Source organism: Aurantimonas sp. A3-2-R12 (assembly GCF_036016755.1).
GTDB classification, from domain to species: Bacteria; Pseudomonadota; Alphaproteobacteria; order Rhizobiales; family Rhizobiaceae; genus Aurantimonas; species Aurantimonas coralicida_A.
The window spans coordinates 1-53,700 of record NZ_JAYXIH010000024.1 but is presented as its reverse complement, the minus strand read 5'-3'; the positions used below and the strand labels follow the sequence as shown (position 1 = coordinate 53,700).

The following is a 53,700-nucleotide window of genomic DNA, read 5'->3' as shown; positions in this document are numbered from 1 at the left end:
AAACAACACAGTCGCACGCATGCTGGGCGGACGACAACGACGAGATGGGAGCGCTCCGACGTGATTCGGTTCGAAAATGTCGGGCTGCGATACGATATGGGGCCGGAGGTGCTTCGCGACCTCTCCTTCGAGGTCAAGCGGCAGTCTTTCCAGTTCCTGACGGGCCCGTCCGGGGCGGGCAAGACCAGCCTTTTGCGCATGCTGTTTCTCGCGCTCAAGCCCACCCGCGGCCTGATCACGGTTCTCGGCCGCGACGCCTCCACGCTGGCGCGCAAGGACCTGCCGTCGATTAGGCGGCGGATCGGGGTCGTCTTCCAGGATTTCCGCCTGCTCGAGCATCTGACCACCTACGAGAACGTGGCGCTGCCGCTGCGCGTGCGCGGCAAGGACGAGGCCTCTTATCGGCAGGACGTCATCGACCTGATCAAATGGGTCGGCTTGGGCGAGCGGCTGAATGCATCGCCGGTGGTCCTGTCGGGCGGCGAAAAGCAGCGCGCCGCGATTGCCCGCGCGCTGATCGACCAGCCGGACATCCTGTTGGCCGACGAGCCGACCGGCAATGTCGATCCGCCGCTGGCCCGCCGGTTGCTGCGGCTCTTTCTCGAACTCAACCGAACCGGGACGGCGGTGGTCATCGCTACGCACGACCTCGACCTGATGGAGCAGGTCTCCGCCCGCCGCCTGGTTCTCTCCGACGGCCGTCTGGACATCTATGATTGAATTGACGGAACGATGGGTGGATTTTCGCGCATTCGTCGCGCGCCTCGCCGGGCGGCCGGGCCGCGAGCACCAAACCCCGATCGTGCCGCCGGCGAACGTCGCCGGACGGGCGCTGATGACGGTGATCGCCATTATGACGTTTCTCGCCAGCCTCACGGTCGGCGCCGTCACCCTCGTCTCAGACACCGCCTCCCAATGGCAGAACGACATTTCCCGCGAGATCACCGTTCAGGTGAAGCCGGAAGAGGGCCGCGACATGGCGGCGACGCTTGTCGCCATTCGCGATCTGGCGCTGGCGACGCCGGGTATCGCCGATGCGACGATTCTCGATGATGCCGCGACCGCGCGGCTCTTGGAGCCGTGGCTGGGAGAAGGTCTCAATATCGACGATCTGCCGGTGCCGCGCCTCGTGATCATCACCATCGACGAGGACGCGCCGCCGGATTTCTTCGCGCTGGCGACGCGGCTGCGCGCTGCGGTTCCCGCGGCCGAGCTCGACGATCACCGGGCGTGGGTGTCGCGCCTCGTCACCATGGCGCGGGCGACAGTCTTCGTCGGCGTCGCGGTGCTGACGCTGGTGCTCATCGCAACGGTGCTCACCGTCGTTTTTGCCACCCGCGGCGCGATGTCGGGCAATCGCCAGATCATCGAGGTGCTGCATTTCGTCGGCGCACGGTCGTCCTTCATCGCCGGCGAGTTCGAGCGTCATTTCCTGCGCCTCGGGCTCGTCGGGGCGGTGGCTGGCGGGGCGGTGGCCCTGGTCCTTTTCGCCGCCATGGGGATGTGGACGACAAGCAACCGCGCAACTCCGGAGGCCGACCAGATCAGCGCGCTGTTCGGGTCGTTTTCCATTGGCTGGATGGGCTATGTCGGGGTCGTCGTGCTGATTGCAACCGTCGGAGGATTAACCGCGTTTACGTCTCGTCTGACGGTCATGCGCCATCTGGCGGCGATCGACATGCTTTCGCCGGTAGAGCGGTAAGATGCCGTTAACCATGTTGTCACAAGCTCTGCGGAACGCCGCCGACAAAGGTTTGCCTACACGATGCCGCATTCAGGGACGACAATCGTAAGATGACAATGGCGGCTTGGTCTCCCGAGATGGAAGCCGGCGGTGTTCGGCTATCGCGACGCATGCGGCGCTCCCCCGGTCGGCGGCGTGTCTTGCTGACGTTCGCCGCCTTGTTCGTGATGGTCGTGGGTTATCTGGCCGGTGGGTTCCTGCGTTTCACCGAGGAGGTCAGCCTGCTGTCGCGCCCCGGACCGGTCGAATCCGCCGACGGCATCGTGGTTTTGACCGGCGGCGCGCTACGCATCGATCAGGCCATCGACCTGCTCACGCAAGGACGCGGCCGGCGCCTGCTCATCAGCGGCGTCAATCCGGACACCAGTGCCAAGACGCTGGCGCGCATGACCGGCACCGATCCCTCCTGGTTCGACTGCTGCGTCGACATCGACCGTGCAGCGCTGACGACCGTGGGCAATGCCGAGATTGCCAGCCGATGGGCCCGCGAACACGGCTTCCAGGATCTGATCCTGGTGACCAGCGACTATCATATGCCGCGCTCGCTGCGCGAGTTCGCGCGCATCGATACGCTGCGCTCGGTTACCCCTTACGCCGTCAGGCGCAATGATCTGTGGCGCGCCAACCAGTTGCCGAACGGCGTCGGCGCGCGGGTCCTGGTCACCGAATATATCAAACTGGTAGCAGCCCGGGCCAGCTTCATCCTCGGCGTCGGTCAGCCCGACGCGGTTTCCACCCAAATTGCGCGCATCGATCCCTGAAGGGGAAATGGCCATCGTCGCGCACCTGGATCGTCCGCGATCGGGGCGCGTCTCTCGATTTTCCGATGTCGACGGCGTAAAGCCTCCGGCGATGTCCAGCGGCGCCGGTTGCGTCGCGCGCCCTCACCGATTGCCGCCGGAGCGATCCCTTTGATGACCATGCTGCGCTCGCTCGTCTTCAACGTGTTGTTCTATCTCAACCTCGTCGGCCAATTGCTGCTCTTCTCGCCTGTCTTCTTCGTGATCTCCGAGGAGAAGGCCTGGGGGATCGTCAAGAACTGGGCGCGGTCCAGCCTCTGGCTGCTCGAACATGTCGCCGGCATCCGCGCGTCGATTACCGGCAAGCGGAACGTTCCGTTCGAGGCGGCGATTATCGCGGCGAAGCACCAATCGTTCTGGGACGTCTTCGCGCTTTTGCCCGATCTCGACCGGCCGACCTTCATCCTCAAGAAGGAACTGCTCGCGATCCCGTTCTTCGGCTGGTACCTCAAGCGCATGGCGATGATCCCGGTCGACCGGGCACGCCGCGGGGGGGCCGTCGCCTCGATGATCGAAGGCGCCGAAAAGGCCGTGGCGGAGGGTCGCCAGATCGTCATTTTCCCGGAAGGCACCCGGACCGCGCCGGGCGCCGAGGCCGACTATCGCCAAGGCGTGTTCCGCCTTTACGAGGCGTTGCAACTGCCCGTCGTGCCGGTGGCGCTGAATTCCGGCCTGTATTGGCCGCGCCGCCAGTTCATCCGCCGTCCGGGGACGATTCGGGCGGATATTCTGGAGCCTATCGAGCCGGGCCTGACACGAGTCGATTTTCTCGACCGGCTCCGTCACGCGATCGAGACCCGGTCCGACGACCTCCTGGCCGAAGCCCAACACCGTGACGGCACTCCGCCGCCGGAGCCATCCCGCCTGGGCACCTGACGTGCTCAGCGCCTACCGCCCTAGCCTTATAGCCGGGCCACGACGTCTTCCAGCCAGCGGTCCCGCAACCCCATCTCGCGAATGTGGTCGAGGGCGCTGGTCACGTAGTCCACATTGGCGCCGGACTGACCGTGCGAGCGGCGGACCAGCGTGGCGGCATGCTCGGGCCTCATGCGGCCAGCATATTGGCTGTGGCCGCGATCGACGACATAGGTCAGAGCGCGCATATTGCGTCCGTCGGTGAGGCGCACCGGCAGGGTCTGCTCCCGATAGACATGGGTGACGAGCTCGCGCGCCCGCAGATAATCGACCACCGCCTCCCGCGTCGCTCCCCTGACGCGGAACGCCATGCCGACGCAGGAGCCACCCCGGTCGAGGCCGAAGACCAGGCCCGGCCGCTCGGGCGTGCCCCGATGCACGAAGGAGCGCACGCAGAGCGAGCGGTGATAGCCGGCCAGCCGCGCCTTGACCCGCTCCTCGAATTCGAAGCCTGGCCGCCAGATCAGCGAGCCGTAGCCAAACACCCAGAAATCGTTCATTGCCCTCAAAATGCCCCGTCCGTCAGTTCATCCCGACCGGGGCTCAAAAAGGGTAATGGCATGGCGGCGTCAAGCGACAAGACTTCGAGAGCGAGACAAGCCTATGTCTGGGTCGGCGTGGTGGCGCTGCTTCTCGCCGGCGGACTCAGCGGCGCCTGGTACTACCTCGCCGGTCAGCTCGAGGCGCAGGTCACGCAGGTCATCGCGGACGCCCGCGTGCAAGGCACCGAGATCGGCTGCCCAGGGCGCACCGTTTTTGGCTATCCGTTCCGACTCGGCCTCCGCTGCGACGCAGTCACCATCGAGGCGCCGGGCGACGCGCGCGGACAGGGCTTGCGCGCCACCGCCGGGGCGCTTCGAACCGCCGCCCAGATCTACCGGCCAAATCGCGTCGTGGCGGAACTCGACAGCCCGTTGATCGTCGATGCGCAGCAGACGCCGCCGCTCGACATTCGCTGGCAACTGGCACAGGCGAGCGCCAGCTTCTGGAGCGATGGAATGGACCAGGTCGCGTTGGTCGCCGACCGGCCGGTGGTGGCGCTGGCGCAGCCGGCAGCCGGTCGTCTGCCGCTGTTCGAGGCCGACCGGTTCGAGGCGCATGCGCGCCGCCGCGCCGACGATCTCGACATTGCCGTCTCCAGTGCGGTCGGGCGCGTCCTCGCGCCGGACGCGCCCGCCCTGCCGGTATTCGACGCCAGCGCCGACCTGACGATCACCGGTGCCGCCGACTGGCTCGCCGGTCATATGGATGGGCACACGCTTGGCGAGGCGCTTGCGGGCCGCGCCGGCACGCTCCGCTCGCTGAAGCTCGATCTCGGTGACGCCAGCGCCGAACTGTCGGGCGATTTCATGGTCGCAGCAGACGGGATTCTGTCCGGCGATTTCGAGCTCGCCGTCGCCGACCCGCAGCGGATCGCGGCGCTGGTTGCCGAGGCAGCGCCGCAGCTTCGGTCCGTCGCCCAATCGCTCGCCTCGGCGATTGGCTTCGTCGGCCGTCAGGACAATGGCCGCAACGTCGTCGCGCTCAGCCTGCGCGACGGCAATCTCTCGGCCGGCGTAATTCCGCTGGGTCAGGTGCCGGCGATACGGTGAGGCGAAGCGACCTTCGCGAGGCAGCATCTTCCGTCGCCGCTAATGTCGTATGGCGCCGCCGAATAGCGATTTCGAAAGCGCGGTCGCCCGGCCGTGCAGGGCCGCTTCGCGTTTGATGAGCTGGCGATATATTTAAGCGATTGTTTCACCGTTTGTTTGCTCTGGGGATTCATGCCCCCGTAATGCCTGCCGCTGCATAATGAACCTGATCTTTCTCGCCAGCGGGTGTTCTCATGCGTCATTTTGGTTTTCTGTTTCTGCTTGGTCTTCTCTCTCTGGCTCCTGTCCAGAGTTCGTTCGCTGGCGAATGGGTCGTCGATCGGATTTCGGGACGAGCCTGGGCCCTCGAAGTCGGCAAAGACCCCGTGCGGCTCAGCGTGGATATGGCGGTTCCCGAGGGCGTCACGGTCGAGACGTCGCGGAACGGCCGGGTGCGGCTAGTCGGCGATAACAACGTCATGTCGCTGGCGCCTGGCACCGTCGCGGTCGTGGCGCCCTCCCGCTCCAACCGCAAGACCCGCGTCATCCAGCAAGTGGGCAGCATCAAGTTCGACGTCGAGAAGCGCCGGCGGCCGCATTTCCTCGTCGAAACGCCGTATATAGCGGCTGTCGTCAAGGGCACGACATTCACTGTCGATGTCTCCAAATCCACCACCAGCATCGATGTGTCGAGCGGACTGGTTCAGGTGAGCGATTTGCGCAGCGGTGAAAAGGCGGCGATCGGAGCAGGACAGTCGGCCAGCGTTGCCGCATCCAGCGCGGGATTGGAGACCGCGGGACAGAACGCTCCCGGTGTGCGGCCGGGCAAGCCCGCCCCCTCCGCCGTGGCTCCTCTCGGTCGCGACCTGGCTGATTTCAAGGCCGGCGGACGGACCGGGCCAAAGTCGGACACAAACAAGAGCAACGGCAGGGAAAATGGCGAGGCCAGGGGAAACAGTGCCGAAGCCCGCTCAGGTGCCCGGGGGAATAGTGGCGGCAACGGCAATGGTAACGGTGGCGGCGATGGCGGCGGCAACGGCGGCGGAAACGGCGGTGGAAACGGCGGCGGCAACGGCGGTGGCAATAGTGGCGGTAACGGCGACGGCAATGGTGGCGGTAGTGGCGGCGGCAACAGCGGTGGAAACGGCGGCGGCAACAGCGGTGGAAATGGCGGCGGCAATGGCAAGAAATAAGCTCCGCCACATCGCCCTGGTGGCCTCTTGCAAGGACGCGTATGGCCTGGTTTTCACCCATCGGTAAGCGGAATCCTGCGGTGCTGCGGCGCACGGCGGGGGGGGTCTTCGTCGCCGCGGCGATAGTCTTTGCGAGCCTTTCCGGGTTCTTGCGAACGGTGGACGATCGTCTTGCCGAATTGCGCTTCCAGACACAGTCGATTGCGCCGACCGGCGATGTCGTCCTGGTCGACATCGATGCCCGAAGCCTTGCCGAAATCGGCGTTTGGCCCTGGCCGCGGCGATTACACGGCGATCTCTTGCGGGCAGCGGAGCGGGCCGGCGCGGCCCGCGTCGCGTTCGACATCGATTTCAGCACCGTATCGACGCCGGAACAGGACCGGGCCTTCGCCGCGGCCCTCGCTGAGACCAGAATAGAGACCTTCCTCGCATCCTTCGTCCAGGCCGATACGGCGGCTGGCATGGCGGTGCGCGCTTCGTTTCCGATCGAGCTTTTTTTGCAAAATTCCTGGCCGGCCGGCGTCAACGTCCCTGTGGATGGCGACGGGCAGGTCAGACGGTTTCCTTTCGCTATCGACGCCAACGGGGAAACCCTGACCTCGATGCCCTCCCTGCTGGCTGACCGCGAGGCTGGGACGGGCCTGTTCGGGATCGATTATGCGATTTCCGCCGAGCGACTGCCGCGCGTTTCCTATGTCGATCTTCTGAGGGATCGCGTCGCGCCCGAGTCGCTCGCGGGAAAAACCTTGATCGTCGGCGCCAGTGCGATCGAGCTCCGCGACCTCTTTGACGTTCCCGTCAGCGGCATCGTTTCCGGATCGACGGTCATCGCGCTCGCCACCGAGTCCCTGCTTCAGGAGCGGGCGTTGACGTTCCTCGCCACGCCGTGGTTCGTGCTGGCTGGAATGGCATTCATCGTGTTCGCCTGCGCCGTTCGTCTGTCCTCCCGTTATGCGATCGCCGCCCTTGTCGGTCTTGCCGTCACGGCTGAAATGCTGGCACTCTACCTGCAGAACGGCCATGCGATCGTACTGGAAACCGCTGCCATCCATGTGCTCCTGGCTGCCTGTTCCATCTGGGTGCTTTTCCGGGAATTTGGTCTTCGTCGCGTGCGGCTCTGGATCGCCCGGACCCAGGCAGCCAACAGCCAGAGCGTGCTCGAACGTGTCCTCGACGATGGATTTCACGGCGTCGCGATCCTGAACGAACGTTTGCAAGTCACCCGCATCAATCGTGAGGCACTGGAGCTGCTCGGCCTTGAGAGCGCAGACCGGCTGGACGAGTTGCCTGCGCAGATCGGACAACATGTCGCAGATATCGTCGCGGCGTTCGAGCGCGGCGAGGGAGCCGGCAAGCCGGCGGTGCACGTCCTTCATTTCGCCACGGGTGCAGAGCGGGTGGTGGAGTATTCGATCGTCCCGTTCTGGCTGTCAGGATTTGCCGATCGGCCGGGGGAGACTTCTGGCGATATCGTCTACGCCACACTGACACTGCGCGACATCACCGAACGTCAGAAGGCGCATGACCGCATACGGTTCATGGCGTTGCACGACAGCCTGACGGGGTTGGGCAATCGTCGCGCCCTCGAGCAACTGTTGGAGAACATTTTGAGCGGGCCGACGCCGGACGGCGGGGTGGCTCTGGTGTCCTTCGATCTCGATCGTTTCAAGGCCGTCAATGACGCGCTCGGCCATGCAATTGGCGATGAGGTGCTTAAGGAGACCGCGCGTCGCGCCCAGGAAACACTGGTCGCGGCCTTGCTGATCGCCAGGACCGGCGGTGACGAGTTCACCGCCGTCGTCCCGGCGGCGAGCCTTCAAACCGCACGATTCCTGGCGGCTTCGCTGGTAGAGGCGATCTGCGAACCGTTTTTCCTGTCCGGGCACCGTATCGGCGTCGGTACCAGCGTCGGGATCAGCTGGTGGGATGGCCAGGCGGCGACGGTGACTTCGTTGATGCGCCACGCCGATGTTGCGCTGTATCGCGCCAAGCAATCAATCACCGAGCAGGTCGTTGCCTTCGAGCCCTTTATGGATGGCGACCGGCTGGAGCGGCTGAAGCTCGAGGAGGACTTGACTCAGGCCTTCGAGAACAACGAATTCCGCCTCGTCTACCAGCCGCAATTTTGTCTTTCGTCCGGGAAAATCGTCGGGGCCGAAGCCCTCGTGCGTTGGCAGCACCCGGAGCGCGGCTTCGTCTCGCCGGTTGATTTCATTCCGGTCGCCGAGGAAATGGGCCTGATCCATCGACTGGGCGGCTGGGTGCTCGATACGGCTTGCCGGGAAGCCAAGGGCTGGCCCTTGCCGATCAAGATCGCGGTGAACGTCTCTGCGATCCAGTTCGAAACCGGCGATCTGGTCGCGGCTGTCCGCCAGGCGCTCGATATATCCGGTCTGCCGCCGGAGCGGCTCGAACTGGAAATCACCGAATCCGCCTTCGTCGAGGAGAGCGACGGACTCAAGGCGATCTTCGACGAACTCCTCGCGATCGGGGTCAGCTTGGCGCTGGACGATTTCGGCACCGGTTATTCGTCGCTCGGCTATCTCCACCGCTTTCCGATCTCGAAGATCAAGATCGACCGAAGTTTCGTGATGGATATTCTGACTAGCAACCGCGCAATCGCCGTGGTGCATTCGATCATGGCTCTGGCCGACGGTCTGGGCATCCCGACGATCGCCGAGGGGATCGAAACGCCTGAGCAGGCGGCAATGCTCCGGCTGTCAGGATGCGATGACGGCCAGGGTTATCTGTTCGCCAGACCGATCGACGGCGCGGCTGTCGTGGAGATGATGGCGGGCCCCAGCATCGCAACCCCCACGATGCTCGCGGCGGCGGGCTGATCCCGGCTGCAGCCATTCGTTCGGGTCGGGCTGACCAGGTTGGATACGCCCTGAACGGACGCCGCCGGCGCAAAAACTTTTCCGTAAGGGAATATTAAAAAATCGGAGATTTGTCTTTCAAATTTTGCGTTCGGCAAAACCAATCGACCCGAATCAGCCGGAACTCATGGGGCAATGAAGCAATCCATGCCGAAAATTGGTCGATTTCGTCTTTATATTGAAAAAAAATTAGATTGCGCGTACGCTTACCCTTTGGCAGGAAATCTGCGATGGCTTTACTAGGGGCCTTGGTTGGTCTTCTATACGGCGCATTTTCGGGGTCAATGCTTGTCGCAATCGTATTCCCTGGCGCCGCTGTACCCGGTTTCTTGACGCCATTCCTGTCGCTTGCCGGTGCGGTTGCCGGGCTGCTTTCCGCTCTGCCTGTGTGGCTGGCCACGATTGTCTGGTATCTCCTCAACATCCTTGTTTTCTGGCTCTTGTCCATTCCGGCGCAGTCCTCCACCGGCCTGACCAGCACCACCAGTACACCACCGGCGGCAAACCCGATCCCGCCTACCGGAACCCAGATCTTCTTCCGCGGCTTCGGGCATGGCACGGCAACGATCATCAATTTCGCCATTCTCAGTCCATTCTTGGCGATTCCGCCGGTCCTGATCCTTGCGATCTTGTCGTTCCTGCCAATCCTGTCTCTCGTCACGGCAATCCGGCGAAACGCGTTCTTCCAGGGAGTGATCTCGTGGATGAGCTGGCTGTTGCCCGTACATTGGCTTGGGAATCTGATCGGCTTTCTGATCTTCCTGATTTTCCGTGCGATCACCCTATTCACGGGCACGGCTGCGGGCATCAGGCTTGATCTCACCTCCGGCATCGTCGAGTCGCGCGCGCCCGCTCCGGTGACGGCCTTCAACGTTGCCGTGTTCACCTATGTGGGACCGGCGTTTGCTCCCGGCCCGTTCCTGGGAGCCAACGTGTCATCGCACGAGGTGGGGCATGCCATCAATTCGGCCGCGATGACGCCCTTCTACACCTGGGGCACGGTGATCGAGGAGTTCCGTCTGTTCGGCGCGCCCCACCGCTTCTCCATCGGCCAGCAAACCGCGGAAAGCCGCGGCGCACCACGCCCGGGCGCGTTGTATTCCGCGATGTGGTCACCCTAGGGGCATAGCCATGTGCGAGTTCTTCGACATTCAGGCCAGCGGTGATGCCCTCAATGCTCAGGGCATACCGGGTTCGATCACGGCTTCTGGCCGGGTCACGCTCGACTGCGGCTCAGTCATCGTTCAGGTGTTCGACAATTCGAACAATCTGGTATTCGAAACGACTGTACAGCCCGGTGCGAACATCAGCGATTTCAATGGTACGCCGACGCGCCTGGTGATTGCGTCTTTCGACAATGGGCATGACATCCAGTGCGGCGACCGTGTGACGGTCACGTTGACCTGCGCAAGTGATCCGACCTGCACGCTGACAGCCACGGTGGCTCTCGTCTGCAAGGATGACCCGGTACAGCCATGCCCCGATGCCAACGCGATCAGTATTATCTTGACCAGCAATGGCGTCGTGGTCTCGCCGGGCGTCCCGTGCTTCTCCTCTGGCGCTTACAGCGCCGAGGCAACCGGCGTTCCGGCCGGAAGCCAGATTTTCTGGACGCTGGATCTGGGCGGTACGGCCTCGTCGCTCCCCGCGACCAATCCGACGACATTCAGTTTGCCCGCGGGAACCGCCCCGGCGAGCCTCTCAGTCGTGGTGATCACCCCGAATTGCCCGCCGATCGCACGCTCGATCGGGTTGCCGGATCGCGAAGAAGGCAATTGTTCAACGCAGGCGGTGTTCGAGGTTCGAAAGGACGGGCAGTTGGTCACTGCCACAACCGGGCTGGCAAGCGGAACCTATCAGGTGACGGTGACATCCCCGGTCGCGTCCGGAAACATCTATAATTTTCAGGACGCAAACGGGTCGTTTCAGGTCGGTTCGGGGGTCACCGCGAATTACACGCTCATGGGCAATGGCGCCTCGCTGACCATCCTCGTGACGGTGGATGTCAACGGATGCTGCCCGGCGGTCTCGGGCACGGTGACATTGTCGAGCGCAGATGACGCCGAAGACCCTCCGGTCGAGGAGCCGCCGGTCGAGAATCCGCCGAACGATGATGACGACGACGATTGGGTATGGCCAAGCCTCTGCGGCTGGTTGTACCTGCTGTTGATGCTCGCGGTCCTCGCCTTCATCGGCCTGTGGATCGCGTCGTTCACGTTGTTCCCGGCGTCGACGGCGCTATGGGTGGCGCTCGGCATAGCGCTTGTCGCTGTTGTTGCGGCTTTAGCGGTTTACACTTGGGTCTGCAATGTCAGCTGGTGCCGGCGCATGCGCATTCTCGGATGGATGTTCGGTTGGTGCGCGCTTGGATGTGTCATTGCGTGGGCGGTCAGCTGGTTCACCTTGTGGTTCCTGCTGATCGGTGCGCTGATTGCCGGGGTCATAGCGTTGATCATTGGGTTGATGATGGCACGGCGAAATTGCGATTTTCTGGATCTCTTCGCCTGGCCGTAGGATCTTTCAATGCTTCCGTGATCCTGGGGGTGCAGAGCCCGAGCCGAAGATGCGACGAAGCCAGGTCGGCGCGCCATCCGCGGCCCTCATGCCGAGAGCATCCAGCCGAGTCGCCGCAACCACCAAGCCGTCGTCGAGCGGCAACTGAAAGAATGCGTCTACTCCGTCGTCCCCGTCTCGTGCTTGCCGTGCTCGCGGCCGAAATCCACCTCGGCGGTGTCCTGGCCGGCCTCGATGATGCCGCGGCGAATGTCGCGGGTGCGGGTGAACAGCTCGAACAGCGTGTCGCCGTCGCCCCAGCGGATCGCCCGTTGCAGCGAGGCCAGATCCTCCGAAAACCGCGCCAGCATTTCCAGCACGGCCTCGCGGTTGGTCAGGAACACGTCCCGCCACATGGTCGGGTCGGACGCGGCGATGCGGGTGAAATCGCGAAAGCCGGAGGCCGAGAATTTTACCACTTCCTGCTGGGTCACCGTCTCCAGATCGGCGGCCGTGCCGACGATGTTGTAGGCGATCAGATGCGGCACATGGCTGACGATGGCGAGCACCAGATCGTGGTGGTCCGGCGTCATGATTTCGACGGTCGAGCCGCAGCCTTCCCAGAAGCGCTTGAGCCGGTCGATCGCCTCGGCGTCGGTGCCGTCGGGCGGCGTCAGGATGCACCAGCGGTTCTCGAACAGTTCGCGGAAGCCCGCGTCGGGACCGGACTGCTCGGTGCCGGCGATCGGATGCGCCGGCACGAAATGCACGGTCTCCGGCAAATGCGGGCGCATCTGCTGGACCACCGCGCCCTTGACCGAGCCGACGTCGGAGACGATCGCGCCGGGCTTGAGCGCCCCGGCGATCTCCTTGGTCACCGCGCCGCAGGAGCCGACCGGAACGCACAAGATGACGAGGTCGGCGCCGCGCACCGCCTCGGCGGCGTCGAGATGGTAGCTGTCGCCGAGCTTCAGTTCTTCGGCCCGTTCCAGCGTCTCGGCGCGCCGCGTGGTGATCACGATATGCCGGGCAAGGCCGTGGGCGCGGATGTTGTGGGCGATCGAGGAGCCGATCAGGCCGATGCCGATCAGCGCGACGCGCTCAAATAGCGGCTCGCTCATGCTGTCCCCTTGCCGAGAAACTCGCCGAGCGCCGCGACGACGCCGCGATTGGCTTCCTCGGTTCCGATGGTCATGCGCAGGGCATTCGGAAAGCCATATCCGCCGACCCGACGCAGGATGAAGCCGCGCGCGCTCAAGAAATGGTCGGCCTCCGCCGCCGTGCGGCCGGGTGTGTCGGGAAAGTGGACCAGGGCGAAATTGCCGACGCTCGGCGTCACGGTCAGGTCGAGTTTTTCGAGCGCGTCGGTCGTCCATTCCAGCCAGCGGGCGTTGTGGTCGGCGGCTTTTTCGATGAAGCCGCGGTCGCGAACCGCCGCAGCGCCGGCGGCGATGGCCGCGGCGTTCAAATTGAACGGCCCGCGCACCCGGTCGAGCGCGTCGACGATCGCTTCCGGCCCGTACAGCCAGCCGATCCGCAAACCGGCGAGGCCGTAGATCTTGGAGAAGGTGCGGGTCATCACGACGTTCTCGGAGGACGAGACCAGCTCGACGCCGGCGCCGTAATCGTTGCGCCGGACATATTCGGCATAGGCCGCGTCGAGGACGAGGACGACATTGCCCGGCAAGCCGGCATGCAGGCGCCGGACGTCCTCGAAGGGCAGGTAGGTGCCAGTCGGGTTGTTCGGGTTGGCGAGAAAAACCAGCCTGGTGCGCTCGGTCACTCGCGCAAGGATCGCGTCGACGTCTGCGGTGGCGTTGGTCTCCGGCGCGACGACGGGCGTCGCCCCGCGCGCCAGGATCTGGATGCGGTAGACCAGGAAGCCGTGCTCGGTGTGGATCGCCTCGTCGCCCGGCGCGAGATAGCACTGGCACAAAAGCCCGAGCAGTTCGTCCGAGCCGTTGCCGCAGAGGATGTTTTGCGGGTTGAGGCCATGCACCTCGGCAATCGCCCGCTTCAGCTCGCTGGCCTGTCCGTCGGGGTAGAGTTCGGGATGCGCGAAGGCCGCCAGCGCCGCCTCACGCGCTGCCGGCGAGGCGCCCAGCGGTGTCTCGTTGGAGGAGAGCTTGTGGAGCGTCACGCCGGCCGGCGCTTTGCTCTTGCCCGGCACATAGGCCTCGATGTCGAGGACGCCCTTATTCGGAACGGGTCTCATCGTCCGTGTACTTTCGCTGGTGATTGCAGGCGCTGGTGAGTGCGGGTCGATCGCGACGCCGTCGCGCCACGACAGGCGCATCAGGATAGGGACCGGCACGGGGCCGCATAGCCCCCGATCGGCCGGATGTCGAGGCCGGGACCGAGCGCAGCGGCCACTGAAGTCGCGTCTTTTTCGGTCGCGACGAGGACGCTGAAGCGGTCGGTTCCGTAGGGCGCCTCAGCGATGATCGTCAGGTCGTCCGGAACTTCCGGCATCGTCGTCAGCCCATCGACGGAAAAACAGGCGATCTCCGGCGACACCGGATCGGCCAAGGGCGGGGCGATGACCAGCGCGGGCGTCGCCGCTGGCCGGCCCGGTTCATCGAAGAAGGGCAGCCGCGCGACGATCTGCGCCGAGCCGAGCCCCTGCCACCACGGATGGCCGGTCGCGCCGATCGGAAGGATGCCGAGCTTGTCGCCGCCGGCTTCGATGCAAGCGACCACCGCCTGGCTCGACGCGGCGATCGACAGAGGAACCGAAAAGCCGAAATAGAACCGCGCCGTCTCGGCGCTGGCGACGCGGTCGCCGTCACCGGCGATGACGACCTCGAACGGGGCCTGCAGGGCGGTGAAGGTGGAGATGATCTCGCGCCACAGATGCTCCATCGCGGTCAGCGGCAGATGCCCCTCGTGGCGCTTGGCCAGCCGGCGCATCATGTCGGCCTCCCGACCGGGCCGGAAGGCGGCGCCGTTCTTCGCCGTGCCCTTCACCTCGATCAATTCGTCGATGACGCTGGCGCGCTGCATCAGCAGTCGATGCACGGATTCGTCGATGGCGTCGATCTTCGCTCTCAGTTCCGCGAGCCGCGATGGGTCGGCGGTGACGGTTCCGCTCATGCGTTCGAACTCCCTGTGGTCTTGCGCAGTGCTTCTACCGGCCCTTCGTTCGCTTGGCAAAGCGTCGCGTTTCGCGTCCCCGTCGGCGCGACGATTGCCGCAGCGGGCGCGAATGCGTATCTGTGCCTTTAACCCGAACACCGCCGGTCGCCACGACACCAAGCCGTGCCGGCCGGTGCGCATCATCAAGCGGGATAGACATGAGCGTCGAAGCCTCGACCGAAGACCTGGAATACGCGGCCGGCAGCCGCGAGGCGAACCATCCGTCGAGCCCCGTCGCCCATTTCGGCGCGGACGAGCCGCTGCGTCTGGATGCCGGCCGGGAACTGGCGCCGTTCCAGATCGCCTACAACACCTATGGCACGCTCAACGCCGACAAGACGAACGCCATCCTCGTCTGTCACGCGCTGACCGGCGACCACTATGTCGCCAGCCAGTCGCCGGTGACCGGCAAGCCGGGCTGGTGGACCTCGATCATCGGCGCGGGCAAGCCGATCGACACGTCGAAATATTTCGTCATCTGCTCGAACGTCATCGGCGGCTGCATGGGCTCGACCGGCCCGGCCTCGATCGATCCGGCGACGGGTGAGCCCTACGGCCTCGACCTGCCGGTGATCACCATCCCCGACATGGTGCGGGCGCAGGCGATGCTGGTCGAGCGGCTTGGCATCGACACGCTGTTCGCCGTCATCGGCGGCTCGATGGGCGGCATGCAGGTGCTGCAATGGACGGTCAGCTATCCGGAGAAGGTCTTCGCCGCCCTGCCGATCGCCACCGGCGCGCGCCACTCGTCCCAGAACATCGCCTTTCACGAGGTCGGACGGCAGGCGGTGATGGCCGATCCCGACTGGCATGGCGGACGCTACTACGCCGTCGGCAAGCGGCCGCACAAGGGGCTCGCCGTCGCGCGGATGGCGGCGCATGTGACCTATCTGTCGGAGACGGCGCTGCACCGCAAATTCGGACGCAATCTGCAGGACCGCGAGTCGTTCGGCTTCGGCTTCGACGCCGATTTCCAGATCGAGAGCTATCTCAGGCATCAGGGTATGACCTTCGTCGACCGCTTCGACGCCAATTCCTATCTCTACATGACCCGTTCGATGGACTATTTCGACATCGCGGCCGATTACGGCGGCAGCCTCGCCGAGGCGTTCCGCGACGCGACGACGCGCTTTTGCCTGGTCTCGTTCTCGTCGGACTGGCTGTTTCCGACCGAGGAGAACCGCGCCGTGGTCCACGCGCTGAACGCCGCCGCCGCGTCGGTGTCCTTCGTCGAGATCGAGACCGACCGGGGGCACGACGCCTTCCTGCTCGACGAGCCGGAATTCTTCGCGGCGATCGACGGGTTCGTCTCGTCGGCGGCGCGGGCAAGAGGGCTTTGACGATGGCGGTTCTGGACACCCCCGTCGCCACCAGCGAGACCGTCACGGCCAACGCGTCGACCCGTATCGATCTGGAGCTGATCGCCGGCCTCGTCACGCCGGGAAGCCGGGTGCTCGACGTCGGCTGCGGCGACGGCGCGCTTCTGTCGCTGCTCGAAGCGCGTCGCCAGGTCGACGGGCGCGGCGTCGAGCTGAGCCAGGCGGGCGTCAATGAATGCGTGGCACGCGGCCTGTCGGTCATTCAGGGCGATGCCGACCGCGACCTCATCCATTATCCGGACGCCGCCTTCGATTTCGTCATCCTGTCGCAGACCATCCAGGCGACCCGCAATCCGAAGACCGTTCTCACCGAACTCTTGAGGATCGGCGAGCGGGCGATCGTGTCGTTCCCGAATTTCGGCCATTGGTCGATCCGGCTGTCGCTCGGCCTGCGCGGCCGGATGCCGGTGACGCGTAACCTGACGCATTCCTGGTACGACACGCCCAACATCCATTTCTGCACGATCCGGGACTTCGTCGCGCTCGCCGACGAGATCGGCGCCGAGGTCGAGCTGGCGATGGCGATAAACGCTACCGGCCAGAAGATGGGGATGAAGATGCCCTGGGCGTTCTGGAACCTGTTCGGCCAGCAGGCGGTGTTCGTGCTGAGGCGGTGAGGGGGCTGTCGAAGTATTGAAACTGAGCTGTGCGGTTTTGTTATTGAGGGCTGATTTGGGTGCGGTGCCGATTTGACTCAAAACAGGTGAAAGCAAGGTAACCGGATGCCCCAGCTTTCTGCCGCGTCGATGACTTCCATCGGACAGGGTACTCTTTCGGCTTGGCTTAGACCACCGGTTCTTCTTCCGCCTGGTCCGGCACTTCAAGATCGAGTGCGCCGATATCGTGATAACGCTCTAGGAATGCGTGATAGTGCTTCTCTGAAAAGCCGTCGGTGCTGGCGTCTGCATGATCTCGGATCACCAAATACGGGTTCCAGATTTGCACATAGTGGATGTCTCCTGCCGAACCTGACTTGATGGAAATGAATCCAAGCGCCTCCAGTTTTCGAATGCGTTGTTTCCATGTTGATACACCGCGCTCACCCGAGAAACCGGACGCGAACGCTATCTCAGAATGCTTGTTTGCGATCACAAAACATTGCTCATCTGAGCGACACCATAGCTCAAGATATGTCGATGTCACGGGGGTTCCCTTTCCCGCCAGTAAGTCGACAATGGCACCAATTATGGGCATCGTTCTAGGAATGGACGAGTAGCCCTTCGTCTTTGCAGTGTCCTTAATGTCCCACACTCGGTTCTGATCGAGGTCCGGAAAAATACTGGCACGAATGGACGATCTCTTGTCCTTACTCCTTTGGAGCGCCGCTCTACGCTTCGCGTTCATTTTTGTCTCCCTCTGCTGTAAGGTAGGTGCGGCGGGTTTGGACCCCGCCGCGTTGTGGTGACGCGAACTAAGCGGATGAGGTTTGGACGCCCATCGTTGACTCGCAAGAGGAATATAGCGGAAAATGTAATAATTTCAAATACTTAGTTGTTTACAATTAGAGTTCATTACAGCGTATATGCAGGATTCAAGCATATTGTCGTGCACATATGTTGTAAACTCGCGTGTCACTCGACATCGCGCATTTTTTATCTCCTTTATTTTTTAATGGGTTAGCGGAGAATAGTAGTGATCGCGGGTGATCATGTGATCCGAATGTGCTCATCGGTGCTCATCGGTGCTCCCGTGGGTTGAGGGAGGCAGGAGTAGCCTGCCTTTCGAAGTTTCTTGCCCCCGGCTTGCGAGCAGACATCCGCTGGCCAGCAGCAAATGGCGAGGAGCGCTCTAACCGATCATGGCAGCCTCGCGGACTTTAGCGCCATTGCGTTTTATTGCTTTCCTGCGAAATATTTTGCGTTCTCAGGGATAGGAGTCCCTACCGGCGGTAGTGGGGTTACGCTGCAAGCCCGCGAGCGTCTTCCGTTTGGAAGGGGTAAGCAGGTGAGGTGAGAATTCTGAGCAGACGGTGACAGTCCGGATGGACAGAATATTGGACCGGTCCGAGCATGCGGTGTCCGGGCGTGATGAAAACGGCCGACCGGAAGTTGTCGGCTTAGGGCTCAAGTCGGAAGCTGTCGGGCCGAAAGAACAGTCTGCAAACCGTTCGAACCAGCCAGTGTCATTGCGTGCACGAAGGGGGCGATTTCGGCCGCTTGAATCAGAATGGCCACCTCCGCGGTATCTCCGCTTGCCGAGGCGGCCCTTTGGTCCTCTCACCATCGCTTCGATGAGCGGAGCTTGCCGCGTTACTCGTCGAACAGCTCCGTATGCGTGCCGGAGCGGACGAAAACGATGAGGCCGCTTTGGTCGAGCTTGTAGACGAGCAGGAAATCGCCGCCGATATGGCATTCGCGATGTCCTTCCCACCCGCCTTTCAGCGGGTGATCACGCCATTCCGGTCCGAGCGGTCCGTCATTGGCGATCAACTGCAGCATCGCTTCCTTGAGCCGGCCCATGTCGTAACGGCCGGAGCGCGACAAGCGCTCCCAGTCCTTGAGGAAGGAGCGGGTATAGTCGGACGCGCGCGGCGGCCTTGCCCGCTTACTTGCCGCCGTTCGTTTCAAGGTCGGCCATCAGCGCGTCAGCGGTGGCAAAGCGTGCCCGGCGCGTTTCCACGATCGCGTCGGCCTCGGCCATCGCGGCACGGGTCTCATCATTCGGAACCTTCAGTTCCAGGGGAAACGCCTGGTCGGCCACCACGCGACGCAGGAAAATGCGGACACCCTCAGAGACCGAAAGGCCCATGGCGCCAAGGGCAGCGGTCGCCTTCTCCTTGGTTTCGTCGTCCACGCGGACGTGCAGCATCGAACTCTGTCCAGCCATCCTATCGTCTCCTATCCCAGCAAGATGTATCTCAACTGAGATACAGTCAAGATGCCGTGGGTAGTCCTTGGGCATCCGGCCGATGCCATCACGCCTCCCTCCGTGCGCCGGCGCCCGCCCCCGCTCCGGCCGGGACCAGCACGGGCTTGACCACACGGCGGCGCTCGCGGGCCGTCGAGGTCACCGGAACGCCCCGGTAGAGCTGCTTGGTCGCCTCGATGACGACGACGCCCGCGAAGAGCGGCCACAGGTCGCGGCCGAGGCGTTCGAGCGGCGCGGCGAAGCCAAGCAGCGAGCGACGCCGGAACGGCGGAAACAAGAGCGCCTCGGCCCAGGCGGACGGCGTGAACATCGCGCCGCGCAGGAGCCGCGTGAGCTGACCCCGCGACCACGGCCGGCCCGAACCGAACGGCGTGTGCTCGAAGCGCGCCCAGACGCCGCGCCGGTGCGGCGCGACAATGACGATGCGCCCGCCCGGCGCCAGCACCCGCCAGACCTCGCTCAGCATGGCTTCCGGGCTTTCGGCGAATTCCAGCGCATGGATGATGAGGACGCGGTCGACCGAGGCGTCGCCGAGCGGCAGATCCTCGACGCCAACCAGAGCCGACAGCGACGCGGCGCCCATCGGCCAGTTCTGCGCGCCCTGCGCGGCCGGCATGAAGGCGAAGGCCCGCTCGGCATCGGCGGCGAAGCGGTCGATATAGGGCACGGCATAGCCGAGCCCGACCAGCCGCTCGTCCGAGATCGGCCGCCACAACGGCGTCAAAGCCAGCGATACGGCGCGCGCGGCCGCAAGACCCAGGGGCGAGGCGTAGAAGTCGCGAAGGTCGACGATGTCGGCATTGGTGGTCAGTGTGGACGGCTCCCTGTTCGCCGCTTAGAGCGCCGTGCGCCCGTTCGGACGCACAAAGGACGCTCTAACATTTAGATTGCGCATCGGAATGATCCAAAAACCGGATTCCACTTTTTGGTCCGCTGCTCCAGCTGCGACGGATCGGACAGCCACTATAGGACGCTCGGAAGCTGGGTCGAAACTCTCTTTCGGGGGAACGGCCTCAGTTCGTTCGCGAGGCGGCGGGGCTGCGCCCGGCGGCTGACATGGCGCCGCAGCGCCCTAACTCGACAATGCACCGCATTCAATGAAGGGAAGACCTCCATGGCCGAGATCGAAATTCGTCAATTCGTTTGCCGCGGCGACAATTTCGGCGTGCTCGTCCACGCCAAGGACAGCGGCACGACGATCGCCATCGACGCGCCGGAGGAGGCGCCGATCCTCGCCGAACTCACGAAGGCCGGCTGGAATCTCACCCATATCCTGACGACGCATCACCACGGCGACCATGTCGCGGCGAACGAGGCGTTGAAGGCGCGGTTCGGGGTCGAGATCATCGGCCCGGAAAAGGAGCGGGCGAAGATCCCCGGCATCGACCGGTCGGTCTCCGGCGGCGATACGTTCGAACTGGGCGGGATTCGCGTCGAGGCGATCGATACGCCGGGGCATACGCTCGGCGAAATCTCCTATTATCTGCCAGACGCCAAGGCCGTCTTCGCCGCCGATGCGCTGTTCTCGCTCGGCTGCGGCCGGCTGTTCGAGGGCGATGCGGCGATGATGTGGGAGTCGCTGAAGCGCCTCAGGGCGCTGCCCGACGAGACGATGCTGTATTGCGGCCACGAATACACCGCCACCAACGCCAAATGCGCCATGGACGTCGATCCGGACAATTCCGCCTTGCAAGAGCGGGCGCGGGAGGTCGCGGCGCTGCGGGCCGACGGCAAGCCGACGCTGCCGGTCTCGCTCGGGCGCGAGAAAAAGACCAATCCGTTTCTGCGCGCCGACGACCCGGCGCTGATGCAAGCGATGGGCATGGCGGATGCCGAGCCCGCCGACGTGTTCGCCGCCATCCGCAAGAAGAGGGATCAATACTGATGAGTTCGGCCGCCCTGAAAATCGTCAAAACGCTCGACCTGAAACCGCATCCCGAAGGCGGCTGGTATCGCGAAACCTTTCGCGACGAACCGGCGAAGGGCAAGGGTCGGGCCCGCTCGACGGCGATCTACTATCTGCTGGAGGAAGGCGAGACGTCGCAATGGCATCGGGTCAAGGACGCCGTCGAGGTCTGGCACTGGTATGGCGGCGCGCCGCTGGTGATTACGGTGTCGGAAGACGGCCACGCGGCGTCGTCCCATCGCCTCGGCCCGGATGTCGGCGAACATGAATCGCCGCAATTCGTCGTGCCCGCCGGCTGGTGGCAGACCGCGACGAGCCTTGGCGAATACACGCTGGTCGGCTGCACGGTCGCGCCGGGCTTTACGTTCAAATCGTTCGAGATGGCGCCGAAGGACTGGCGGCCGACGCCGCGCGAGACCGCCAAGGACTGATCGCCGGCTCCGGGCCGAACCAACTCGGAGCCGACCTATCACCGCAGGTTGGTATCAGTCGTGACGGCAAAGCAGCTTGCCGTCGAAGGATGTCAGCGTGAGATCGGCATCATAGGTCAACCGGTCCGAGCCGCCGAGGCCGACCACGCCCAAGACCGTGGTTTCATCTGCTTTCAGCTGGAAATCGCCGCTTTGCGCGGAGCTCGAAATGCCGCCTCCACCGCGTTTTTGCACCTCGAACAGATAGGTTCCCGCGATCGCCTTGTGGCTTTCGGCGATGGCATTGAGGGTAACGCCGCCGCTGGCCTCGATCTTTTCGATCCTGCATGAGATGGCGGCATCGGCGCTTCTCTCGGTCTGCGCCGAGGCGGTGAAGCCGGCGACGAGAGCGAGGGCGGCGGTCAGGATTGCGGTCTTCAATGGCAGGGACATTTTGGTCTCCGATGGTTGTCCGTTCGCCGGGCTGGGTGGAAGCGGATCGCCTCCACCCGTGTGACGCGGGATCAGCGGCGTCCCTGGATCACGACGGAGATATTGTTTCCGCCACTCTGGACGATGCTGGTGCTCTGGCCGCTGCCGACCTGGATGGTCGCGGCGGCGTTATTGCTGCCGCTCTGCTGGATCATGGCCTCGTTGTCGCTGCCCATTTGCGCGGCCCCGGCGATGTTGCCGCGCCCGGTCTGGGTGATCTCACCATAGTTGCGGCTGCCCTCCTGGCCGATCACGACCTCGTTGCGCGCGCCAAGCTGGTCGGTGAATGCCCGGTTGGAGCGGCCGCGCTGGAAGGTGTCGGAGTAGTTGCGGTTCCCCTTCTGTATGGTTCTGACGTCGTTGCGCCGACCACGCTGGGTCTGGAAGATCACGCTGGACGAGCCGTCCTGGCTGATCGCGGCGCCATTGCCCCAACCGGACTGGTTGACGACGGTGCGGCTGCCGGCCGAGGCGATATCCAAGGTGGCGGCGGAGAACAGGCTGGCGAGGGCGGCGGCAGTGATAATCAGGCGCTTCATTGCAGTCTTCCTTCGTTGCGACGTCCAGAAGTGGCGTCCGATGACGATGGATGATGTGTAGGAAATCGCGGGTGATCCGGTCGTGAACGCGCCGTTGTGCGCCGTTCACAATCACTGGCGATCAGTTTGGCAGCAGCCGCCGAAACAGCGGCAGCGCCGCGAGGCAGGCGCCGAGGGTGATCAGCACGGCGGCCGCGACGATTGCGCCAGTCAGGGCCGCTTCCCCCGCCGCGACCAGGACCAGCGTCGACAGGAGCGGCGCGGCATAGCTCGACGCGCCGATGATCTGGATGTTGCCGTGCTTGACGCCGTGGTCCCAAACATAGAAGGCGCCGCCGACCGGCAGCAGCCCCAGCAGGAGGACGGCCAGCCATTCGCCGGAGGTCTGCGGCCAGACGGTTGCCTCGAAGATGAGGTGAGCGATCAGCGAGAGCACCGCCGTTCCTGCGCAGAAACCGGTGACGACGTCGCTCGGAACAGTGCCGAAGCGGCGCGACAGCAGGGAATAGCTCGACCAGGTGAGGGCGCAGAGCCCGGCCAGCGCATAACCAAAGACGTAGTCGGGCGAAAAGGCGATGGCGCCGCCACCGGTGACAATCAGCGCCGCGCCGGCAAGGCCGAGGAAGGCGCCCGCTGCGTGAAACCAGCGCAGCCGCTCGCCGGGAAGCATGGCAGAGCCGAGCACGATGAACAGCGGCCAGAGATAGGCGATCAGGCTCGCCTCGGCCGTCGGGGCATTGCGCAGGGCGGCGAAATAGAGCGCGTGATAGCCGAACAGCCCGCCTACGCCGAGAATCCAGACGGCCAGCGGTTGCCGGAACACCGCCATCCCGGTTCCGCGGGCTTTCATTGCGACAAGACCGACGAGAGTGGCAATGACGAACGTCATGGCGGCGAGCTGAAACGGCGGCACCGCGCCGCTGCGGGCCGTCAAAAGCGCCAGCAGCGACCACATCAGCACCGCCGAAAAGCCCAGAAAAGTTCCCAAACCCGCGTCCCACAATCCGTATCGACGCGTGCTTATGGGCGGCAGGCCGTTATCCGGTCAATGCGGTGCTCAGGAACAAGGCTCTGACGGTCACTTCACCGACACGGAGGTCGCTTGCAGCGTCAGGGATCCGACCTGGGTCGGGATGCGGGCGTAGACCGGCACGAAAAGATCGGGGCGCGCGATCGGCGCGAACCAGATCTGGATCGTCTGCTTTGCCAGATAGGTCAGGCCCTTCGACGATGCGTCATAGCCGCCGACCGGCCGGATCTTGACGTTGCAGATCGTGGCCGGACCGGAATAGCCGGGCATCGAATAGGTCTTCGTTCCGGCCGGCGTAAGCCGCAGGTCGAGTCGCGACCAGCCGTCGTAGAAGGGCAGGGTTCGCTTGCACACGGAGGCGGCGTCGCTCGTCTTGATCATCAGGCCGCTCAAGGGGTCGACGACGGCGGCGAGTTGGGATCGCTTGACCGGCACGTAGCTCGGCTTCGGCTTTTCGCGCTTCGGGCTGACGCTCGCCGCGGTGACCCGTCCACCACTGAAGGCGACCTCGCTTTTCCAGCGCTTGTCGTCGCTCGAATAATCGAGTCCGTAGCTGTCGGGGGCAAAGCTCTTGCCGGTTACCCGACCGGAGACCCGGCTGGTGCCGGCGGTGTCGGAGACCAAACTGCCGAGGCCGGCGGAGGAGAGGGTGCCCTTGACCGAAAAACGGCCACCGTCGATCACCGTGTCGAAGGATGCCTTGCCGATCTTGAGGCCGATGACCGCCATGCCGTATTGTGTCGTCACCGTCTGGCGATCGGTCGTGGCATCGGCCGGGCCGATCGCATGGACCCCGGCCAGTATCGCGACGCCGAGAAGAAGCTGTTTCAGTGTCATCGGTTTGCCTTCAAGGCTGAGAAAAATCGTTGACGCAGCCGTGACAGTGCGATCAGTGCGCTTTTGTGGCGCGGGAGTGCGATCCCGCAAAGTTGTAACGGCTTGACGCATTCCTTCGCGCGGCCTATAGAGCCGGTCGAATTTCCGGTCTTGCCCGACAGCGATGATCGCGCCGTTTAGAGCATCGGACCAAAAAGTGGAATCCGGTTTTTGGGTCATTCCGATGCTCAATCAAAGTGGTAGAGCGTCCTTTGTGCGTCCGGATGGACGCACGGCGCTCTAGCGGCGGCGCGCCCGGATCGGGTGTTACGTTAATCTGAAAGGTGATCCGATGTCACGCACCTGCGAACTCACTGGAAAAGCTGTCCAGTCAGGCAACAATGTCAGCCACGCGAACAACAGGACGCGTCGCAAGTTCTTGCCGAATCTGTGCAACGTCACGCTGATCTCCGATTCGCTCGGACAGCGCTATCGCCTGCGCGTTTCGGCGTATGCGCTGCGCTCGGTCGAGCATCGTGGCGGCCTCGACGCCTTCCTGCTCAAGGCGGACGCCGGCGAGTTGTCGCAGCGTGCCCGCCTGCTCAAGCGTCAGATCGCCAAGAAGGCGACCGAAGCCGCGGCCAGCTAAGGCTGTTGCCGGCCGCGCGAGGCGGCCGGGCCATGCGATGATCCTTACCGGTCGCGAGCCCCGCGTCCGGCATACTGGTTCCATTACCCAGGTTAAAAAAATGAAGCCCTTGCGAATCTATCTTCTGCCCGTCGCGGCGATGACGACGATCGTCCTCGCCGCGAACATCGCCGTGCAGTTTCCCCTCTTTGCTCAGCTCGGTTCGCTTCAACTCGCGGACATTCTGACCTGGGGCGCCTTCGTCTATCCCTTCGCCTTCCTGGTCACCGATCTCACCAACCGGCGCTACGGCCCGCAGGTGGCGCGGCGCGCCGTCTATGTGGGCTTTGCCATGGCGGTGCTGTGCTCGATCGTGGTGCCGCCGCTGCTGTTCGATCTCGGCCTGCTCGGCTACGCCACAGCAGCCGAGCGCCTGTTCCGCATCGCCATCGCCTCGGGCACGGCGTTCCTGGCGGCCCAGTTGCTCGACATCGCCGTCTTCAACCGGTTGCGGGGGGCGAGCTGGTGGCGGGCGCCGGCGGCCTCGTCGATCTCGGGGTCGGTGCTCGATACGTTCGTGTTTTTCACCGTGGCCTTCGCGCCGGTGTTCCTGTTCCTGGGGCCGAACGAGCCCTTCGCGTTGGAAAATGCTCCGCTTCTCGGCGTTTTTGCCACCGAAGCTCCGCGCTGGTTGTCCTGGGGGCTCGGCGATCTGGGAGTGAAACTCCTCATCGCCGTCTTCGCGCTGGTGCCCTACCGGGTCATCATGCAGCAGTTCATGCCGTATCGGACCGCGCAGGCCTGAGGGACACCGGACGAGCGCGGCTGATCAGTTGATCGGCGCGGGCTGATCGGCAGACGAAACTCCAAGAGCAGATTGCGCTGGAAGATCGAGCCGTTATCGTCGGAAACGAGGGTGAGCCTGGTGCCGCCCTCGGCATCGATCCAGACGTCCAGCCCTTCCATATTGTCGATCTCGTCCGACAGATCGGCTTCCATGAGTACCGGACCGTCGACGAGCGCACCGGGCCGGATGCTCGCTCCGGCGATCCGGCGGATCCGGATGCCGAGGCCACCCATGAAGCCTTGGTAGCGGCGTTCGAGCAGCAGGAGGTCGCCACCCGGGAGGAAAGCGCCGTCGGAGGCGTCCCAGTCGGCGTCCTTGCGGACCTTGAAGACACCGTTCGAGGCGCCGTCGAAGATCGCCGCGAAGAGATTGCCGTCGGGATCGATGGACCGCTCCGCGATGGCGATCCGCGCGCCGGCAAGCGGGCTTTTGGCGGGGGCGGTGGCGATCGTCTCGATGCCGCGATTGGTCCGCAACTCGTGCCGGGGGAGGGGCAAGGGGATTTCGCGGGCCGTTTCGCCGAATGGCGCGCGCGGGTTCTTGTAGACATAGATTCGGTGATCGCGCTCGAAACCGACGAACACGCGGTCGCCGTCGATCGACAGCGATTCGGCGTCGGCGGCGATTTTGCCGCGCATCGGCTGGCCGTCGGGACCGAGAAGCGGCGCGATCACGGCATCGCCAAAGCCTGTCGGCCGGCCGGAGGCATCCCGCTCGATGCGGCCGGCGAACCAGTTGCCGGTGTCGGTGACGGCGAGGAACCGCTCGCCGCCGTCCAGCAGGCGGATCGCCGAGACACCCTTGAGGCGGCTGGCGCGCGACCAGAATTCGAAGCCGCCGACGAAATCGAGGTCGCCGTAACGACCCGAGGCGGAATCCTTGCCGAAGTGGGCAATCGGTTTGGCGGAGACGTCGATCGATTCCGCCTCCGTCGCTTGGCCGGGCGTCATCAGCGCCGCAAGCACGACAAGCGACGCAAGGAACCGCGCTCTGCCTTGCGATAGAGCCATCAATACCGTCCGCCGGCCGCGACCTTGCGGCGCGGGGGCTTCCGGCCGCGGCTTTCGTCCTCGAAGAGATCGGCGAGCTGTTCGGTCATCGCGCCGGCCAGCTCCTCGGCGTCGACGATGGTCACCGCCCGGCGATAGTAGCGGGTGACGTCGTGACCGATGCCGATGGCGAGCAGCTCGACCGACGAGCGTGTCTCGATCTCCTCGATCACCGCGCGCAGATGCCGTTCCAGATAATTGCCCGGATTGACCGACAGCGTCGAATCGTCGACCGGCGCGCCGTCCGAGATCATCATCAAAATGCGCCGCTGCTCGGGCCGCGCCAGCAGGCGGTTGTGCGCCCAGATCAGCGCCTCGCCGTCGATGTTCTCCTTGAGCAGCCCCTCGCGCATCATCAGGCCGAGATTGCGCCGCGCCCGGCGCCAGGGCGAATCGGCGGATTTGTAGATGATGTGCCTGAGATCGTTGAGGCGGCCGGGCTTGGCCGGCTTGCCCGCCTTCAGCCACGTCTCGCGCGACTGGCCGCCCTTCCAGGCGCGGGTGGTGAAGCCGAGCACCTCGACCTTGACGCCGCACCGCTCCAGCGTACGGGCGAGAATGTCGGCGCAGGTTGCCGCGACGGTGATCGGCCGGCCGCGCATCGAACCGGAATTGTCGATCAGCAGCGTGACGATCGTGTCGCGGAAGTCGGTGTCGCGCTCCATCTTGTAGGAGAGCGGCTGCATGGGATCGATGACCAGGCGGTGCAGCCTGGCGCTGTCGAGGTAGCCTTCCTCGAGATCGAAATCCCACGACCGGTTCTGCTGCGCCATCAGGCGGCGCTGCAGGCGGTTGGCGAGGCGCCCGACAACACCTTGGAGCGCCGCGAGCTGCTTGTCGAGAAACGAGCGCAACCGGTCGAGCTCGGCCTCGTCGCACAGCTCCTCGGCGCCGATCATTTCGTCGAAGGCCTGGGAGAACACCTTGTAGTCGGCGGCGAGGCTGGAATTGTTCAGCGGCTGGTTCGGTCGCCGCGAATCGCCGGGGGTTTCGGCGTCCTGGCTGTCGTCGTCGGTCGGATCCTCGGCGCTGGTTTCCGACGATTCGGCTTCCGCCGCGTCTTGGTTCTCGCCCTCGGTCTCGCTCTCCTGCGCCTCGGCCTCGTCGGTGCCGCTTTCCTTCTCCGAGCCGCCGTCTTCCGAATCACGGGTCTGGCTGTCGCCCTGCTCTTCGTCCTCGTCGCTTTCCTCGCTCTCGTTCTCGTCGCCGAGCTTTTCGGCCATCTCCAGCGAGACGAGCATGTCGCGCATGGCGCGAGCGAAATCTTCCTGATCGCCGACGGTTTCCGTCAGTCGGTCGAATTTTTCACCGGCCTTGCCGTCGACGAAGTCGCGCCAGACGTCGACCAGCGCCCGCGCGCTCTTGGGCACCGGCCGGCCGGTCAGCTTCTCGCGTACCATCAGCGCGACCGCGTCCTCGATCGGCGCGTCGGTCCGGTCGGTCACGTCGGTGAGGTTGGAGCGGACATATTTGTCCTCGAGCATGGCGGCGAGGTTGTCGCCGACGCCCTGCATGGCCTTGGCGCCGATCGCCTCGCAGCGGGCCTGCTCGACGGCGTCGTAGACGGCCCGCGCGGCCTTGCCCTCGGGGGACAGGCTGGCATGCAGCTTGGTGTCGTGGCGCGCCTTGCGCAGCGCCATCGCGTCGGCAAGGCCGCGGGTGACGGCAAGGTCGTTCCGGGTGGCGCGCTTGGGCAGTTCGGGCAAGCGCGCGCGCGCGCCGGACAGCCCCGGCCGCTCGGAAGCGTAGGTGACTTCGAGTTCGGGATCGCCGGCGATGGCACGCAGGCATCCCGAGACGGCGCGCCGGAACGGCTCCCGGTCGACGGGCTTATGCGATGCGGGGCGCTGGTTGTCGCCGATGCGGGCCATGGTCTACTCGGCGGCTTCGAGCGCCCGCCGGGATGGAGTGGGGATATCCTCTCCGTCGGCGAGAGCGCCTTCGATCCAGCACAAGGCGGCGGATCTCACGTCCAAGATCGCTTCCATTTCAGTCTCGCCATCGCCCATGCACCCCGGCAAATCAGGGATCGTTGCGAGGAATCCACCGCCATCATCCTCAGAAAGCGGTGTTACCGTCACCGTATAGGCTTCCGGCCGGAACGCCGTGCCGTCGGCATGTTTGAAATTTGCCATCATCACAACTCGGTATCTGGGTTCTGAAGGTAACGTATCAATTGGCGAATATAGTGTGGCTTGATCGGTTTGTGCGCGGGCACTGTCAGCCGATCCCGCTTCCCGTCCATCTTGACGTAAAAATGCGACCCACCGCCCGGCGGAGCCGCAAACTTCGCGCCGGCCTCGCGACATGCTTTTTCAACATCACGAATTCGCCAATCGGCCTTGGGGTTGGCACGCATCTTCTCGATGGTTTTTCCCATCAGCCCACACTATTCGGTGTGTTGGCGCACCGGAATGGCTCCCGGTCGACGGATTTCTGCGATGCGGGGCGCTGGTTGTCGCCGATGCGGGCCATGGCCGTCCGTCCGTCAGTCCAACACGATATTCGCCGCGCTTTCCGGCAGTTCCTCGCCGAAGGCGCGCTGGTAGAATTCCGCGACGAGCGCGCGTTCCAGATCGTCGCATTTGTTGAGGAAGGTCAGCCGGAAGGCGAAGCCGAGGTCGCCGAAAATCTCGGCGTTCTCGGCCCAGGTGATCACCGTGCGCGGGCTCATCACCGTCGACAGATCGCCATTGACGAAGGCCGAGCGGGTGAGGTCGGCGACGCGCACCATCTTGGAGACGGTCTCGCGTCCCTCCTTCGAATTATAGCTTTTCGCCTTGGAGACGACGATGCCGACCTCGTTGTCGTGCGGCAGGTAGTTCAGCGTCGTGACGATCGACCAGCGGTCCATCTGCGCCTGGTTGATCTGCTGAGTGCCGTGATAGAGCCCGGTCGTATCGCCGAGGCCGACGGTGTTGGCGGTCGCGAACAGCCGGAAGGCGGGATGCGGGCGCACCACGCGGCTCTGGTCGAGCAGCGTCAGGCGGCCGGAGGATTCCAGCACCCGCTGGATGACGAACATCACGTCCGGGCGGCCGGCGTCGTATTCGTCGAAGACCAGCGCGACATTGTGCTGATAGGCCCAGGGCAGGATGCCTTCGCGAAACTCGGTGACCTGCATGCCGTCGCGCACGACGATCGCATCCTTGCCGACCAGGTCGATGCGGCTGACATGGCTGTCGAGATTGACGCGCACGCAGGGCCAGTTCAGCCGCGCGGCCACTTGCTCGATATGCGTCGACTTGCCGGTGCCGTGATAGCCCGACACCATGACGCGGCGGTTCTTGGCGAAGCCTGCCAGGATCGCCAGCGTCGTCGGCTTGTCAAAGATGTAATCGGGGTCCAGCTCGGGAACGTGGAGGTCGCTCTTCGAATAGGCTGGGACGGTCAGGTCGCTTTCGAAACCGAAGGTTTCGCGGACGGAGATCGTGGTGTCCGGCAGGCCGGCCACTTCCTGTTCCGCTGCACTCATCATACCTCCAACGGTCCGGCACTCGTTCGGGCGATTCGCCGCGGACCCTGTCAAATCTGCCATACNGGCCACTTCCTGTTCCGCTGCACTCATCATACCTCCAACGGTCCGGCACTCGTTCGGGCGATTCGCCGCGGACCCTGTCAAATCTGCCATACCATGCCGCCGGGCGCCCAACGGCCTTCCCGGTGACAATTGAATACGACGCCGGTCTTTAGGACCGGCGTCACGGCGCAAGCTGCAAGCTCCGCCGTGAATGGCCTAGCAAAATCCGGATTGTTTCAAAAGCTTGTAGGCTTGAATCACTTCACGCAACCGATCTTCGGTGCCGCGGTCGCCGCCATTGGCATCGGGATGCAGCTGCTTGACGAGGTTCTTGTAGCGCGCGCGAATGGCTTCCGCAGACGCCTGCTGGCTCAGATCCAGCGTCTTCAGCGCCTTGGCCTCCAGGGAGCGGACCTTCGTCCGCCGGGCTTGCGGCCGGGGTGGGGCGTCCTCGCCGGTGAAGATGTTGAAGGGGTCCCGCGTCCGCCCGTTCCTGCGCTTGGTGCGGGCGGCCGTTGCCGCCTTTGCCGCGTCGCCGGGGGCCGCGCCGCTGTGGCCCATTTTCCAGGTCGGGCGGTCGCCGGTCAGCGAATCCTTGAGGTGGCGCTGGATGTCCTTGTCATCGAGACCGGAAAAATAGTTGTAGGACTTGTTGTACTGCCGGACGTGGTCGACGCAGAAATGCAGATACTGACCCTCGTGGTCGCGACCCATCGGTGCCTTGTAGATGCCGGCCTCGTCGCAGCCTTCCCACGCGCATTCGGGCGCGCGCGGCTTGTCGGCGGCACGTTTGCCTTTGACGCGGATCGCGTCGAAATATTTTGAATCGAGCTTCATTGCGGTGGATTATGGTGCCCTACACCCGAACGAACAAGAATTGACAGAACGGAAAAAGCCGGAAACTCAAGGGGTCCGGCGGTTTCGCGCAAGCTTCACGGGGCCGAAATCGGCCAGAAAATCGGCCTCAGGAGACAAAGACGTCCATGAATATCAAGACCACAATCGAGACGAAACTGGCCGAGGCATTCGCGCCCGAGACGCTGGCCGTCATCGACGAAAGCCATCTCCACGCCGGCCATCATCATGCTGAAAGTGGAGATGACGCCACCTTCGACGGCTCCGGGGGCACGCATTTCCGCGTCAGACTGGTGAGCGAGGCCTTCGCCGGCAAGAGCCGCGTCGAACGCCACCGGGCGGTCAATGCGATTTTGAAGGAGCAATTGGCCTCCGGCGTGCATGCACTGGCGATCGAGGCCTCGGCGCCCGGCGAGGCGACACGGCGCTGATTCGGTCGCGGCGACAAAAGATCGCAGTGATCTGAGGATCAGTCACGTCGATCGTCTGAATCTTCGCTGTCCGATGCCGGTAGATCAGCGCTGTCCTCCAGCCCTTCCGGGCCCGGTGAGCCATCGGCCTCGTCGGCCGATATGACGGCTTCGTTCTCGAACATATCGTAGTCGTCGTCGAAGTCGCCATCGGTCTCCGGCAGCGGCGCCGAGGCGCCGGCCGCGGCTGCGTGACCGCCGAGTTTTTTCGGTGGCACCAGCACGGTCGCCGGTCGGATGCGCAGCTTGGCGATGCGGTTCTTCTCGCGCTTGAGGACGGTGAAGCGCTTGTGGAAGAAGGTGAAGGCCTGCCGCTCTTCCGGGATCGTCTGGGTTTCATGGATGACCAGCCCGGCGATCGTCACCGCCTCCTCGTCCGGCAGGTTCCAGTCCAGCGCCCGGTTGAGGTCGCGGATGGGCACCTGGCCGTCGACGATGACCGAGCCATCGGCCTCGATCTTGACGCCCTGCATGTCGATGTCGTGCTCGTCGGCGATGTTGCCGACGATCTCTTCCAGAATGTCTTCGAGCGTGATCAGCCCTTCGACCTCGCCATATTCGTCGACGACAATGGCGAAATGCGACTTGCGGCGCAAAAAGGCGTTGAGCTGGTCCTGCAGCGTCGTCGTCTCGGGCACAAACCAGGGGGCGGTGCAGATATTGAGGATGTCCACCTTGGCGGGGTCGTTTTCGACGTCATGCAGGGCGCGCAGTAGATCCTTGGCGTGAATCACCCCAACGATATTGTCGTAGTGGCCACGCCACACGGGCAAGCGGGTGTAAGGGCTTTCGAGGATCTGCTTGACGATTTCGGCCGGTCCGTCATCGGCGTTCACTTGCCGCATCCCGGTGCGGTGGATCATCACGTCGGAGACTTCGAGCTCGTGCAGGTCGAGCAGTCCGCCCAGCCGGTTGCGGTCGGCATTGACGAGCGCGCCCTCGCGGTGGAGCACTTCGACGGCGCCGCGCAGTTCCTCGTGGGCGGTCAGCAGCGAGGCGTCGGATTCCAGGCTGACGCCGAACATGGCGAGGACGCGCCGGACGATCCAGTTGACGATGCGGGTCAACGGCCCGAACAGCGCGACCATAACCGAGACCGGCCGGGCGACGGCGAGCGAAAACCCGTCGGGCCGGGCGATCGCGGCCGATTTCGGCAGAACCTCGCCGAAAATGACGACGATGATGGTCATGGCGATGGTCGCGTAGACGACGCCGGCCTCCCCGAAGAGCTGGAGAAAAGCGGTGGTGGCCAGCGACGAGGCGAGGATGTTGACGAGATTGTTGCCGATCAGCAGCGCGCCGATCAGCCGATCCTTCTGCTCGATCAGCCGCTGCACGATCCCGGCTCGCAGGTCGCCGTTCTTCTCGAAACTCATCAGCCGCGCGCGCGACACGGCGGTCAAGGCGGTCTCGGAGCCTGAGAAAAACGCCGATATCGAAACCAGGACCAGAACGATGGCGAGCATAATCCACAAGGTGGTGGTCATCGGGCGTTCTCCCGGTCGAGAAAGGCTTCGACGGCTGCCGGCGCGACAGCGGACTCCACGAACGCCTGGCCGATGCCCCGGGTCAGGATGAAGGTCAGGCGGCCGCGTTTGACCTTCTTGTCCTGGGCAATGCCGGCCATCAGCTGCGCGGTGGTGAGCGGCGTGCCGGGGATCGCGCCGATCCGGGTCGGCAGGCCGGCGGCCTGAAGATGCGCTTCGCAACGCTCGGCGGCCTCGGCCGGGCAGAGACCGAGTTCGGCCGAGAAGCGGTAGGCGAGCGTCATGCCGATCGCGACCCCCTCGCCATGCACGAGCCGGCTCGAATCATAACCGACCGCGGCTTCCAGCGCGTGGCCGAAGGTGTGGCCGAGATTCAGCAGCGCGCGGCTGCCGTCCTCGCGTTCGTCCGCCGCCACCACGGCAGCCTTCGCCTCGCAGCTTTGCCGAATCGCGTCCGCCCGCTCGGGGCCGCCGGCGAAGACCGCTTCGCGGTGGCGATCGAGCCAGTCGAAGAATTCCGGTCGGTCAATCAGCCCGTATTTGATGAGCTCGGCGTATCCGGCCGCGAATTCGCGCGGCGACAGCGTGTCGAGCAAAGCCGTGTCGGCGAGGACGAGGGACGGCTGATGGAACGCCCCGACGAGGTTCTTGCCGTGCGGCGAGTTGATGCCGGTCTTGCCGCCGACGGACGAATCGACCTGGGCGAGGAGCGTGGTCGGCACCTGGACGAAGCGCATGCCGCGCCGCACGATCGCGCTGGCGAAGCCGGCGAGGTCGCCGATCACGCCGCCACCGAGGGCGATGACCGCGTCGTCGCGCTCCAGGCGCTGCGCCAGCACCTCGTCGACGACCCGGGTCAGGTGCGCGAAGGATTTCGTCGTCTCGCCAGCCGGCAGGACGATCGTCGAATGGTCGATGCCGGCGGCGCGCAGCGCGATCGACAGACGCTCCAGATGCAGGCCGGCGACGGTCTCGTCGGTGACCACCGCGGCGCGAATGCCCGGCAGCCGGCGCGCGATCTCCTCGCCGGCCGCGTCGATGAGGCCGGGGCCGATCAGGATGTCGTAGGAGCGCGTTCCCAGATCGACGACGACGCGCCGGTGTGCCGTGGCGTCGTTGTCCGCCTGATAGGCCGCTTCACGTTTCATCGGGTACTCTCCGTCTCGAGGTGTCGGTCCAAGGCTTCGAGAATCTCGGCCGCGATGATGTCGCGCTTCACGTCGCGCGTGCCGATAGTGATGTCGGCCTCGGCGTAGACCGGATAACGAATGTCGATGAGGCGGCGCATGACCTCGCGCGGGTCATCAGTCTGCAGCAGCGGCCGATTGGACCGGCGCGACACCCGCTCCATCAGCGTTTCTAGATCGGCCTTCAGCCAGACCGTGATCGCCGTCCGCTTCAGCATGGCGCGCGTTTCCGCGTGCAGATAGGCGCCGCCGCCGGTCGCGATCACCCGCGGGCCCTCGGCGGCGAGGCGGGCAACAACGCGCGCCTCCAGGGCCCGGAACTCGGGCTCGCCATAGGCCTCGAACAGCTCAGGTATGGTCATGCGCGACGCCGCCTCGATCTCGACGTCGGTGTCGCAAAACGGCAAGGCGAGCAATGCGGCGAGCCGACGGCCGACCGTCGTCTTGCCAGCGCCCATCAGGCCGATGAGCGCGATCGAACGGTTGCCGAGTCGGTCCTGGATCGCCGCTGTTCCGTCCGGGGACAATTCGCTTCTCATGGCGCCTTTCGTTACCGTCCCGTGCTTCGGCGTGTGCCGAAGGACAGGAAATCTTAAAAACCGTCGGTTATGCCGGAACAGAACCGGACGCGTCGCTTGCGTCCCGCGCCATTCTCACTAGAAGCAAATGGCCGCAACGGGATCCGACCCAGCAGTGAGTGCGCCAGACCACGATGCCGACCCTCGTTCGCCTCCTGACGACGCTTCTCATCCTCGCCGGCATCATCTACGGCATCATGGCGGCGCTCGTCTACTTCGTCCAACCGACCCGCCACGAGATGACGGTCGAGGTGCCGTTGCCGCAGCTCGATCCGGGGGCGCCGACGGAGAGCCTGCGCCGATGAGCGCGGCCCCCGCTCCGCCCGTTGCCGCCGGCTCGGTCGGCCGGCGCGACGAAGCCGACATCGAAAGCTTCCTCGAGATGATGGCGGTGGAACGGGGCGCTTCCGACAACACCATCGCCGCCTATCGGCGCGATCTCGAGGACGCGGCGGGCTTCGTCGCCGGGCAGGGCGGTTCGCTGACGGGCGCGCAGACGGATGATATTCGCGCCTATATCGCGCGGCTCGGCGCCCGCGGCTTTGCCGAGAGCAGCCGCTCGCGGCGGTTGTCGGCGCTGCGCCAGTTCTACCGCTTTCTCTATGCCGAAGGCCGCCGTGGCGACGATCCCACTGGGCCGATCGAGGGCGCGCGGAAAAAACGGCCGCTGCCGAAGATCATGAGCGAGGACGAGGTCGACCGGCTGATCGGCCGGGCCGACGAGGAGGCGCGAGACCCGGAGGCTTCGCCGCGCCGCCGCGCACGGGCGGCACGGATGTGCGCGCTGGTCGAGCTTCTCTATGCCACCGGGCTGAGGGTCTCCGAACTCGTCAGCCTGCCGCTGTCGGTGCTTCGGGCGAAAAACCGGATGATCGTCGTGCGCGGCAAGGGCGACAAGGAGCGGATGGTGCCGATCGGCGAGGCCGCCCGGGAAGCCTTGGCGCGATTTGCCGAGGCGATGCGGGCGGCGGGCATCGCCGACGACGGGCAATGGCTCTTTCCGGCGCTCTCGGAAAGCGGACACCTGACCCGGCAAGCCTTCGCGCGCGACCTCAAAGCGCTCGCGGTTCGTGCCGGCATTCCCGCCGCGCGGATGTCGCCGCACGTCTTGCGCCATGCCTTCGCCAGCCATCTTCTGCAGAACGGCGCCGATCTGCGGGCGGTACAGGAACTTCTCGGTCATGCCGATATTTCAACGACGCAGATCTACACTCATGTTCTGGAAGAACGCTTGATCCGCCTCGTAACCGATCATCATCCGCTGTCGGCGCTGAGCGGCGATTGATGCGGCGCGCGGGATTCCTTGACAAGGTGGCGGCGCGTAGCCAGTTTCCGCCGCGCATGAAGACCTTCAGCCGATGGCGTCGGAGGGTGGCCGAACGGACCGCCGCCGATTTTGCCTCGCGGCTCACCGGCCGCCCTGCCGGTCGCCACATCCAAAGGACGGCCGACGCCGCGTAACCGATGCACAATTATCTCGATTTCGAAAAACCGGTCGCGGATCTGGAAGGCCAGATCATCGAATTGAAGAAGATCGAGGGGGGCAAGGACGCCGTCGACGTCACCGACGAGATCCAGCGGCTCGAAAAGCGTTCGCGCGATGCCTTGGCCGACCTCTACCGCAAGCTGACTCCGTGGCAGAAGACCCAGGTGGCGCGGCATCCCGACCGGCCGCATTGCCTGGACTATATCAACCGACTGATCACCGATTTCGTGCCGCTGGCCGGCGACCGCTTCTACGCCGAGGATTACGCGATCATCAGCGGATTCGGCCGCCTCGACGGCCAGCCGATCGCGGTCATCGGCCAGGAAAAGGGCTCGGACACGCAAGCCCGCCTCAAGCATAATTTCGGCATGGCCCGGCCCGAGGGCTACCGCAAGGCCGTCCGCATCATGGAACTCGCCGAACGCTTCGCCATCCCCGTACTCACCCTCGTCGACACGGCGGGCGCCTATCCCGGTATCGGCGCCGAGGAGCGCGGCCAGGCCGAGGCCATCGCTCGGTCGACGGAGGCCTGCCTCAATCTCAAGGTCCCGATGGTCTCGCTGGTGATCGGTGAGGGCGGCTCCGGCGGGGCCATCGCCATCGCCACGGCCAATCGTGTGCTCATGCTCGAGCACGCGATCTATTCCGTCATTTCGCCGGAGGCCGGCGCCTCGATCCTCTGGCGCGACGCGACGCGGGCGCGCGACGTCGCTCAGGCGATGAAGATCACCGCGCAGGATCTGATGGGCTTCGGCGTCATCGACGCCATCGTCGAGGAACCCGTCGGGGGCATTCATCGCTCGCCGGAGGAAGGGATCGACAATGCGGCGGATAACGTGCGGGCCGCCTTTGCCGAATTGGCGAGCCTGGACGGCGAGGCCCTGCGGCGCCAGCGTCGGGAGAAATTCCTGGCGATCGGGCGGAATCTTTGATGTCTGTTGCGGTTTTGCCGCGATCGCCGGTTTCCTTACCCTTCGGCATTTGCCAAATTGCGGCCATGGTCGTGGCTTAATACAATAAGTCTTGACTGATCTATCAAGACGCGTGGTTTACGGTTCTGTCACCCTGATCGCGGTACGGATGGATCAAGCGTGCGATGGGCTCAGCCGGCGTCGCCGGGGTTCGCCATCGCAAGAGATCGAGCGGCTCCTCTGTGGCCGCGATCTGAGTGGGGACGAGGATCGCCGGGCGATCCTCGTATGCGATGGGGAATTGAGGGGATGTTCGTCCGACGCCTCGTGACGGCTGCCGCGCTCGCGCTGGGGCTCTTCACGCTTTCCGCCTGCCAATACAGCGATCTCCTGCCGGCGAACGCGCCGCTGCCAGCCGCGCTCGTTCAGGCGATCAATGCCAACGGGATGGGTGTCAAGTCGCCGATCCTCGTGCGGCTGTTCAAGGAAGAATCCGAGCTCGAAGTCTGGAAGCAGAAGACTGACGGGACCTATGCGCTGCTCAAGACCTACCCGATCTGCGCTTGGTCCGGGAAGCTCGGGCCGAAGTTCCAGGAGGGCGACCGGCAGGCGCCGGAAGGTTTTTACACCGTCACGCCGGCGCAGATGAACCCGAACTCGAACTATTATCTGTCCGTCAATATGGGCTTTCCGAACGCCTATGACCGGGCCAACGGACGCACCGGCACCTTCCTGATGATCCACGGCTCGTGCAATTCCGCCGGCTGCTACGCCATGGACAACGGGCAGATCACCGAAATCTTCGCGCTGGCCCGCGAATCCTTCCAGGGTGGCCAGCGGGCGTTCCAGATCCAAGCCTATCCGTTCCGCATGACGCCGAAGAACATGGCGCGGCATCGCAATTCCCAGCACTACGAATTCTGGAAGATGCTGAAGAAGGGCTCGGATCATTTCGAGATCACTCGCCGCCAGCCGAATGTCGGCGTCTGCGATCGGCGGTACGTCTTCGACCAAAGCGCCGAGACCGTCGCCGGCCTTTCCCCGACCGGGGCATGTCCGGACTTTGACCTGGCTCCGGAAGTGGCGGCCAAAGTGACCGCCGACGAGACCAAGGAGCAGACGATTGCGGCGTCGATGACGCCGAGCGAGTTCGCGGAAACCGCCAATTTCAGCTATCGTACGGGCCAGCCGATCAGCGCCGGAGCCTATGCCGAGGAGCAGCATCGCCGCGAGGGCTACGACCGGGAGGGCAACCGCATCGGCCGGTCGTCCTCGGGCGGCTCGATCTTCTCGGGCTTCTCGAAGTAGACGGATTTGCGGATCGGCCCTCGGCCTCGCGTCTAGCACTTTGATTGAGCATCGGAATTATCCAAAATCGGATTCCACTTTTTGGTCCGATGCTCTCAACAAAACGGTCGCCGAAGCTTTGCTCCGGCGGCCGTTTTTTGGATTTGGTTCTACGCGTGGTCGGGCCGTTCTCAGACCAGGGCGCCGTGGCAGTGTTTGAACTTCTTGCCCGACCCGCAGGGACACGGCTCGTTGCGGCCGACCTGACCCCAGCTGTACTTGTTGTCCGGATCGCGGCGAAGGCCGTCGGCCTCGGTCGGGGTGAAGTTCGCGGTGAGCCGCTTGCTGCCGTCTCCGACCTCGTCGACGCCGGTCGATGCGTCGAAGTGATGAGCTTCCATCCGCGGTAGCGGCGGCGCTTCCTGCTCTTCCGGGCGCACGATCTCGACGCTAGCCAACTGCTTCGTCGTCCGCTCGCGCAGATTGCCGAGCATCGCCTCGAACAATTCGAAGGATTCCGACTTGTACTCGATCAGCGGGTCGCGCTGGGCGTAGCCGCGGAAGCCGACGACCGAACGCAGATGGTCGAGATTGACCAGATGCTCCCGCCAGAGCGCATCCAGCGTCTGCAGCACGACATTGCGCTGAACGTAGATCATCACCTCGGGGCCGAAACGCTTCGCCTTGTCGAGGGCAGCGGCATCGGCGGCCTCGCGGATGCGCTCGCGGATGTCGTCCTCGGCGATCCCTTCCTCGGCCGCCCATTCGACGATCGGCAGGTCGAGGTTGAGAAGCTCCAGGGTGTCCGCCTTCAATTCCGCGATCGACCACTGCTCGGGATAAGCCCGTTCGGGAATATGACGCGCGACGATTGCCTCAATGGTTTCGTGGCGCATGTCGGAGATCGTTTCGTCGAGCTCCTCGGCGTCCATCAATTCGATGCGCTGCTCGAAGATGACGCGGCGCTGGTCGTTCATCACGTCGTCGTATTTCAACAAGTTCTTGCGAATGTCGAAATTGCGCGCCTCGACCTTCTTCTGCGCCTTCTCAAGCGCCTTGTTGATCCAGGGATGGACGATCGCCTCGTCCTCCTTCAGGCCAAGCTTGGTCAGCATCGAGTCCATTCGCTCGGACCCGAAGATGCGCATGAGATCGTCCTGCAGCGACAAATAGAACTTCGAGCGGCCGGGATCGCCCTGGCGTCCGGAGCGGCCGCGCAGCTGATTGTCGATCCGCCGGCTTTCGTGGCGCTCGGTCGCCAACACGTAAAGACCGCCAGCCGCGATCGCCTCGTCCTTCAGGCGCTTGATGTCCGCCCGGATCGCATCTTCCTTGGTCTTGCGCTCCGGCCCGTCCGGCATGTCGGCGAGTTCCCGCTCGATCCGCATGTCGGCATTGCCGCCAAGCTGGATGTCGGTGCCGCGGCCGGCCATGTTGGTAGCGATGGTCACTGCGCCGGGTACGCCCGCCTGGGCGACGATGTAAGCTTCCTGCTCGTGATAGCGGGCGTTGAGGACCTGGAAATCCTTCAGGCCGTCCTCGCGCAGCCGTTCGGCGAGCAGCTCGGATTTTTCGATCGAGGTCGTGCCGACCAGAGTCGGCTGGCCGCGCGACGCGGCATCCTGGATTTCCCGGCTGATCGCCCGGAACTTCTCCTCGAAGGTCCGGTACACCTCGTCGTCCTCGTCGAGGCGCAGGATCGGCAGGTTGGTGGGGATCTCGATCACGTCGAGGCCGTAGATATCGCCGAACTCGGAGGCTTCCGTCTGGGCCGTGCCGGTCATGCCGGCCAGCTTCTTGTACATCCGGAAATAGTTCTGGAAGGTGATCGAGGCGAGCGTCTGGTTCTCCGGCTGAACGGTGACGCCTTCCTTGGCCTCGAGCGCCTGATGCAGGCCTTCCGAATAGCGCCGGCCCGGCATCATGCGGCCGGTGAACTCGTCGATGATGACAATCTCGTCGTTGCGGACGATGTAATCCTTGTCGCGCTGGAAGAGCGCGTGGGCCTTCAACGCGTTGTTGACGTGATGGACGATCGCGACGTTCTCGATGTCGTAGAGCGAGTCGCCGACAAGGTGGCCGGCGGCTTCCAGAAGCCGTTCCAGCTTCTCGTTGCCCTCCTCGGTGAAGGTCGCCGTGCGCTGCTTCTCGTCGAGTTCGTAATCGCTCTTGTCGAGCTGCGGGATGAAGGCGTCGATGGTCTTGTAAAGCTCGGAGCGGTCGTCGAGCGGTCCGGAGATGATCAGCGGCGTGCGCGCCTCGTCGATCAGGATCGAGTCGACCTCGTCGACAATGGCGAAGTGGTGGCCGCGCTGGACCATCTGGCCGCGCTCAAACTTCATGTTGTCGCGCAGATAGTCGAAGCCAAGCTCGTTGTTGGTGGCGTAGGTCACGTCGCAGGCATAGGCCGCCCGGCGCTGTTCGTCCGAAAGGCCGTGCACGATGGTGCCCACGGTGAGTCCGAGGAAGCGGTAGAGCCGGCCCATCCATTCGGCATCGCGGGAAGCCAGGTAGTCGTTGACGGTGACGACGTGGACGCCCTTGCCTTCGAGGGCGTTCAGATAGACCGCGAGGGTCGCGACGAGGGTCTTGCCCTCGCCGGTCTTCATCTCGGCGATCGCGCCTGAGTTCAGCACCATGCCGCCGATCATCTGGACGTCGAAATGGCGCATGCCGAGCGCCCGCTTGGCGCCTTCGCGCACGATCGCGAAGGCCGGCGCCAGAAGGTCGTCGATCGTCTTTCCCTCGGCGATCTCAGCGCGAAACGCCTCGGTCTTGGCTCGAAGCTCGTCGTCGGTGAGGCGGGAAAACTCCTCTTCGAAGGCCGCGATGGGCGGGATCTTCGGCTGGAAGCGTCTGACGACCCTCTCATTTGCCGAACCCAGCAACTTACGGGCGAGCCCGCCAAAATTGACCATGAACCGGTCCTTCCAAGTATGTGAGTCGCCGCTGCCCCGACCGGCCTGCCGGCCGGCTGCCGCTGATTCCGGGCAGTCGCCGGAATGTCGGAAGCCCTCAAACTTCGCGGAAGGCGGCTGGACTTTCAGAACGCGCGAGAGATAAGAGGGGGCCAAACCGATGTCAACGGCGCGCCGCCAAAGGCCGCCACGCCGCGCCGAGAGCTCGCACGAGGCCGCTCTGCAACCCATCTCGCGGCTTGGTATCCGGGCCCATTTCCCACCGAACCGCAAAGGACGGTCTTTGCCATGACTTTCGATCTCAGACTGACGCTCGCAGCAAGTGCTGTTGCTCTCATGACCTTCGCCACGCCGGCTTTCGCTGCCGAATCCGACGTCGTCGCCAAGGTGGGCGACAAGGAGATCACCGAGCGCGACCTCATGGCCGCCGCCGGTGCGATTGGCCAGCAGTTCGCCCAGATGCCGCCGGAGCAGCGCAAGCTGGCGTTGCTGTCCGCCCTGATCGACATCAAGGCCCTCGCCCAGGAGGCGGAGAAGGCCAAGCTCCAGGACGAGCCGGATGTCGCCACCGAGATCGCCTTCCAGCGCGAACGCGCGCTTCACAACGCCTATTTCGCCAAGAACGGCGTGGCGGCAGTGACCGACGAGGAGCTCAAGGCGCGCTACGACAAGGAAATCGCCACGGTCGAAGCCAAGCAAGAAGTCCACGCCCGTCATATTCTGGTGAAGACCAAGGAAGAGGCCGAGGCGGTGATCAAGCAGCTCGACGAGGGCGGGGATTTCGAGGCGGTGGCCAAGGAGAAATCCACCGGCCCGTCCGGCCCCGAAGGCGGCGACCTCGGGTTCTTCGGCGCCGGCCAGATGGTGCCGGCCTTCGAGAAAGCGGCGTTCGCAATGGAGCCGGGTACCTACACCAAGGAACCGGTGGAGACCCAGTTCGGCTGGCATGTGATCAAGGTCGAGGAAAAGCGCGAAGCGCAAAAGCCGAGCTTCGAGCAGATCAAGGATCAGGTGCGGCAAGTGGTCCTGCGCGAGAAATACATGAAACTGGTGCGCGATGCCCGTGCGGCGCTTTCGGTCGAATATGTCGACCCTGAGATGAAAAAGCAGGTCGAGGCGATCGAGAAGAGCATGGAGCCCGGCGCCGCGCCTGCCACAGAACCGGCCGCGAAATAGCGGTCCTTGGCCGAGAGCCGTCCGCCCGGTTTGCCGGTTTCGAACGCGCCTGGATCGGCGAATGGCCTCGGCTTCGGCCCGTCCGCACCGGTATTGGCCGACGACCGTGATGCGGCTGGTTTATCGCGCCGCCGAACGCCGTTCTTTCCCTTTTGCAACCGACTTGTTCCGGTGACGATATGACGACGACCGTCTCGCCGCTTGCCCCTACCGCCTTCGCGGTCCTGCCTCCGATCGAGGGGCTGCGGATCGCGACGGCCGCCGCCGGCATCAAATATGCCGGACGCACCGACGTCCTCCTGATGACGTTCGATGGACCGGCCGCGGTCGCCGGTGTCTTCACCACATCGAAATGCCCGTCTGCGCCGGTGGATTTTAGCCGTGAGAGCCTTCGCGGCGGCGTTGCCCGGGCGCTGGTCGTCAACTCCGGCAATGCCAACGCCTTCACCGGCAAGAAGGGGCGCGAGGCGACGGAGATGACCGCCGCCGCCGCCGCGGCGGCGGTCGATGCATCGCCGCAGGACATCTTTCTCGCCTCGACCGGGGTCATCGGCGAGCCGCTCGATGCCGGCAAGTTCACCGGCCTCCTCGCCGGACTGGCGGAACAGGCCGCCGGCAACGGGTGGCGCGAGGCCGCTGACGCGATCATGACCACCGACACCTACCCCAAGTTGGCCACGCGGCAGGTGACGATCGAGGGGACCGTCGTGACGATCAACGGCATCGCCAAGGGCGCCGGCATGATCGCGCCGGACATGGCGACGATGCTGTCCTTCGTCGCAACCGACGCGGCGATCGCGTCGCCGGCGTTGCAGGCGATGCTGACGGAGGCCGTGGCTCCGAGCTTCAATTCGGTGACGGTCGATAGCGATACCTCGACCTCCGACACGCTACTTCTTTTCGCGACGGGCGCCGCCGCGCGGCGCGGCTGCCCGGAAATCTCCGATGCCGACGACGACCGCGTCGCCGGCTTCCGCCAAGCGCTCGGCGATCTCATGCTCGATCTCGCGCGCCAGGTCGCGCGCGACGGGGAGGGCGCACGCAAGGAGATTCAGGTCACCGTCGATGGCGCGACCAGCGACGCGGCCGCCAAGCGCATCGCGCTGTCGATCGCCAATTCACCTCTGGTCAAGACGGCCGTAGCCGGCGAGGACGCCAATTGGGGCCGCGTCGTCATGGCCGTCGGCAAGGCCGGCGAAGAGGCCGACCGGGACCGGCTGACCATCCATTTCGGCGGCGTTCGTGTCGCCGAGGGCGGCGCGCGCGATCCCGACTATTCCGAAGCCGAAGCCTCGGCCGTGATGCGCGGGGCCGAAATCCCGATCCGGGTCGAACTCGGCCTCGGAACCGGACGTTGGACGGTCTATAGCTGCGATCTGACCAAGGACTATGTCGCGATCAATGGCGATTACCGAAGCTGAGACGATGCGCCAGCTCGCCGTCGTTCGGCGGCTCGAGGCGGCCGGTTTCCGGGCGTGGCCGGCGTCTTCGACCGCGTTCGACGGCACCTGGGCGGTGCGCCTGACCGCCTCGTTTCCCGCCAAACGCCTGAATTCCGTCAATCCGCTCGATCCATCCGACAATTCCGACATCGCGCAGCGCGTCGCGCGTGCCCGCGAGTCGTTCACGCAATTCGGCCGCGCGATCATCGTCCGGCAGTCGCCGTTGGCGCCCCCCGAACTCGTCAATTATCTCGACGCTGAGGGATGGGAGCGCTTCGACGAGTCGATCGTCATGACGGCGGACCTGACCCAACTCGATCTCAGCGCCTCGATCGAACGGATTCCGATCCGCGACACGGCGCGTTATGTCGAGGCCAGCCTTCAAGTCCACGAACGCGCGTCGACCCTGCGTACGGGGCTGACGGATATACTGGAGGCGATCCGACCGCCGACGGGCTTGTTCGTTCGCGAGAACGAGGCAGGAGCGCCGATCGCGGTGGCGCTCGCGATCCACGACAACGATCTCGCCGGCCTTCTCGACGTGGCTGTCCATCGTCGCGAACGCCAGAAGGGAATTGGTCGCGACCTCGTCGCAACGGCGCTGCGCTACACGGTCCACAAGGGCTCCAGGACGGGCTGGGTGCAGGTCGAGGCCGCCAACGCGGCGGGTCTGTCACTTTATCGTTCGCTCGGCTTTTCGGAAGCCTATCGCTACGTCTATCGCGCGCCGCCGGGCGGAACGCGATGATGTCGGCAGAACGTCGCCTGCTCCTCGTCGTCGCCTGCGCGCTGATCGATGCCGACGGGCGCCTGCTCATCGCCGAGCGTCCAGCCGGCAAGCCGCTCGCCGGCTTGTGGGAATTTCCCGGCGGCAAGGTCGAGCCCGGCGAGACGCCGGAGGCGACGCTGATCCGCGAATTGCACGAGGAGCTGGGCATCGTGACGAAGGCGGCCTGTCTGGCGCCACTGACCTTCGCCAGTCATTCCTACGACGACTTCCATCTCCTCATGCCGCTTTACATCTGCCGCCGTTACGAGGGCATCCCGGTCCCGCGTGAGGGGCAGCGGCTGAAATGGGTCCGCGCGACGCAGCTTCGCGACTACCCGATGCCGCCCGCCGACGAGCCGTTGATCCCCCATCTGATCGATCTGCTCTGAGGGCGGGCGGGAAAAATCGTTACACAGCCGTGAAAACGCACTGAGTTGCTTAAGAGCTTTTTCATTGTAAGCACGCATATTGATCCACGAAGCTTACCAGCTTTGTGAGGAAACGATGCGCGATTTCGAGGCTGATGACGAACTGGGCGGCGGACGCCGCGCGCCCGACTCCATCACGGAACTTCGAACCGGACTGTTCCGGGCGACGCTGCTGTTCGGATCGATCGCGCTGGCATTGGCCCTCATTGTCGCGCCGGCCGCCAAACGGGGGGCCGACTACGTCGCGTCAACCGCCCAGATCGACAGGATGGCAACGGGTTCCATCGGGTCGTCGAACCGGTACACCGTGCGGCGGAGCGTGCTGCAACGGTCAGGCGCGCGGCCCTGCGTGATCTTCTCGGATGGCGGGAGTACCGGCGCGTGCTGAACTGGCCACGGTCGCCTCGTCAGCCAGGACGCGCGCGCAAAGCGGCGAAGAAGCTTCTCCATGACGTCAGCGGGGCAACCGCCATCGAATACGTGATGATCGCCGGGCTGATTTCGATTGCGATCGTCGTGGCAGCCACCGGGATCGGCACGTCGGTCGTTTCCATGTTCGGCGGTGTTTTGGCGGCGTTCTGACCGTCAGGCCGCGCGCACCCTTGGTAATCGATAGTCATACCGAATGCGGCGGGGGCCGGTCGGAAGCGATTGGTCTGGCCCTCAGGTCAGATCGTCCGACTTGTCCTTGAGCGCCGCGGCGAGGCTTGTCCGGGCACTGCCTGGCCGCAGGGGCTTTTGCTGGCTGTCGTGCGGCCGCCAGCCGGACAGGTAGACGATGTCGAACGTGGCGCGAATGCGTCCGTCGGGATCGGCGAAGCGCTCGGCGTAGATCTCCGCCGCCCGCAGGAACAATCGCCGCGAGGCCGGACGACGGGACCGCTCGACCAGCATGTTGGCCATGCCCATTGCCCGCAAATCCGCCATCAGATCGAACAGCGTGTCGTAACGCACCGTCAGCCGATCCTGATCGGCCACCGGCAGCGCGAAACCGGCCCGTTGAAGCAGGCCGCCGGCATCGCGCACATCGGTAAATGGCGCGACCCTCGGCGAGACACCGCCGGTGATCTCGGCTTCGGCTGCGAGAAGGGCGGTCCGAAGCTCCGACAAGGTCTCTCCGCCGAGAAAGCCGCAAAGGAAGAGACCGTCCGGCCGGAGCGCCCGCCGGATCTGGACGAGCGTGCCCGGCGTGTCGTTGGTCAGATGCAGCGACAGCGTGGAAACGACGAGATCGACGCTGTCGTCGGCGAGCGGCAGGGCCTCCTCGTCGCCGACGCAGGCGAATTCTTCTCCCTCCAGCAGTGCCGCCAGCCGTTCGATCCGCACGACCCGGTCGGCCTGGCCGCCGGCGCGAAGCCGCGCCGCCATTTCGCCGGTGTGGCCGCCCAGGTCGACGGCGACCGCAAAACGCCGTTCGACTAGCGACAGCCGGTCGCCAAGTTCGTCGGCGATCGCCCGCAGCAAAAAGCCGGCGCCCTTCGGCGGCTCCGCGTCAAGCCAGCGCTGCCGCCGACGGTCGAGCAAAGCCCGATCGAAAACCTGGTGATCCAAAATATCCGGCATGATCCCTCAGCGCTCTGTCGAAGGTGACCGCGACAGCGCTTGTAGCTGACGGCGGGTGGCGTATCGTCAAGGGGACGGGGGCCATCCCTGTCGTCGAGGTGACCCGACCGGTCGACGTAGTCAACCGGGGGCACCCGGGCTGGAGGGCAGGACGAGGCAATGAGCCCATTCAAGCGCGGCACCGGAGCGGTCGGCAACGCGATCGGCCAATTGCTGTTTCCACCGGTCTGTCCGGGATGTCAGGCGGCCGTCACAGGAGTGGACACCGTTTGTCCGGCCTGCTGGGCGAAGCTGCGCTTCATCGAGCGGCCCTATTGCGAGGTTCTGGGGCTGCCCTTCGCCTATGATCTCGGCGAGGGGTTCCTGTCGGCGGAGGCCATCGCTGATCCGCCGCCCTTCGCCCGGCTGCGGGCCGCGGTGATCTACCAGGATCTTTCCGCGCGCCTGGTCACGGCGCTGAAATACGGGGATCGCACCGATCTGGTGCCGCTGATGGCCGGATGGATGGCCCGTTCGGGCGCGGAGCTTCTCGGCGACGCCGATGTCGTGGTCCCGGTTCCGCTGCATGCCGGCCGGCTGTGGCGGCGCCGGTTCAACCAATCCGCCGAAATTGCCCGGCTGCTCGCCCGCAACGCCGACATCGCCTTCGCCCCACTGGCGCTGAGGCGGGTGAAGCCGACCCGCAGCCAGGTCGGGCTCGGATCCCGCCAACGGCGGGACAATGTTCGCGGTGCTTTTCGCGTCATCGACACGCGCCGCGTCGAGATCGAGGGGCGGCGCGTCCTCCTCGTCGACGACGTCTATACGACGGGTGCAACCGCAGCGAGCGCGACACGGGCGTTGAAGCGGGCGGGCGCGAGGGATGTCGATGTTCTGACTTTCGCAAGGGTTGCGGCCGGCATGGAGTGAAGCCATATGCTTTCGGGCTCATAACCAGGAATGTGATCCAATGCCGGACGTCACCATCTATACCCGTCAGTTCTGCGGCTTTTGCAGCCACGCCAAGCAGCTTCTCGACCAGAAGGGCGTAGCCTACGAGGAAAAGGACGCCAGTTCCTCTCCGCAACTGCGTCAGGAAATGTACCAGCGGGCGAAGGGGGGCGCGACCTTCCCCCAGATCTTCATCGGCGAAACCCATGTCGGTGGCTGTGACGATCTCTACGCACTCGAGCGCGCCGGCAAACTCGACGCCCTGCTTACGGCGTGACACGATGTCGCTGACCGTTGGAGCCTTGTCATGACCGTTTTTCGCGCCGCCGTCCTGCAGATGCGCTCAGGGCTTGAGCCGCAGGCCAATGCCGAGGCCCTCGAAGGCCTGGTCCGCGAAGCCGTGGCCGAGGGCGCGTCCTATCTGCAGTCACCGGAAATGACCGGCATGGTCCATCGCGACCGCGCCGAGCTGATGAACCGACTTCGCTCCGAGGACGACGACCTCCTGGTCGCCACGGCCGGCCGACTCGCCAAGGAGCATTCGATCTATCTGCATGTCGGCTCAACAGCCATCGCGGCTGGCGATGGCAAGGTGGCCAACCGGGCTTTCCTGTTCGCGCCCGATGGCAGCCGCGTCACCACCTACGACAAGATCCATATGTTCGACGTCGATCTCGACAATGGCGAGAGTTGGCGCGAATCGAGCACCTACCGACCTGGAACGCGCGCGGCACTGGCTGATCTCAGCTTTCCCGATGGCGGTGCGCGGCTCGGCTTCGCGATCTGCTACGACATGCGGTTTGCGCATCTGTTTCGTGAAGAGGCGCTGGCCGGTGCCGAAATCCTGACGGCGCCGGCCGCCTTCACCCGCCAGACCGGCGAAGCCCATTGGCACGTCCTTTTGCGCGCCCGCGCGATCGAGAACGGCGCCTATGTGGTGGCGGCGGCGCAGGGCGGACGGCATGACGACGGACGCGAGACCTTTGGCCATTCGCTGATCGTCGATCCGTGGGGCCGGGTGGTCGCCGAGGTTGCCGGTGCCGAGCCGGGGATCGCGATCGCGACGATCGACACAGCCGAGGTCGCAGCGGCGCGGGCGAAAATTCCCAATTTGCAAAACGCGCGCGCCTTCGTCGTCGGCGATGAGACAGCGCAAATCCGCGTGACCGGCTCGCTCGAGGCGGCAGAGTGATCAGCTTCGCGCTCCGCTGCCGTCCCGCGGCCCATGCGTTCGACGGCTGGTTCAGGTCCGGCGAGGATTTCGAGCGGCAGGCCTCCGCCGGCTTGCTCGAATGTCCGATCTGTGGGGCGTCCGACGTCTCGAAGGCGTTGATGAAGCCCGCGGTTGCCGCCAGCGCAAAGACGAAGGCTCCGGGCGCCGTCGCCGGGGAGCCGTCCCAGCCGGTCGGGGAATTCGCCAACGCCGAGGCGGCGAAAGCGATCGCCAAGCTTCAGGCGATGGCGCGCGAATTACGGGCGAAGTCGGATTATGTCGGGCCGAAATTCGCCGAGGAAGCGCGGCGCATCCACTACGGCGAGAGCGAGCATCGCCAGATCTATGGCGAGGCCTCGGCGCGGGAGGTCAAGGGCTTGAGCGAGGAAGGCATCGCCGCCTTTCCGCTGCCGGGGCTTCCCGAGGACAAGAATTGACGCTGTCGTGCCTGCGCCGTCAGCCGCGCGCCGTGCGGGCGAGGGTCACGCCCTTGCGACGCGACGCGGGGTCGCTGTCGTCGAACAGACCGACTTCCGTCGCCTGGCTATAGAGGAGATCGCCCTTGGTGCCCGCGATCAGTCTGAGATCGCGGAGTTCGCACAGCGCGGCGACCTGAAACGCCAGTGAGCGAAGATGGACGCGATTATAGCAGAAAAAGGCCAATCTTGCCCGCGATGAACCCGGGATTTCCTGGATCAGGGCCTGTTTGGTCCGGCTGTCCGAGCGTAGCAGCAGAGCGAGAATCTCCAGATGGATCGGACAACTCGCCTCATTGGGTATGTTGTCTGTTTGTGCCGCGACCATCTCGCCCTCCAAAGTTCGCTACTCTACACGTGCCGGTTCCCGTCAGATTTCATGTCTGTGGTTGTGCACGCAAAGCGCGCCCGCAACAGAACAATGCAACCGGAAGCTTGCGCGCAGCTTGCTTGTCGCGACGGTCGCTGATTATCCACCGTTTTTCCTCAGAGGCTTAGGCGTCCGGGCGCCGCGCCAGCACCATGTAATTGACGTCGAGATCGCGGGAGCGGCGCCATGCGTCAGCCAGCGGATGGTAGACGACGCCCGCCTCATCGATCATCGAGAGCCCGGCCCGCTCGACCGGTGCCGCGATTTCCTCCGGCCGCACCAGCTTGGCGTATTGATGGGTACCCTTCGGCAGCCAGCCGAGCACATATTCGGCGCCGACGATCGCGAAGCCGAGCGCCTTGGGCGTCCGGTTGATCGTCGCCACGAACAACAGGCCCCCCGGCTTCACCATCTGAGCGCAAGAAGTCAGGAACAGCTCGACGTCGGCGACGTGTTCGACGACTTCGAGGGCCAGAACGACGTCGAAACGCTCGCCTCCCGCCGCGATCGCCTCGGCGGTCGTCGCGCGATAGTCGATGGCGAGGCCGCTCTCGGCGGCGTGGATCTTTGCCACCTCGATATTGGTTTCCGATGCGTCCGCGCCGACGACACTGGCGCCGAGCCTTGCCATCGGCTCGCAGATCAGGCCGCCGCCGCAGCCGATGTCGAGCACCGCGAGACCCTCGAAGGGGCGTCCGCTTCGCACGTCGCAGTCGAAATTCATCGCCAGCTGTTCGCGAATATATTCCAGCCGCACCGGGTTGAACTTGTGCAGCGGCTTGAACTTGCCGGCCGGATTCCACCATTCCTGGGCGAGGCGCGAGAAGCGCTCCACTTCGCCTGGGTCGATCGTCGTCTGCCGCGCCTCGGTCATTGCGTCTGCCCCGTCGATTGATGGCCGCGCCGATCTGTTCGTCGTCGCGTCGCCGGCTTCAGTATTTCAGGGCTCAACTTTCGGCGCTACCGCACGAAGTCAAGCCTTCTTCTCCCTCCTGCAGCCGGTGGCGTCGAGATATCCGGATAGGCGTGTGGGGGAGGAGGGCGAGTGCCAATTTCGAGCAAAGCCTGGGACGGCGCCGTAGAGTCTCCCGTCGACATCTGTTTTGGCGTTGAAGTGTATATGCGGGCGATCCGAGTCATTCTCATTATATTTTAATAAAACTTTAGTGAAACATGATTCGCGCTCGAGTCATTCATTTCAATTTGATTCTATACGTCAAAGGAGGGTGCGCGAAAGATTCATTGCCGCAGGGCGGAACGCAAAAGAATTCTGCCCGTTTGCAGTGATGAACTTGGAGAAATGGCGTGTTGTTGAAGCTGTGATGCCGATCACCAAATGTCAGGGAAGGGCTATCACAGTCGTTCCGGTAGATCGCCTGAACCATTTCGTCCATGCGGGCCGGCGGCGCGGTGCGTTGTGCGGACTTTCCCCTGTTTCGCGTCTCATCCTGCGGGCATCGATTGCGACTTGCGCGGTCGTTCTGGCCCAGTCAGGAGCCGCGCAACAAGCACGTTTGTCCGCGTCCCAGGATTCGCCGAAAGCCGTTGTCGCTCTTTTGGAGGCTGCCGAGCAGCCAGGAGCGCGCCCGGTCGCCGTGAGTCCTGTCGATCGACGCATCGCGCAGGCATTCGCCGTCTCCGCATCACGCCCCCATGTCGAGCGGGGACTGGTCGCAGTCGATGTTGCGGATTCTCCGATCTTCAGTCTGCGTATAGTTCTTTCCAAGCCACAGGCGGAGAGCGAGCGCAGTCCTGCTCCTGTGCCTGCGGCACGGTACGCCGCTTCCGACCCCAGATTGCCATTCACCTACATCCTTCGCGAACCTCTGGGCGCGCTGGACGGACCGAATGCTCCGATTGCAGATTACGTCGCGGCTTTCGCGCCGCAGGAGGGGCTTCCCTCTGGTGCGATTTCCCCGCTCGCCGACGCCCCGACGCTGACGCCGGGAACCGCGGTGCCTGTTCCCACAGGGCGGCCAGAGTGGAACGCCTCCAGTGCAGCCGTAACATCGCCGGATTCGGGTCGCTCCGCCGCGCCGGCGAAGGTCGCCCCACCGGCCCGGAGGGTCAAAGGCCCGGCCAGTCCAGCCGATCGGCCTCGCGAGGTGACGGCCCAGGCCCGACAGGCCAGCAATACCGGCTCCGTCGCGCCCGCTGTTGCTGAGCCCGCCGCTCGGCGGAAAAAAGCCCAGCCGCAAGCAGCGGTGCCGCCGGTGCCCAAACTTCCCGATTCGCTGCTGCCGACGCGACCGCCGGCGAACTGAACAATGACATCATGGAGCTTTCCAATGACGAGACCCGGTATCGTTCTTGCTGCCGCTGCCATCCTTTTGTTTCCCGCCACCGCTAGAGCGATCGACGTCGGCGCGGGCGGCGTGAGTGCCAGCGGCGGCCCGTCGGGCGGTGCGTCCGCCGGGGTCTCGGCAGGCGGGGTGTCGGCTGGCGCGTCGATAGGCGGCGATGGCGGAGGCGTTTCGGCGAGCGGTGCCGGAGTTGGAGTGAGCGCGGGGAGCAGCGGTGCCGTCTCTGCTGGCGCGTCGGCTGGCGGTACGTCCGCAGGGGTTTCGGCCGGTGGCGGTGACGCATCTGCCGGCGTATCGGCTGGCAGCTCTGGAACGAGCGGCGCTTCCGGAGCCGCGGCGGAAAACGCCGCCTCGTCCGGCCCGCAGGCGACCGGTGCTGACCCCACGATCGTTTTGCCTCGGTATCTTCGCCCAACAAGTGGTGGAGAGGCCGCTTTGCTCACCCGCGATGAGGCCTCGTCGGCTTCCATCCAGCAAATCGCCGGTACGCCTCGCCGCGTCCTCGGGGCCTGCAAGAAGTCCGTCGCGCAAGCCGCCCTGCCATACGGCTCCACCGAGGTGACCGTCAGGAGCTATGGGCAAATGAAGAGCCTGAAGGATGGTGGTTATCTGGCGCCTCTATTCACACGGATCACGTATAAGCGCCGGGGCGGGTACGAGGTCAGACAGGCTCCAATCTGGTGCCAAATCGATGCGAAGGGAACGGTCAGCAGCCTCCTCGACAAGGCTTGAAGACCGTCGGTCGCCTAACGGCCGAGCACCGGGTGAGGCAACGCGCTTGCCGTCCGGCGTCTCGTTCCACTGGGTGCCGTTCGCAAGCCGGGTAACGAATTGGCTCAAGCCTCCGCGGAACAGGGAAACGAGCCTTGTTGTTTGAGCAGAGGTTCCAGCCTCAACGGCACATCAGATGTTTCGCAAAACAGAAATCGCAAATTCCCCGGACGTAGCTTCGATCTTCGATCCGGCAGGGTCCGGCGCGCCAACGTCGGGTGCGACGACGAATGTCATCCATCGTCCTCCGTTGTTCGGCACGAAGCCTACGGCGCTCGACCTACGCCCGTTGGTCGCCGTCCCGGCGCGCGATGAGGCGGAGCGGCTTCCGGGGCTGATCCACGCTTTGGCCAAGCAGAGCTGGTTCCGGCGTGGCGGTGAACGGCTGGATGTCGTGCTCATTTTGAACAATTGTCGCGACGACTCGCTTGGAGCCGCTCTGCGCGCGGCGGAAAAGCATGAGAGGATTGCACTTCATGCGGTGACGGTCGCATTCGAACCGGTCGACGCCCATGCCGGCTCGGCGCGGCGGCTCGCATTGGACACGGCCCGCGCGCTGTGCCCGTCGGATGGGAGTGGCGTCTTGCTGACGACCGACGCCGACGCCGTACCTGCGAACAATTGGATCGAAGCCAATCTGGCTGCGATCTACCAAGGCGCCGATCTCGTCGGAGGACGCCTGATCGGCAATGTCGACGAGGAAGCCTTGCTTGGCCCGGCGTTTCTCCGCCGCGCGCGCGATCAGCAAGAGTTTGCCATGCTAGGCTCAGGACTCATTGATCAGAGCCAGAAGATGACGGCGGCTGCGATGCAGATGGCCGAGAAGAAGGTGTGGGCGCAACGATCGTAGCGGGTGTGAATGCGCC

At 64.6% G+C, this 53,700-nt stretch carries 58 protein-coding genes and 2 pseudogenes; 33 read left to right on the top strand and 27 right to left on the bottom strand.

The features are described 5' to 3' along the window. Window positions 1-60: 60 nt before the first annotated feature. From ftsE to VSX60_RS13635, 4 genes are all read left to right on the top strand, one after another. Window positions 61-720, top strand: coding sequence for a cell division ATP-binding protein FtsE (gene ftsE, locus VSX60_RS13650; RefSeq protein WP_327624763.1), 660 nt, complete (start codon window positions 61-63; stop codon window positions 718-720). Continuing rightward, window positions 713-1,702 (top strand): cell division protein FtsX, encoded by a 990-nt coding sequence (locus VSX60_RS13645; protein WP_327624762.1) that lies wholly within the window; start codon window positions 713-715, stop codon window positions 1,700-1,702. Before ftsE ends, VSX60_RS13645 begins: the two co-directional genes overlap by 8 nt. A gap of 182 nt (window positions 1,703-1,884) precedes the next feature. Beyond that, window positions 1,885-2,505 (top strand): YdcF family protein, encoded by a 621-nt coding sequence (locus VSX60_RS13640; RefSeq protein ID WP_327624761.1) that lies wholly within the window; start codon window positions 1,885-1,887, stop codon window positions 2,503-2,505. A 150-nt stretch (window positions 2,506-2,655) separates the two neighbouring features. Beyond that, on the top strand, window positions 2,656-3,420 hold the full coding sequence (locus VSX60_RS13635) for a lysophospholipid acyltransferase family protein (protein WP_327624760.1): 765 nt from the start codon (window positions 2,656-2,658) through the stop codon (window positions 3,418-3,420). 26 nt (window positions 3,421-3,446) lie between these two features. On the opposite strand, the gene VSX60_RS13630 is transcribed toward VSX60_RS13635, so the two are convergent. Beyond that, window positions 3,447-3,959: a gamma-glutamylcyclotransferase gene (locus VSX60_RS13630; protein WP_327624759.1), complete on the bottom strand. Its 513-nt coding sequence runs from the start codon at window positions 3,957-3,959 to the stop codon at window positions 3,447-3,449. Window positions 3,960-4,019: 60 nt separating this feature from the next. Here VSX60_RS13630 and VSX60_RS13625 point away from each other — a divergent pair, with 60 nt between their 5' ends. The 3 genes from VSX60_RS13625 to VSX60_RS13615 all read left to right on the top strand — a co-directional run bounded on the left by VSX60_RS13625 (window position 4,020) and on the right by VSX60_RS13615 (window position 9,063). Beyond that, window positions 4,020-5,051 (top strand): DUF2125 domain-containing protein, encoded by a 1,032-nt coding sequence (locus tag VSX60_RS13625; RefSeq protein WP_327624758.1) that lies wholly within the window; start codon window positions 4,020-4,022, stop codon window positions 5,049-5,051. Window positions 5,052-5,284: 233 nt separating this feature from the next. Further along, complete coding sequence (locus VSX60_RS13620) at window positions 5,285-6,223, top strand: FecR family protein (protein ID WP_327624756.1); 939 nt, start codon at window positions 5,285-5,287, stop codon at window positions 6,221-6,223. A gap of 80 nt (window positions 6,224-6,303) precedes the next feature. Then, window positions 6,304-9,063 (top strand): EAL domain-containing protein, encoded by a 2,760-nt coding sequence (locus tag VSX60_RS13615; RefSeq protein WP_327624755.1) that lies wholly within the window; start codon window positions 6,304-6,306, stop codon window positions 9,061-9,063. Between the two features lie 94 nt (window positions 9,064-9,157). Here the strand turns inward: VSX60_RS13615 and VSX60_RS13610 are convergent, their stop codons facing one another. Continuing rightward, window positions 9,158-9,502 (bottom strand): hypothetical protein, encoded by a 345-nt coding sequence (locus VSX60_RS13610; protein WP_327624754.1) that lies wholly within the window; start codon window positions 9,500-9,502, stop codon window positions 9,158-9,160. Here VSX60_RS13610 and VSX60_RS13605 point away from each other — a divergent pair. Together VSX60_RS13605 and VSX60_RS13600 are read left to right on the top strand one after the other, a co-directional pair. Further along, complete coding sequence (locus VSX60_RS13605) at window positions 9,489-10,223, top strand: hypothetical protein (protein ID WP_327624753.1); 735 nt, start codon at window positions 9,489-9,491, stop codon at window positions 10,221-10,223. The two genes, VSX60_RS13610 and VSX60_RS13605, sit on opposite strands and share 14 nt — an antisense overlap. Window positions 10,224-10,233: 10 nt before the next feature. Next, a complete protein-coding gene (locus VSX60_RS13600) occupies window positions 10,234-11,616 on the top strand; it encodes a hypothetical protein (protein ID WP_327624752.1) in 1,383 nt (460 codons plus the stop codon). A 158-nt stretch (window positions 11,617-11,774) separates the two neighbouring features. Here VSX60_RS13600 and VSX60_RS13595 read toward each other — a convergent pair whose 3' ends face one another. The 3 genes from VSX60_RS13595 to pheA all read right to left on the bottom strand — a co-directional run bounded on the left by VSX60_RS13595 (window position 11,775) and on the right by pheA (window position 14,688). Beyond that, window positions 11,775-12,716, bottom strand: a complete 942-nt coding sequence (locus tag VSX60_RS13595) for a prephenate/arogenate dehydrogenase family protein (RefSeq protein ID WP_327624751.1) — start codon at window positions 12,714-12,716, stop codon at window positions 11,775-11,777. After that, window positions 12,713-13,810, bottom strand: coding sequence for a histidinol-phosphate transaminase (hisC, locus tag VSX60_RS13590; protein ID WP_327624750.1), 1,098 nt, complete (start codon window positions 13,808-13,810; stop codon window positions 12,713-12,715). The genes VSX60_RS13595 and hisC overlap by 4 nt, the downstream gene beginning before the upstream one ends. An 80-nt stretch (window positions 13,811-13,890) precedes the next feature. Then, complete coding sequence (pheA, locus tag VSX60_RS13585; RefSeq protein ID WP_327624749.1) at window positions 13,891-14,688, bottom strand: chorismate mutase; 798 nt, start codon at window positions 14,686-14,688, stop codon at window positions 13,891-13,893. 200 nt (window positions 14,689-14,888) lie between these two features. Between pheA and metX the strand changes: the two genes are divergently transcribed. Together metX and metW are read left to right on the top strand one after the other, a co-directional pair. Next, complete coding sequence (gene metX / locus VSX60_RS13580; protein WP_327624748.1) at window positions 14,889-16,070, top strand: homoserine O-acetyltransferase MetX; 1,182 nt, start codon at window positions 14,889-14,891, stop codon at window positions 16,068-16,070. A gap of 2 nt (window positions 16,071-16,072) precedes the next feature. After that, entirely contained in the window at window positions 16,073-16,726 is a 654-nt protein-coding gene (gene metW / locus VSX60_RS13575; RefSeq protein ID WP_327624747.1) for a methionine biosynthesis protein MetW, read from the top strand. Window positions 16,727-16,892: 166 nt separating this feature from the next. Here the strand turns inward: metW and VSX60_RS13570 are convergent, their stop codons facing one another. The 4 genes from VSX60_RS13570 to VSX60_RS13555 all read right to left on the bottom strand — a co-directional run bounded on the left by VSX60_RS13570 (window position 16,893) and on the right by VSX60_RS13555 (window position 19,644). Beyond that, on the bottom strand, window positions 16,893-17,453 hold the full coding sequence (locus VSX60_RS13570; RefSeq protein ID WP_327624746.1) for a hypothetical protein: 561 nt from the start codon (window positions 17,451-17,453) through the stop codon (window positions 16,893-16,895). A 905-nt stretch (window positions 17,454-18,358) separates the two neighbouring features. Further along, window positions 18,359-18,676, bottom strand: coding sequence for a type II toxin-antitoxin system YafQ family toxin (locus VSX60_RS13565; protein ID WP_327624745.1), 318 nt, complete (start codon window positions 18,674-18,676; stop codon window positions 18,359-18,361). Beyond that, on the bottom strand, window positions 18,654-18,935 hold the full coding sequence (locus VSX60_RS13560; RefSeq protein WP_327624744.1) for a type II toxin-antitoxin system RelB/DinJ family antitoxin: 282 nt from the start codon (window positions 18,933-18,935) through the stop codon (window positions 18,654-18,656). Before VSX60_RS13560 ends, VSX60_RS13565 begins: the two co-directional genes overlap by 23 nt. Before the next feature lie 88 nt (window positions 18,936-19,023). Continuing rightward, the gene (locus tag VSX60_RS13555; RefSeq protein WP_327624783.1) at window positions 19,024-19,644 is read right to left on the bottom strand and encodes a class I SAM-dependent methyltransferase; all 621 of its coding nucleotides are present in this window, start codon (window positions 19,642-19,644) and stop codon (window positions 19,024-19,026) included. A gap of 447 nt (window positions 19,645-20,091) precedes the next feature. Here VSX60_RS13555 and gloB point away from each other — a divergent pair, with 447 nt between their 5' ends. Continuing rightward, entirely contained in the window at window positions 20,092-20,862 is a 771-nt protein-coding gene (gene gloB / locus VSX60_RS13550; protein ID WP_327624743.1) for a hydroxyacylglutathione hydrolase, read from the top strand. Then, the gene (locus VSX60_RS13545; protein ID WP_327624742.1) at window positions 20,862-21,314 is read left to right on the top strand and encodes a cupin domain-containing protein; all 453 of its coding nucleotides are present in this window, start codon (window positions 20,862-20,864) and stop codon (window positions 21,312-21,314) included. Before gloB ends, VSX60_RS13545 begins: the two co-directional genes overlap by 1 nt. A 54-nt stretch (window positions 21,315-21,368) precedes the next feature. Here the strand turns inward: VSX60_RS13545 and csgH are convergent, their stop codons facing one another. The 4 genes from csgH to VSX60_RS13525 form a co-directional block, all read right to left on the bottom strand. Then, the gene (csgH, locus tag VSX60_RS13540) at window positions 21,369-21,746 is read right to left on the bottom strand and encodes a curli-like amyloid fiber formation chaperone CsgH (RefSeq protein ID WP_327624741.1); all 378 of its coding nucleotides are present in this window, start codon (window positions 21,744-21,746) and stop codon (window positions 21,369-21,371) included. Between the two features lie 71 nt (window positions 21,747-21,817). Further along, window positions 21,818-22,324: a hypothetical protein gene (locus VSX60_RS13535; protein WP_327624740.1), complete on the bottom strand. Its 507-nt coding sequence runs from the start codon at window positions 22,322-22,324 to the stop codon at window positions 21,818-21,820. A 121-nt stretch (window positions 22,325-22,445) separates the two neighbouring features. Then, window positions 22,446-23,312, bottom strand: coding sequence for an aromatic amino acid exporter YddG (gene yddG / locus VSX60_RS13530; RefSeq protein WP_327624739.1), 867 nt, complete (start codon window positions 23,310-23,312; stop codon window positions 22,446-22,448). Between the two features lie 90 nt (window positions 23,313-23,402). Continuing rightward, window positions 23,403-24,191: a DUF3108 domain-containing protein gene (locus tag VSX60_RS13525; RefSeq protein WP_327624738.1), complete on the bottom strand. Its 789-nt coding sequence runs from the start codon at window positions 24,189-24,191 to the stop codon at window positions 23,403-23,405. Window positions 24,192-24,522: 331 nt separating this feature from the next. Here VSX60_RS13525 and rpmB point away from each other — a divergent pair, with 331 nt between their 5' ends. Then, window positions 24,523-24,819 (top strand): 50S ribosomal protein L28, encoded by a 297-nt coding sequence (gene rpmB, locus VSX60_RS13520; RefSeq protein ID WP_327624737.1) that lies wholly within the window; start codon window positions 24,523-24,525, stop codon window positions 24,817-24,819. Window positions 24,820-24,919: 100 nt separating this feature from the next. Further along, window positions 24,920-25,603 (top strand): queuosine precursor transporter, encoded by a 684-nt coding sequence (locus tag VSX60_RS13515; RefSeq protein ID WP_327624736.1) that lies wholly within the window; start codon window positions 24,920-24,922, stop codon window positions 25,601-25,603. On the opposite strand, the gene VSX60_RS13510 is transcribed toward VSX60_RS13515, so the two are convergent. From VSX60_RS13510 to VSX60_RS13485, 6 genes are all read right to left on the bottom strand, one after another. Further along, complete coding sequence (locus VSX60_RS13510; protein WP_327624735.1) at window positions 25,552-26,655, bottom strand: esterase-like activity of phytase family protein; 1,104 nt, start codon at window positions 26,653-26,655, stop codon at window positions 25,552-25,554. The two genes, VSX60_RS13515 and VSX60_RS13510, sit on opposite strands and share 52 nt — an antisense overlap. Further along, window positions 26,655-28,565 carry a cobaltochelatase subunit CobT gene (cobT, locus tag VSX60_RS13505; protein ID WP_327624733.1) on the bottom strand — a complete coding sequence of 637 codons (1,911 nt, stop codon included), beginning with the start codon at window positions 28,563-28,565 and terminating at the stop codon, window positions 26,655-26,657. Before cobT ends, VSX60_RS13510 begins: the two co-directional genes overlap by 1 nt. A 3-nt stretch (window positions 28,566-28,568) precedes the next feature. Then, the gene (locus VSX60_RS13500; RefSeq protein ID WP_327624732.1) at window positions 28,569-28,829 is read right to left on the bottom strand and encodes a type II toxin-antitoxin system HicB family antitoxin; all 261 of its coding nucleotides are present in this window, start codon (window positions 28,827-28,829) and stop codon (window positions 28,569-28,571) included. 2 nt (window positions 28,830-28,831) lie between these two features. After that, window positions 28,832-29,074 (bottom strand): type II toxin-antitoxin system HicA family toxin, encoded by a 243-nt coding sequence (locus tag VSX60_RS13495; protein ID WP_327624731.1) that lies wholly within the window; start codon window positions 29,072-29,074, stop codon window positions 28,832-28,834. Window positions 29,075-29,182: 108 nt separating this feature from the next. Continuing rightward, window positions 29,183-30,169 (bottom strand): cobaltochelatase subunit CobS, encoded by a 987-nt coding sequence (gene cobS / locus VSX60_RS13490; RefSeq protein WP_327624730.1) that lies wholly within the window; start codon window positions 30,167-30,169, stop codon window positions 29,183-29,185. A gap of 261 nt (window positions 30,170-30,430) precedes the next feature. Then, window positions 30,431-31,051, bottom strand: a complete 621-nt coding sequence (locus tag VSX60_RS13485) for a J domain-containing protein (protein ID WP_327624729.1) — start codon at window positions 31,049-31,051, stop codon at window positions 30,431-30,433. Between the two features lie 146 nt (window positions 31,052-31,197). Here VSX60_RS13485 and VSX60_RS13480 point away from each other — a divergent pair, with 146 nt between their 5' ends. After that, window positions 31,198-31,500 carry a BolA family protein gene (locus VSX60_RS13480; protein ID WP_327624728.1) on the top strand — a complete coding sequence of 101 codons (303 nt, stop codon included), beginning with the start codon at window positions 31,198-31,200 and terminating at the stop codon, window positions 31,498-31,500. Window positions 31,501-31,538: 38 nt separating this feature from the next. On the opposite strand, the gene VSX60_RS13475 is transcribed toward VSX60_RS13480, so the two are convergent. From VSX60_RS13475 to VSX60_RS13465, 3 genes are read right to left on the bottom strand one after another with little or no spacing between them, the layout of a single operon-like run. After that, window positions 31,539-33,026 carry an HlyC/CorC family transporter gene (locus tag VSX60_RS13475; RefSeq protein ID WP_327624727.1) on the bottom strand — a complete coding sequence of 496 codons (1,488 nt, stop codon included), beginning with the start codon at window positions 33,024-33,026 and terminating at the stop codon, window positions 31,539-31,541. Next, complete coding sequence (aroB, locus tag VSX60_RS13470) at window positions 33,023-34,174, bottom strand: 3-dehydroquinate synthase (protein ID WP_327624726.1); 1,152 nt, start codon at window positions 34,172-34,174, stop codon at window positions 33,023-33,025. Before aroB ends, VSX60_RS13475 begins: the two co-directional genes overlap by 4 nt. Then, window positions 34,171-34,752, bottom strand: a complete 582-nt coding sequence (locus VSX60_RS13465; RefSeq protein ID WP_327624725.1) for a shikimate kinase — start codon at window positions 34,750-34,752, stop codon at window positions 34,171-34,173. The genes aroB and VSX60_RS13465 overlap by 4 nt, the downstream gene beginning before the upstream one ends. Window positions 34,753-34,910: 158 nt before the next feature. Here VSX60_RS13465 and VSX60_RS13460 point away from each other — a divergent pair, with 158 nt between their 5' ends. The 4 genes from VSX60_RS13460 to VSX60_RS13445 all read left to right on the top strand — a co-directional run bounded on the left by VSX60_RS13460 (window position 34,911) and on the right by VSX60_RS13445 (window position 38,496). Then, window positions 34,911-35,096, top strand: coding sequence for a histidine kinase (locus VSX60_RS13460; protein ID WP_442872910.1), 186 nt, complete (start codon window positions 34,911-34,913; stop codon window positions 35,094-35,096). Then, complete coding sequence (locus tag VSX60_RS13455; RefSeq protein WP_327624724.1) at window positions 35,093-36,076, top strand: site-specific tyrosine recombinase XerD; 984 nt, start codon at window positions 35,093-35,095, stop codon at window positions 36,074-36,076. Before VSX60_RS13460 ends, VSX60_RS13455 begins: the two co-directional genes overlap by 4 nt. 179 nt (window positions 36,077-36,255) lie before the next feature. Next, window positions 36,256-37,209 (top strand): acetyl-CoA carboxylase carboxyltransferase subunit alpha, encoded by a 954-nt coding sequence (locus VSX60_RS13450; RefSeq protein ID WP_327624723.1) that lies wholly within the window; start codon window positions 36,256-36,258, stop codon window positions 37,207-37,209. Between the two features lie 288 nt (window positions 37,210-37,497). Then, a complete protein-coding gene (locus tag VSX60_RS13445; protein WP_442873101.1) occupies window positions 37,498-38,496 on the top strand; it encodes a L,D-transpeptidase family protein in 999 nt (332 codons plus the stop codon). Between the two features lie 170 nt (window positions 38,497-38,666). On the opposite strand, the gene secA is transcribed toward VSX60_RS13445, so the two are convergent. Continuing rightward, complete coding sequence (gene secA / locus VSX60_RS13440; RefSeq protein ID WP_327624722.1) at window positions 38,667-41,393, bottom strand: preprotein translocase subunit SecA; 2,727 nt, start codon at window positions 41,391-41,393, stop codon at window positions 38,667-38,669. A gap of 288 nt (window positions 41,394-41,681) precedes the next feature. Between secA and VSX60_RS13435 the strand changes: the two genes are divergently transcribed. From VSX60_RS13435 to VSX60_RS13410, 6 genes are all read left to right on the top strand, one after another. Continuing rightward, window positions 41,682-42,569, top strand: coding sequence for a peptidylprolyl isomerase (locus tag VSX60_RS13435; RefSeq protein WP_327624721.1), 888 nt, complete (start codon window positions 41,682-41,684; stop codon window positions 42,567-42,569). 179 nt (window positions 42,570-42,748) lie between these two features. Next, window positions 42,749-43,990 (top strand): bifunctional glutamate N-acetyltransferase/amino-acid acetyltransferase ArgJ, encoded by a 1,242-nt coding sequence (argJ, locus tag VSX60_RS13430; RefSeq protein WP_327624720.1) that lies wholly within the window; start codon window positions 42,749-42,751, stop codon window positions 43,988-43,990. Further along, window positions 43,971-44,759 (top strand): GNAT family N-acetyltransferase, encoded by a 789-nt coding sequence (locus tag VSX60_RS13425; RefSeq protein ID WP_327624719.1) that lies wholly within the window; start codon window positions 43,971-43,973, stop codon window positions 44,757-44,759. The genes argJ and VSX60_RS13425 overlap by 20 nt, the downstream gene beginning before the upstream one ends. After that, window positions 44,759-45,169, top strand: coding sequence for a (deoxy)nucleoside triphosphate pyrophosphohydrolase (locus VSX60_RS13420; protein ID WP_442872912.1), 411 nt, complete (start codon window positions 44,759-44,761; stop codon window positions 45,167-45,169). Before VSX60_RS13425 ends, VSX60_RS13420 begins: the two co-directional genes overlap by 1 nt. A gap of 115 nt (window positions 45,170-45,284) precedes the next feature. After that, complete coding sequence (locus VSX60_RS13415; RefSeq protein WP_327624717.1) at window positions 45,285-45,596, top strand: hypothetical protein; 312 nt, start codon at window positions 45,285-45,287, stop codon at window positions 45,594-45,596. Beyond that, window positions 45,590-45,790, top strand: a complete 201-nt coding sequence (locus VSX60_RS13410) for a Flp family type IVb pilin (protein ID WP_327624716.1) — start codon at window positions 45,590-45,592, stop codon at window positions 45,788-45,790. The genes VSX60_RS13415 and VSX60_RS13410 overlap by 7 nt, the downstream gene beginning before the upstream one ends. An 81-nt stretch (window positions 45,791-45,871) precedes the next feature. Here the strand turns inward: VSX60_RS13410 and VSX60_RS13405 are convergent, their stop codons facing one another. Further along, the gene (locus tag VSX60_RS13405) at window positions 45,872-46,771 is read right to left on the bottom strand and encodes a class I SAM-dependent methyltransferase (protein WP_327624715.1); all 900 of its coding nucleotides are present in this window, start codon (window positions 46,769-46,771) and stop codon (window positions 45,872-45,874) included. Between the two features lie 159 nt (window positions 46,772-46,930). On the opposite strand from VSX60_RS13405, the gene VSX60_RS13400 reads away from it, so the two are divergent. From VSX60_RS13400 to VSX60_RS13385, 4 genes are read left to right on the top strand one after another with little or no spacing between them, the layout of a single operon-like run. Further along, complete coding sequence (locus VSX60_RS13400) at window positions 46,931-47,680, top strand: ComF family protein (protein ID WP_327624714.1); 750 nt, start codon at window positions 46,931-46,933, stop codon at window positions 47,678-47,680. Between the two features lie 40 nt (window positions 47,681-47,720). Further along, window positions 47,721-47,978: a glutaredoxin 3 gene (gene grxC, locus VSX60_RS13395; RefSeq protein ID WP_327624713.1), complete on the top strand. Its 258-nt coding sequence runs from the start codon at window positions 47,721-47,723 to the stop codon at window positions 47,976-47,978. 30 nt (window positions 47,979-48,008) lie between these two features. Continuing rightward, window positions 48,009-48,893: a carbon-nitrogen hydrolase family protein gene (locus VSX60_RS13390; protein ID WP_327624712.1), complete on the top strand. Its 885-nt coding sequence runs from the start codon at window positions 48,009-48,011 to the stop codon at window positions 48,891-48,893. Beyond that, complete coding sequence (locus VSX60_RS13385; protein ID WP_327624711.1) at window positions 48,890-49,351, top strand: DUF1178 family protein; 462 nt, start codon at window positions 48,890-48,892, stop codon at window positions 49,349-49,351. Before VSX60_RS13390 ends, VSX60_RS13385 begins: the two co-directional genes overlap by 4 nt. Window positions 49,352-49,370: 19 nt before the next feature. Here the strand turns inward: VSX60_RS13385 and VSX60_RS13380 are convergent, their stop codons facing one another. Both VSX60_RS13380 and ubiG read right to left on the bottom strand, forming a co-directional pair. Then, window positions 49,371-49,718 (bottom strand): hypothetical protein, encoded by a 348-nt coding sequence (locus VSX60_RS13380; RefSeq protein WP_327624710.1) that lies wholly within the window; start codon window positions 49,716-49,718, stop codon window positions 49,371-49,373. Between the two features lie 166 nt (window positions 49,719-49,884). After that, window positions 49,885-50,634, bottom strand: coding sequence for a bifunctional 2-polyprenyl-6-hydroxyphenol methylase/3-demethylubiquinol 3-O-methyltransferase UbiG (ubiG, locus tag VSX60_RS13375; RefSeq protein WP_327624709.1), 750 nt, complete (start codon window positions 50,632-50,634; stop codon window positions 49,885-49,887). Window positions 50,635-50,986: 352 nt separating this feature from the next. Here ubiG and VSX60_RS13370 point away from each other — a divergent pair, with 352 nt between their 5' ends. From VSX60_RS13370 to VSX60_RS13360, 3 genes and pseudogenes are all read left to right on the top strand, one after another. Continuing rightward, a complete protein-coding gene (locus tag VSX60_RS13370) occupies window positions 50,987-52,024 on the top strand; it encodes a hypothetical protein (protein WP_327624708.1) in 1,038 nt (345 codons plus the stop codon). A 474-nt stretch (window positions 52,025-52,498) separates the two neighbouring features. Next, entirely contained in the window at window positions 52,499-52,795 is a 297-nt protein-coding gene (locus tag VSX60_RS13365; protein ID WP_327624707.1) for a hypothetical protein, read from the top strand. A gap of 175 nt (window positions 52,796-52,970) precedes the next feature. Continuing rightward, window positions 52,971-53,564, top strand: a pseudogene (locus VSX60_RS13360) (glycosyltransferase); the annotation flags it as partial. A 50-nt stretch (window positions 53,565-53,614) separates the two neighbouring features. Here the strand turns inward: VSX60_RS13360 and VSX60_RS13355 are convergent. Further along, a pseudogene (locus tag VSX60_RS13355) lies at window positions 53,615-53,700 on the bottom strand (IS5/IS1182 family transposase); the annotation flags it as partial.

Excerpts from the sequence above, each read along its gene's own strand:
- VSX60_RS13645 (WP_327624762.1), top strand. The coding sequence starts at position 713 with ATGATTGAATTGACGGAACGATGGGTGGATTTTCGCGCATTCGTCGCG.
- VSX60_RS13630 (WP_327624759.1), bottom strand. The coding sequence starts at position 3,959 with ATGAACGATTTCTGGGTGTTTGGCTACGGCTCGCTGATCTGGCGGCCA.
- VSX60_RS13625 (WP_327624758.1), top strand. The coding sequence starts at position 4,020 with ATGGCGGCGTCAAGCGACAAGACTTCGAGAGCGAGACAAGCCTATGTC.
- VSX60_RS13620 (WP_327624756.1), top strand. The coding sequence starts at position 5,285 with ATGCGTCATTTTGGTTTTCTGTTTCTGCTTGGTCTTCTCTCTCTGGCT.
- VSX60_RS13600 (WP_327624752.1), top strand. The coding sequence starts at position 10,234 with ATGTGCGAGTTCTTCGACATTCAGGCCAGCGGTGATGCCCTCAATGCT.
- VSX60_RS13595 (WP_327624751.1), bottom strand. The coding sequence starts at position 12,716 with ATGAGCGAGCCGCTATTTGAGCGCGTCGCGCTGATCGGCATCGGCCTG.
- hisC (WP_327624750.1), bottom strand. The coding sequence starts at position 13,810 with ATGAGACCCGTTCCGAATAAGGGCGTCCTCGACATCGAGGCCTATGTG.
- pheA (WP_327624749.1), bottom strand. The coding sequence starts at position 14,688 with ATGAGCGGAACCGTCACCGCCGACCCATCGCGGCTCGCGGAACTGAGA.
- metX (WP_327624748.1), top strand. The coding sequence starts at position 14,889 with ATGAGCGTCGAAGCCTCGACCGAAGACCTGGAATACGCGGCCGGCAGC.
- metW (WP_327624747.1), top strand. The coding sequence starts at position 16,073 with ATGGCGGTTCTGGACACCCCCGTCGCCACCAGCGAGACCGTCACGGCC.
- VSX60_RS13570 (WP_327624746.1), bottom strand. The coding sequence starts at position 17,453 with ATGAACGCGAAGCGTAGAGCGGCGCTCCAAAGGAGTAAGGACAAGAGA.
- VSX60_RS13560 (WP_327624744.1), bottom strand. The coding sequence starts at position 18,935 with ATGGCTGGACAGAGTTCGATGCTGCACGTCCGCGTGGACGACGAAACC.
- gloB (WP_327624743.1), top strand. The coding sequence starts at position 20,092 with ATGGCCGAGATCGAAATTCGTCAATTCGTTTGCCGCGGCGACAATTTC.
- VSX60_RS13545 (WP_327624742.1), top strand. The coding sequence starts at position 20,862 with ATGAGTTCGGCCGCCCTGAAAATCGTCAAAACGCTCGACCTGAAACCG.
- csgH (WP_327624741.1), bottom strand. The coding sequence starts at position 21,746 with ATGTCCCTGCCATTGAAGACCGCAATCCTGACCGCCGCCCTCGCTCTC.
- VSX60_RS13535 (WP_327624740.1), bottom strand. The coding sequence starts at position 22,324 with ATGAAGCGCCTGATTATCACTGCCGCCGCCCTCGCCAGCCTGTTCTCC.
- VSX60_RS13525 (WP_327624738.1), bottom strand. The coding sequence starts at position 24,191 with ATGACACTGAAACAGCTTCTTCTCGGCGTCGCGATACTGGCCGGGGTC.
- rpmB (WP_327624737.1), top strand. The coding sequence starts at position 24,523 with ATGTCACGCACCTGCGAACTCACTGGAAAAGCTGTCCAGTCAGGCAAC.
- VSX60_RS13515 (WP_327624736.1), top strand. The coding sequence starts at position 24,920 with ATGAAGCCCTTGCGAATCTATCTTCTGCCCGTCGCGGCGATGACGACG.
- VSX60_RS13510 (WP_327624735.1), bottom strand. The coding sequence starts at position 26,655 with ATGGCTCTATCGCAAGGCAGAGCGCGGTTCCTTGCGTCGCTTGTCGTG.
- cobT (WP_327624733.1), bottom strand. The coding sequence starts at position 28,565 with ATGGCCCGCATCGGCGACAACCAGCGCCCCGCATCGCATAAGCCCGTC.
- VSX60_RS13500 (WP_327624732.1), bottom strand. The coding sequence starts at position 28,829 with ATGGCAAATTTCAAACATGCCGACGGCACGGCGTTCCGGCCGGAAGCC.
- VSX60_RS13495 (WP_327624731.1), bottom strand. The coding sequence starts at position 29,074 with ATGGGAAAAACCATCGAGAAGATGCGTGCCAACCCCAAGGCCGATTGG.
- cobS (WP_327624730.1), bottom strand. The coding sequence starts at position 30,169 with ATGAGTGCAGCGGAACAGGAAGTGGCCGGCCTGCCGGACACCACGATC.
- VSX60_RS13485 (WP_327624729.1), bottom strand. The coding sequence starts at position 31,051 with ATGAAGCTCGATTCAAAATATTTCGACGCGATCCGCGTCAAAGGCAAA.
- VSX60_RS13480 (WP_327624728.1), top strand. The coding sequence starts at position 31,198 with ATGAATATCAAGACCACAATCGAGACGAAACTGGCCGAGGCATTCGCG.
- VSX60_RS13475 (WP_327624727.1), bottom strand. The coding sequence starts at position 33,026 with ATGACCACCACCTTGTGGATTATGCTCGCCATCGTTCTGGTCCTGGTT.
- aroB (WP_327624726.1), bottom strand. The coding sequence starts at position 34,174 with ATGAAACGTGAAGCGGCCTATCAGGCGGACAACGACGCCACGGCACAC.
- VSX60_RS13465 (WP_327624725.1), bottom strand. The coding sequence starts at position 34,752 with ATGAGAAGCGAATTGTCCCCGGACGGAACAGCGGCGATCCAGGACCGA.
- VSX60_RS13455 (WP_327624724.1), top strand. The coding sequence starts at position 35,093 with ATGAGCGCGGCCCCCGCTCCGCCCGTTGCCGCCGGCTCGGTCGGCCGG.
- VSX60_RS13450 (WP_327624723.1), top strand. The coding sequence starts at position 36,256 with ATGCACAATTATCTCGATTTCGAAAAACCGGTCGCGGATCTGGAAGGC.
- VSX60_RS13445 (WP_442873101.1), top strand. The coding sequence starts at position 37,498 with ATGTTCGTCCGACGCCTCGTGACGGCTGCCGCGCTCGCGCTGGGGCTC.
- secA (WP_327624722.1), bottom strand. The coding sequence starts at position 41,393 with ATGGTCAATTTTGGCGGGCTCGCCCGTAAGTTGCTGGGTTCGGCAAAT.
- VSX60_RS13435 (WP_327624721.1), top strand. The coding sequence starts at position 41,682 with ATGACTTTCGATCTCAGACTGACGCTCGCAGCAAGTGCTGTTGCTCTC.
- argJ (WP_327624720.1), top strand. The coding sequence starts at position 42,749 with ATGACGACGACCGTCTCGCCGCTTGCCCCTACCGCCTTCGCGGTCCTG.
- VSX60_RS13425 (WP_327624719.1), top strand. The coding sequence starts at position 43,971 with ATGGCGATTACCGAAGCTGAGACGATGCGCCAGCTCGCCGTCGTTCGG.
- VSX60_RS13420 (WP_442872912.1), top strand. The coding sequence starts at position 44,759 with ATGTCGGCAGAACGTCGCCTGCTCCTCGTCGTCGCCTGCGCGCTGATC.
- VSX60_RS13415 (WP_327624717.1), top strand. The coding sequence starts at position 45,285 with ATGCGCGATTTCGAGGCTGATGACGAACTGGGCGGCGGACGCCGCGCG.
- VSX60_RS13405 (WP_327624715.1), bottom strand. The coding sequence starts at position 46,771 with ATGCCGGATATTTTGGATCACCAGGTTTTCGATCGGGCTTTGCTCGAC.
- VSX60_RS13400 (WP_327624714.1), top strand. The coding sequence starts at position 46,931 with ATGAGCCCATTCAAGCGCGGCACCGGAGCGGTCGGCAACGCGATCGGC.
- grxC (WP_327624713.1), top strand. The coding sequence starts at position 47,721 with ATGCCGGACGTCACCATCTATACCCGTCAGTTCTGCGGCTTTTGCAGC.
- VSX60_RS13390 (WP_327624712.1), top strand. The coding sequence starts at position 48,009 with ATGACCGTTTTTCGCGCCGCCGTCCTGCAGATGCGCTCAGGGCTTGAG.
- VSX60_RS13380 (WP_327624710.1), bottom strand. The coding sequence starts at position 49,718 with ATGGTCGCGGCACAAACAGACAACATACCCAATGAGGCGAGTTGTCCG.
- ubiG (WP_327624709.1), bottom strand. The coding sequence starts at position 50,634 with ATGACCGAGGCGCGGCAGACGACGATCGACCCAGGCGAAGTGGAGCGC.